55 protein-coding genes and 1 pseudogene (1 of these 56 running past the window's edge) are annotated in these 55,364 nt (G+C 70.6%); 35 read left to right on the top strand and 21 right to left on the bottom strand.

Features of this window, described 5'->3' with window-relative positions:
* The 5 genes in view from ACIRJP_RS31165 to amaP are tightly spaced (at most 32 nt apart) and all read left to right on the top strand, a layout consistent with a single transcriptional unit that may run on beyond the window.
* Window positions 1–302, top strand: the 3' portion of a protein-coding gene (locus ACIRJP_RS31165; RefSeq protein WP_404181257.1) for an Asp23/Gls24 family envelope stress response protein. It extends 172 nt beyond the left edge of the window; 302 of the gene's 474 nt are visible here — the last part of the coding sequence; its start codon lies beyond the left edge, outside the window; it ends in the stop codon at window positions 300–302.
* Between the two features lie 32 nt (window positions 303–334).
* Window positions 335–526, top strand: coding sequence for a hypothetical protein (locus ACIRJP_RS31160; protein ID WP_404181254.1), 192 nt, complete (start codon window positions 335–337; stop codon window positions 524–526).
* Window positions 527–531: 5 nt separating this feature from the next.
* Complete coding sequence (locus tag ACIRJP_RS31155; RefSeq protein ID WP_404181250.1) at window positions 532–885, top strand: hypothetical protein; 354 nt, start codon at window positions 532–534, stop codon at window positions 883–885.
* Window positions 882–1,568: a DUF6286 domain-containing protein gene (locus ACIRJP_RS31150; RefSeq protein WP_404181247.1), complete on the top strand. Its 687-nt coding sequence runs from the start codon at window positions 882–884 to the stop codon at window positions 1,566–1,568. Before ACIRJP_RS31155 ends, ACIRJP_RS31150 begins: the two co-directional genes overlap by 4 nt.
* Window positions 1,569–1,573: 5 nt before the next feature.
* Entirely contained in the window at window positions 1,574–2,152 is a 579-nt protein-coding gene (gene amaP / locus ACIRJP_RS31145) for an alkaline shock response membrane anchor protein AmaP (protein WP_404181244.1), read from the top strand.
* Window positions 2,153–2,185: 33 nt separating this feature from the next.
* Here amaP and ACIRJP_RS31140 read toward each other — a convergent pair whose 3' ends face one another.
* The 6 genes from ACIRJP_RS31140 to ACIRJP_RS31115 all read right to left on the bottom strand — a co-directional run bounded on the left by ACIRJP_RS31140 (window position 2,186) and on the right by ACIRJP_RS31115 (window position 7,722).
* Window positions 2,186–2,941, bottom strand: a complete 756-nt coding sequence (locus ACIRJP_RS31140; RefSeq protein ID WP_404181241.1) for an SDR family oxidoreductase — start codon at window positions 2,939–2,941, stop codon at window positions 2,186–2,188.
* A gap of 5 nt (window positions 2,942–2,946) precedes the next feature.
* Window positions 2,947–4,746 carry a glycoside hydrolase family 15 protein gene (locus ACIRJP_RS31135; protein ID WP_404181238.1) on the bottom strand — a complete coding sequence of 600 codons (1,800 nt, stop codon included), beginning with the start codon at window positions 4,744–4,746 and terminating at the stop codon, window positions 2,947–2,949.
* Between the two features lie 98 nt (window positions 4,747–4,844).
* Complete coding sequence (locus ACIRJP_RS31130; RefSeq protein ID WP_404181236.1) at window positions 4,845–5,657, bottom strand: SURF1 family protein; 813 nt, start codon at window positions 5,655–5,657, stop codon at window positions 4,845–4,847.
* Window positions 5,658–5,725: 68 nt separating this feature from the next.
* Window positions 5,726–5,959 carry a hypothetical protein gene (locus tag ACIRJP_RS31125; RefSeq protein ID WP_072482991.1) on the bottom strand — a complete coding sequence of 78 codons (234 nt, stop codon included), beginning with the start codon at window positions 5,957–5,959 and terminating at the stop codon, window positions 5,726–5,728.
* Between the two features lie 63 nt (window positions 5,960–6,022).
* The gene (locus tag ACIRJP_RS31120) at window positions 6,023–7,021 is read right to left on the bottom strand and encodes a DEDDh family exonuclease (protein WP_404181233.1); all 999 of its coding nucleotides are present in this window, start codon (window positions 7,019–7,021) and stop codon (window positions 6,023–6,025) included.
* Between the two features lie 29 nt (window positions 7,022–7,050).
* Window positions 7,051–7,722, bottom strand: coding sequence for a TetR/AcrR family transcriptional regulator (locus tag ACIRJP_RS31115; protein WP_404181230.1), 672 nt, complete (start codon window positions 7,720–7,722; stop codon window positions 7,051–7,053).
* A 154-nt stretch (window positions 7,723–7,876) separates the two neighbouring features.
* Here ACIRJP_RS31115 and ACIRJP_RS31110 point away from each other — a divergent pair, with 154 nt between their 5' ends.
* The 8 genes from ACIRJP_RS31110 (at window position 7,877) to ACIRJP_RS31075 (ending at window position 19,004) form a co-directional block, all read left to right on the top strand.
* Window positions 7,877–8,677 carry an acetoacetate decarboxylase family protein gene (locus ACIRJP_RS31110; RefSeq protein ID WP_404181227.1) on the top strand — a complete coding sequence of 267 codons (801 nt, stop codon included), beginning with the start codon at window positions 7,877–7,879 and terminating at the stop codon, window positions 8,675–8,677.
* Complete coding sequence (locus ACIRJP_RS31105) at window positions 8,674–9,558, top strand: SDR family NAD(P)-dependent oxidoreductase (protein WP_404181224.1); 885 nt, start codon at window positions 8,674–8,676, stop codon at window positions 9,556–9,558. The genes ACIRJP_RS31110 and ACIRJP_RS31105 overlap by 4 nt, the downstream gene beginning before the upstream one ends.
* Window positions 9,559–9,568: 10 nt before the next feature.
* On the top strand, window positions 9,569–10,846 hold the full coding sequence (locus tag ACIRJP_RS31100) for an amidohydrolase family protein (protein ID WP_404181221.1): 1,278 nt from the start codon (window positions 9,569–9,571) through the stop codon (window positions 10,844–10,846).
* Window positions 10,846–12,075: an amidohydrolase family protein gene (locus ACIRJP_RS31095; protein WP_404181218.1), complete on the top strand. Its 1,230-nt coding sequence runs from the start codon at window positions 10,846–10,848 to the stop codon at window positions 12,073–12,075. The genes ACIRJP_RS31100 and ACIRJP_RS31095 overlap by 1 nt, the downstream gene beginning before the upstream one ends.
* 88 nt (window positions 12,076–12,163) lie before the next feature.
* Window positions 12,164–17,341, top strand: a complete 5,178-nt coding sequence (locus tag ACIRJP_RS31090; protein ID WP_404181215.1) for a caspase family protein — start codon at window positions 12,164–12,166, stop codon at window positions 17,339–17,341.
* The gene (locus ACIRJP_RS31085; protein ID WP_383708679.1) at window positions 17,320–17,628 is read left to right on the top strand and encodes a hypothetical protein; all 309 of its coding nucleotides are present in this window, start codon (window positions 17,320–17,322) and stop codon (window positions 17,626–17,628) included. The genes ACIRJP_RS31090 and ACIRJP_RS31085 overlap by 22 nt, the downstream gene beginning before the upstream one ends.
* Window positions 17,625–18,239, top strand: a complete 615-nt coding sequence (locus ACIRJP_RS31080) for a hypothetical protein (protein ID WP_404181212.1) — start codon at window positions 17,625–17,627, stop codon at window positions 18,237–18,239. Before ACIRJP_RS31085 ends, ACIRJP_RS31080 begins: the two co-directional genes overlap by 4 nt.
* Before the next feature lie 51 nt (window positions 18,240–18,290).
* Window positions 18,291–19,004: a VIT family protein gene (locus tag ACIRJP_RS31075; protein ID WP_404181209.1), complete on the top strand. Its 714-nt coding sequence runs from the start codon at window positions 18,291–18,293 to the stop codon at window positions 19,002–19,004.
* A gap of 177 nt (window positions 19,005–19,181) precedes the next feature.
* Here ACIRJP_RS31075 and ACIRJP_RS31070 read toward each other — a convergent pair.
* Window positions 19,182–19,349 (bottom strand): annotated as a pseudogene (locus tag ACIRJP_RS31070) (hypothetical protein); the annotation flags it as partial.
* Between the two features lie 203 nt (window positions 19,350–19,552).
* Between ACIRJP_RS31070 and ACIRJP_RS31065 the strand changes: the two are divergent.
* From ACIRJP_RS31065 to ACIRJP_RS31055, 3 genes are read left to right on the top strand one after another with little or no spacing between them, the layout of a single operon-like run.
* Window positions 19,553–20,431, top strand: coding sequence for a sterol desaturase family protein (locus ACIRJP_RS31065; protein ID WP_404181206.1), 879 nt, complete (start codon window positions 19,553–19,555; stop codon window positions 20,429–20,431).
* Window positions 20,428–21,117: a lysoplasmalogenase gene (locus ACIRJP_RS31060; RefSeq protein WP_404181203.1), complete on the top strand. Its 690-nt coding sequence runs from the start codon at window positions 20,428–20,430 to the stop codon at window positions 21,115–21,117. Before ACIRJP_RS31065 ends, ACIRJP_RS31060 begins: the two co-directional genes overlap by 4 nt.
* Before the next feature lie 21 nt (window positions 21,118–21,138).
* Entirely contained in the window at window positions 21,139–22,182 is a 1,044-nt protein-coding gene (locus ACIRJP_RS31055; RefSeq protein WP_404181200.1) for a zinc-dependent alcohol dehydrogenase family protein, read from the top strand.
* On the opposite strand, the gene ACIRJP_RS31050 is transcribed toward ACIRJP_RS31055, so the two are convergent.
* Complete coding sequence (locus ACIRJP_RS31050) at window positions 22,172–23,656, bottom strand: CoA transferase (protein ID WP_404181197.1); 1,485 nt, start codon at window positions 23,654–23,656, stop codon at window positions 22,172–22,174. The genes ACIRJP_RS31055 and ACIRJP_RS31050 overlap by 11 nt on opposite strands.
* Window positions 23,657–23,830: 174 nt before the next feature.
* Window positions 23,831–25,366, bottom strand: coding sequence for a S8 family peptidase (locus tag ACIRJP_RS31045; RefSeq protein WP_404181194.1), 1,536 nt, complete (start codon window positions 25,364–25,366; stop codon window positions 23,831–23,833).
* Between the two features lie 291 nt (window positions 25,367–25,657).
* Between ACIRJP_RS31045 and ACIRJP_RS31040 the strand changes: the two genes are divergently transcribed.
* The 3 genes from ACIRJP_RS31040 to moaA all read left to right on the top strand — a co-directional run bounded on the left by ACIRJP_RS31040 (window position 25,658) and on the right by moaA (window position 28,842).
* Window positions 25,658–26,023: a DUF485 domain-containing protein gene (locus tag ACIRJP_RS31040; RefSeq protein ID WP_404181191.1), complete on the top strand. Its 366-nt coding sequence runs from the start codon at window positions 25,658–25,660 to the stop codon at window positions 26,021–26,023.
* A complete protein-coding gene (locus ACIRJP_RS31035; protein ID WP_404181188.1) occupies window positions 26,020–27,660 on the top strand; it encodes a cation acetate symporter in 1,641 nt (546 codons plus the stop codon). The genes ACIRJP_RS31040 and ACIRJP_RS31035 overlap by 4 nt, the downstream gene beginning before the upstream one ends.
* Window positions 27,661–27,852: 192 nt before the next feature.
* A complete protein-coding gene (gene moaA / locus ACIRJP_RS31030; protein WP_404181185.1) occupies window positions 27,853–28,842 on the top strand; it encodes a GTP 3',8-cyclase MoaA in 990 nt (329 codons plus the stop codon).
* A 21-nt stretch (window positions 28,843–28,863) separates the two neighbouring features.
* On the opposite strand, the gene ACIRJP_RS31025 is transcribed toward moaA, so the two are convergent.
* Window positions 28,864–29,115 carry a hypothetical protein gene (locus tag ACIRJP_RS31025; protein ID WP_404181182.1) on the bottom strand — a complete coding sequence of 84 codons (252 nt, stop codon included), beginning with the start codon at window positions 29,113–29,115 and terminating at the stop codon, window positions 28,864–28,866.
* Window positions 29,116–29,352: 237 nt separating this feature from the next.
* On the bottom strand, window positions 29,353–29,718 hold the full coding sequence (locus ACIRJP_RS31020) for a DUF3099 domain-containing protein (RefSeq protein ID WP_266736344.1): 366 nt from the start codon (window positions 29,716–29,718) through the stop codon (window positions 29,353–29,355).
* Between the two features lie 244 nt (window positions 29,719–29,962).
* On the opposite strand from ACIRJP_RS31020, the gene ACIRJP_RS31015 reads away from it, so the two are divergent.
* Window positions 29,963–30,238 carry a GlsB/YeaQ/YmgE family stress response membrane protein gene (locus ACIRJP_RS31015; RefSeq protein WP_404181178.1) on the top strand — a complete coding sequence of 92 codons (276 nt, stop codon included), beginning with the start codon at window positions 29,963–29,965 and terminating at the stop codon, window positions 30,236–30,238.
* A 74-nt stretch (window positions 30,239–30,312) separates the two neighbouring features.
* On the opposite strand, the gene tyrS is transcribed toward ACIRJP_RS31015, so the two are convergent.
* The 3 genes from tyrS to ACIRJP_RS31000 form a co-directional block, all read right to left on the bottom strand.
* A complete protein-coding gene (gene tyrS, locus ACIRJP_RS31010) occupies window positions 30,313–31,578 on the bottom strand; it encodes a tyrosine--tRNA ligase (protein WP_351255115.1) in 1,266 nt (421 codons plus the stop codon).
* 65 nt (window positions 31,579–31,643) lie between these two features.
* Window positions 31,644–33,038 (bottom strand): metallopeptidase TldD-related protein, encoded by a 1,395-nt coding sequence (locus ACIRJP_RS31005; RefSeq protein ID WP_404181174.1) that lies wholly within the window; start codon window positions 33,036–33,038, stop codon window positions 31,644–31,646.
* Window positions 33,035–34,558 carry a TldD/PmbA family protein gene (locus ACIRJP_RS31000; RefSeq protein WP_404181171.1) on the bottom strand — a complete coding sequence of 508 codons (1,524 nt, stop codon included), beginning with the start codon at window positions 34,556–34,558 and terminating at the stop codon, window positions 33,035–33,037. The genes ACIRJP_RS31005 and ACIRJP_RS31000 overlap by 4 nt, the downstream gene beginning before the upstream one ends.
* A 231-nt stretch (window positions 34,559–34,789) precedes the next feature.
* Here ACIRJP_RS31000 and fabG point away from each other — a divergent pair, with 231 nt between their 5' ends.
* The 3 genes from fabG (at window position 34,790) to ACIRJP_RS30985 (ending at window position 36,827) form a co-directional block, all read left to right on the top strand.
* Window positions 34,790–35,509 (top strand): 3-oxoacyl-[acyl-carrier-protein] reductase, encoded by a 720-nt coding sequence (gene fabG / locus ACIRJP_RS30995; RefSeq protein WP_259931067.1) that lies wholly within the window; start codon window positions 34,790–34,792, stop codon window positions 35,507–35,509.
* Window positions 35,510–35,514: 5 nt separating this feature from the next.
* Window positions 35,515–36,282 (top strand): enoyl-ACP reductase FabI, encoded by a 768-nt coding sequence (fabI, locus tag ACIRJP_RS30990; protein ID WP_404181168.1) that lies wholly within the window; start codon window positions 35,515–35,517, stop codon window positions 36,280–36,282.
* A gap of 167 nt (window positions 36,283–36,449) precedes the next feature.
* Window positions 36,450–36,827: a hypothetical protein gene (locus ACIRJP_RS30985; protein WP_404181165.1), complete on the top strand. Its 378-nt coding sequence runs from the start codon at window positions 36,450–36,452 to the stop codon at window positions 36,825–36,827.
* An 80-nt stretch (window positions 36,828–36,907) separates the two neighbouring features.
* On the opposite strand, the gene ACIRJP_RS30980 is transcribed toward ACIRJP_RS30985, so the two are convergent.
* Window positions 36,908–37,582: a FadR/GntR family transcriptional regulator gene (locus tag ACIRJP_RS30980; RefSeq protein ID WP_266736333.1), complete on the bottom strand. Its 675-nt coding sequence runs from the start codon at window positions 37,580–37,582 to the stop codon at window positions 36,908–36,910.
* Between the two features lie 185 nt (window positions 37,583–37,767).
* Here ACIRJP_RS30980 and ACIRJP_RS30975 point away from each other — a divergent pair, with 185 nt between their 5' ends.
* The 4 genes from ACIRJP_RS30975 (at window position 37,768) to ACIRJP_RS30960 (ending at window position 40,188) form a co-directional block, all read left to right on the top strand.
* Window positions 37,768–39,081 (top strand): CynX/NimT family MFS transporter, encoded by a 1,314-nt coding sequence (locus ACIRJP_RS30975; RefSeq protein WP_404181162.1) that lies wholly within the window; start codon window positions 37,768–37,770, stop codon window positions 39,079–39,081.
* 26 nt (window positions 39,082–39,107) lie between these two features.
* Entirely contained in the window at window positions 39,108–39,218 is a 111-nt protein-coding gene (locus tag ACIRJP_RS30970; protein WP_376635177.1) for an SGM_5486 family transporter-associated protein, read from the top strand.
* 170 nt (window positions 39,219–39,388) lie between these two features.
* Window positions 39,389–39,595 (top strand): hypothetical protein, encoded by a 207-nt coding sequence (locus ACIRJP_RS30965; protein WP_404181159.1) that lies wholly within the window; start codon window positions 39,389–39,391, stop codon window positions 39,593–39,595.
* 74 nt (window positions 39,596–39,669) lie between these two features.
* The gene (locus ACIRJP_RS30960) at window positions 39,670–40,188 is read left to right on the top strand and encodes a histidine phosphatase family protein (protein ID WP_266736329.1); all 519 of its coding nucleotides are present in this window, start codon (window positions 39,670–39,672) and stop codon (window positions 40,186–40,188) included.
* 124 nt (window positions 40,189–40,312) lie between these two features.
* Here the strand turns inward: ACIRJP_RS30960 and serB are convergent, their stop codons facing one another.
* Complete coding sequence (serB, locus tag ACIRJP_RS30955) at window positions 40,313–41,599, bottom strand: phosphoserine phosphatase SerB (RefSeq protein WP_404181156.1); 1,287 nt, start codon at window positions 41,597–41,599, stop codon at window positions 40,313–40,315.
* Between the two features lie 422 nt (window positions 41,600–42,021).
* On the opposite strand from serB, the gene ACIRJP_RS30950 reads away from it, so the two are divergent.
* Window positions 42,022–44,607, top strand: a complete 2,586-nt coding sequence (locus tag ACIRJP_RS30950; RefSeq protein WP_404181153.1) for an FHA domain-containing protein — start codon at window positions 42,022–42,024, stop codon at window positions 44,605–44,607.
* Window positions 44,608–44,652: 45 nt separating this feature from the next.
* On the opposite strand, the gene ACIRJP_RS30945 is transcribed toward ACIRJP_RS30950, so the two are convergent.
* Window positions 44,653–45,423: a transglycosylase SLT domain-containing protein gene (locus tag ACIRJP_RS30945; protein ID WP_404181150.1), complete on the bottom strand. Its 771-nt coding sequence runs from the start codon at window positions 45,421–45,423 to the stop codon at window positions 44,653–44,655.
* A 538-nt stretch (window positions 45,424–45,961) separates the two neighbouring features.
* Between ACIRJP_RS30945 and ACIRJP_RS30940 the strand changes: the two genes are divergently transcribed.
* Both ACIRJP_RS30940 and ACIRJP_RS30935 read left to right on the top strand, forming a co-directional pair.
* Complete coding sequence (locus ACIRJP_RS30940) at window positions 45,962–47,107, top strand: GAF domain-containing sensor histidine kinase (RefSeq protein WP_404181147.1); 1,146 nt, start codon at window positions 45,962–45,964, stop codon at window positions 47,105–47,107.
* Window positions 47,100–47,744, top strand: coding sequence for a response regulator transcription factor (locus tag ACIRJP_RS30935; protein ID WP_124718426.1), 645 nt, complete (start codon window positions 47,100–47,102; stop codon window positions 47,742–47,744). Before ACIRJP_RS30940 ends, ACIRJP_RS30935 begins: the two co-directional genes overlap by 8 nt.
* A 224-nt stretch (window positions 47,745–47,968) precedes the next feature.
* Here the strand turns inward: ACIRJP_RS30935 and ACIRJP_RS30930 are convergent, their stop codons facing one another.
* On the bottom strand, window positions 47,969–48,754 hold the full coding sequence (locus ACIRJP_RS30930; RefSeq protein ID WP_404181144.1) for a hypothetical protein: 786 nt from the start codon (window positions 48,752–48,754) through the stop codon (window positions 47,969–47,971).
* Window positions 48,755–48,908: 154 nt separating this feature from the next.
* On the opposite strand from ACIRJP_RS30930, the gene ACIRJP_RS30925 reads away from it, so the two are divergent.
* The 4 genes from ACIRJP_RS30925 to ACIRJP_RS30910 all read left to right on the top strand — a co-directional run bounded on the left by ACIRJP_RS30925 (window position 48,909) and on the right by ACIRJP_RS30910 (window position 52,160).
* Window positions 48,909–49,706, top strand: coding sequence for an ABC transporter ATP-binding protein (locus ACIRJP_RS30925; protein ID WP_266736317.1), 798 nt, complete (start codon window positions 48,909–48,911; stop codon window positions 49,704–49,706).
* Between the two features lie 120 nt (window positions 49,707–49,826).
* A complete protein-coding gene (locus ACIRJP_RS30920; protein WP_266736316.1) occupies window positions 49,827–50,255 on the top strand; it encodes an NfeD family protein in 429 nt (142 codons plus the stop codon).
* A 146-nt stretch (window positions 50,256–50,401) separates the two neighbouring features.
* Complete coding sequence (locus ACIRJP_RS30915; RefSeq protein WP_266745381.1) at window positions 50,402–51,331, top strand: SPFH domain-containing protein; 930 nt, start codon at window positions 50,402–50,404, stop codon at window positions 51,329–51,331.
* A gap of 61 nt (window positions 51,332–51,392) precedes the next feature.
* Window positions 51,393–52,160: a sulfite exporter TauE/SafE family protein gene (locus tag ACIRJP_RS30910; RefSeq protein ID WP_404181139.1), complete on the top strand. Its 768-nt coding sequence runs from the start codon at window positions 51,393–51,395 to the stop codon at window positions 52,158–52,160.
* A 61-nt stretch (window positions 52,161–52,221) separates the two neighbouring features.
* Here the strand turns inward: ACIRJP_RS30910 and ACIRJP_RS30905 are convergent, their stop codons facing one another.
* From ACIRJP_RS30905 to ACIRJP_RS30895, 3 genes are all read right to left on the bottom strand, one after another.
* Window positions 52,222–52,728 (bottom strand): HNH endonuclease, encoded by a 507-nt coding sequence (locus ACIRJP_RS30905; protein ID WP_093539784.1) that lies wholly within the window; start codon window positions 52,726–52,728, stop codon window positions 52,222–52,224.
* 166 nt (window positions 52,729–52,894) lie between these two features.
* Window positions 52,895–53,425, bottom strand: coding sequence for a YbhB/YbcL family Raf kinase inhibitor-like protein (locus ACIRJP_RS30900; RefSeq protein WP_404181135.1), 531 nt, complete (start codon window positions 53,423–53,425; stop codon window positions 52,895–52,897).
* Window positions 53,426–53,477: 52 nt separating this feature from the next.
* Complete coding sequence (locus ACIRJP_RS30895; protein ID WP_376427696.1) at window positions 53,478–54,260, bottom strand: sporulation protein; 783 nt, start codon at window positions 54,258–54,260, stop codon at window positions 53,478–53,480.
* Window positions 54,261–54,333: 73 nt separating this feature from the next.
* Between ACIRJP_RS30895 and ACIRJP_RS30890 the strand changes: the two genes are divergently transcribed.
* Entirely contained in the window at window positions 54,334–54,975 is a 642-nt protein-coding gene (locus ACIRJP_RS30890; RefSeq protein ID WP_404181131.1) for a DNA-3-methyladenine glycosylase, read from the top strand.
* The last annotated feature ends 389 nt before the right edge of the window (window positions 54,976–55,364 follow it).

Genomic DNA, 55,364 nt, shown 5'->3' with positions numbered 1-55,364 from the left:
TGGGCAGCGGTTTCTCGCGCACCTTCGGAGCCGTGCGCGACCGGGTACCCGGCGGCGGCAAGTCCGTCACCCGCGGGGTGAAGGCGGAGGTCGGTGAGTCCCAGACCGCGCTCGACCTGGAGATCGTCGTCGAGTACGGCGTCTCGATCTCCGATGTCGCCCGCGACGTACGGGAGAACGTGGTCGCCGCGGTCGAGCGGATGACCGGGCTGGAGGTCGTCGAGGTCAACATCGCGGTGAGCGACGTGAAGCTGCCCGACGAGGCCGAGGACGAGGAACAGTCCGAGACACGGGTCCAGTAGACCTTTGGCACAAGGCAGTTGAGGAGCGCACGATGATTATGGCTTGGGCCGGCATGGTGGCCGGCATGGCGCTCGCATTCGCCGGGTACTTCGGCGGATTCGGGGCCTTCCTGCTGGTGGCCGCCTTGGGAGCGGTCGGCTTCGTCGCCGGTCGCCTGCTGGAGGGTGACCTGGAGCTCGGCGACTTCTTCCGGAGTCGCGAGCGCGGCGGCCGACGGCGGTGACGGCGTTGTCGGGGGTGAAGGGCCGGATCGCCGCCGGTGAGCGCGGCGAGACCCGGATCGCCGACCGGGTGGTCGCGAAGATCGCCGCGCAGGCGGCGAAGGAGGCGATCGACGAGCCGCCGGAACAGGGTGGTGCACCGCGCGCCACGGTCACGGTGCACCGGGGCGCCGCCCGGGTGCGGGTGAGCCTGGAGCTCGGATACCCCTGCGACATCGGCCGCCAGTGCGGCGGGGTGCGTCGCCATGTCGCCGAACGGGTAAAGGCGTTGGTGGGGATGGAAGTGCCCGAGGTGGCCGTACAGGTGGAGCGCCTGCATCCGACGGGAGCGAGCGCCGCGGCACAGGGGAGGATCCAGTGACCGAGCCCCAAGAACCGGAGCACCGTAGCGGACGGCCGCCCGCCACCGGCCCCGCCGAGCAGGGGGACGTGCTCGAACTCGACCAGTCCGCCTCGTCCGCCGCGTACGACCCCGTGCCCGCGCGGCAGGAGGACCCCGCCGGGGCGGGACGCTTCTGGTCGGCGCGCCGGATCCCCGCGACGCTCCTCGCGCTCGTGGTCCTCGGCGGCAGCGGGCTGCTGCTCTACGACGTGGCCGCGGTGCGGGCCGACCGCCCGGCGATGCGGTGGCGCCGTGAGCTGGCCGACCAGCTCGCCGAGCGCCCGCTGGGGAACGCCTGGCTGCTCGCCGCCGCCGCGCTCGCCGTGGCCATCGGAGTGCTGCTCCTCGTGCTCGCCGTCACCCCCGGCCTCCGCGCCCTGCTGCCCATGCGCACCTGCCGTCCCGGCGTACGCGCCGCACTCGACAGGTCCGCAGCCGCGCTGGTCCTGCGCGACCGGGCCGTCGAGGTGTCCGGAGTGCAGTCGGTACGGGTCCGGATGGGCCGGCGCAGGGCGGTGGTGCGCGCAGTCTCGCACTTCCGGGAACTCGACGACGTACGGGCCGATCTGGACACCGTGCTCGGGACCGGCATGAGGGAACTCGGGCTGGCCCGGCCGCCGAGCCTGTCCGTCCATGTCCGCCGGCCCGCGAATAAGGAGTGAGTCCGTTGCTCAGGACCGTCAACCGGGTACTGCTCGGCCTCGCCGGGCTGGTACTGATCTGCGGCGGCGGCGCGGTGCTCGCCGCCGGTCTCGGCCTCGCGGTGCCGTCCTGGTGGCCCTGGTACGGCAAGGGCGATGTGCTCATCAGCGCGGCCGACCGGAACCGCTGGCGCGACCAGGGCTGGTGGTGGCCGGCGGTCATCGCCGCCCTCGCCGTCGTGGTCGTCCTCGCCCTGTGGTGGCTGCTGGCCCAGCTGCGCCGTGCCCGCCTCGCCGAAGTTCTGGTGGACAGCGGGGACGGCGAGGGGGCGCTGCTGCGGGGCCGGGCCCTGGAAGGGGTGCTCGCCGGTGAGGCGGGAACGCTGGACGGGGTGGCCCGCGCCCACGTCGCGCTGACCGGCCGGCGCAGCTCGCCGCACGCCAGGATCCGCCTGCGGATGGAACCGCACGCGGCGCCGGACGAGGCGCTCGGCCGCCTCGCCGACGAGGCGCTGGCCCATGCGCGGGACTCGGCGGGGCTGGCGGAGCTGCCGGCCGAGGTGCGGCTGAGGGCGGTCAAGCACCGTGCGGAACGGGTGAGCTGACCGCGGCCACCCGGGCCGGGGCAGGGCTCCGGTTCAGAAGCCGTGCCGGGTGCCGCCGTCGACCGGCACCATGATGCCCGTCAGGTACGAGGCCGCGGGGGAGAGCAGGAACGCCGCGGTCCGGCCGAACTCCTCCGGGGTGCCGTAGCGCCGCAGCGCGATCTGCGCCTCGTTGGCCGTCCGGGCGGCCTCGGCGTCGCCCGAGAGGGCATCCAGCTCACGTACCCGGTCCGTGTCGATCCGGGACGGCAGCACGCCCACCACCCGGATGCCGCGCGGACCGAGCTCGTCCGCCAGCGACTTGGCGAAACCGGCCAGGCCGGGACGGAGTCCGTTGGAGATGGTCAGCCCCGGGATCGGCTCGTACACGGAGCCGGAGAGCACGAAGCCGATCACACCGCCCTCGCCGAGCACGGCCGCCGCGGCCCTGGCCAGCCGTACCGCGCCCAGGAACACCGACTCGAAGGCCGACTGCCACTGCTCGTCGGTGTTGTCGGCGAGGAAACCGGGGGCCGGCCCGCCGACGCTGATGAGAATGCCGTCCAGCCGGCCGAACCGCTCGTGCGCCTCGTCCACCAGACGCTGCGCGGACGCGGGGTCGGCGTTGTCGGCGGCGAGGCCGACCGCGTCCGGCCCCAGTTCGGCGGCGGCCGCCTCGGCACGCCGTCCGTCCCGGCCGGTGACGATCACCCTCGCTCCGTCGTCGGTGAGTACCCGCGCCGTGGCGTTGCCGAGCCCCCGGGTCGCTCCGGTGACGATGTACACACGGTCCTTCAGTCCAAGATCCATGACCCCTATCCTGCCGCGTCGGGCTCCAGCGTGTCCTCCCCGGCCAGTGCCATGGCGGTGCCCACGAGGCCGATGTGACTGAACGCCTGCGGGAAGTTGCCCAGCTGGCGGCGGCCGACGGTGTCGTACTCCTCGGCGAGCAGCCCCACGTCGTTACGGAGCGCCAGGAGCCGTTCGAAGAGATCCCGGGCCTCCTCGCAGCGCCCGGTCAGGCGCAGGGCGTCGGCCAGCCAGAACGAGCACGCCAGGAAGGCCCCTTCGCTGCCGGGCAGCCCGTCGATCGAGGCGCCGTCCGTGCTGTAGCGGCGGACCAGGCAGTCCCGGCCCAGCTCGGCCCGGACCGCGTCGACCGTACCGATCACCCGGGGATCGTCCGGCGGCAGGAAACCGGTCCGGGCGATCAGCAGGGTCGCGGCGTCCAGGTTCCGTGAGCCGTAGGACTGGGTGAAGGTGTTCCGTTCCGGGTCGTACCCCTTCTCGCAGACCTCCCGGTGCACGGCGTCCCGCATCGCCCGCCACCGGTCGGCGTCGCCGGCCAGCAAGGGATTGTTCTCCAGTGTGCGTACGGCACGGTCGGCGGCGACCCAGGCCATCACCTTGGAGTGCACGAAGTGACGGCGCTGGCCGCGGATCTCCCACAGCCCCTCGTCCGGCTCCCTCCAGGTGGACTCCAGGAAGCCGAGCAGGCTGAGCTGCAGACTCCAGGCGTGCGGCTTGTCGTCGAGCCCCGCCTCACGGGCCAGCCGCAAGGAGTCGATGACCTCCCCGTACACATCGAGCTGGCGCTGGCGGACCGCGGCGTTGCCGATCCGGACCGGGGAGGAGTTCTCGTAACCGCGCAGCCACGGCAGCTCCGCCTCGGGCAGTCTGCGTTCGCCTGCGAGCCCGTACATGATCTGGAGGTCGGCCGGGTCCCCGGCGACCGCCCGCAGCAGCCAGTCCCGCCAGGCGCCGGCCTCCTCCAGGTAGCCGGCCGAGATCAGGGCGCCGAGGGTCAGCGTGGAGTCCCGCAGCCAGCAGAAACGGTAGTCCCAGTTCCGGACGCCCCCGATCTCCTCCGGCAGCGAGGTGGTGGGCGCCGCCACGATGCCGCCGGTCGGGCCGAAGGTCAGCGCCTTCAGCGTGATCAGCGAGCGGATCACCGCTTCCCGGTAAGGGCCCCGGTACTTGCACCGGGCGGACCACTCGGTCCAGTCGGACAGGGTGTTCTCCAGCGCCTGGTACGGGTCGACCAGCTCGGGACGGGGCGAGTGCGAGGGGTGCCACGTCAGTACGAAAGCCACCTTCTCGCCCGCGGAGACGGTGAACGACGAGCAGGTGGAGAACTGCTGGCCCCAGGTCTTGACCGGCGGCTCGCTGCGCAGCCAGGCCGAGTCCGGCCCCGCGACCGCCACCCGGTGCCCCTGCGAGCGGCGCATCCACGGCACGACCGAGCCGAAGTCGAAGCGCAGCCGGATCACGGAGCTCATCTCGACGGTGCCGCTGACGCCCTCGACGATCCGCATGACGTCGGGTTCCTGGTCGCGCTGAGGCATGAAGTCGATGACCTTGACCGTGCCGGTGCGGGTCTCCCAGAACGTCTCCAGGATGAGGGACTCACCCGCGTAGCCGCGCCGGGTACAGGTCTCCGCGCCCTTCGGGGCGATCCGCCAGTGGCCGTTGTCCTCGTCGCCGAGCAGGGCCGCGAAGCACGCGCCCGAGTCGAAGCGGGGCAGACAGAGCCAGTCGACAGAACCGTTTCTGCCGACCAGGGCGGCCGTCTGGAGATCGCCGATGAGGGCGTAGTCCTCGATGCGTGGGGTCACGTTCTGGCGTGTTCCCGAACCTGGCCCCGTTAAGCAGTCCCGGGCCGCAGGAGTCACCCGGCCGGGCACGCCCCGGCCCGCATCCGGCGGACACGGTGTCAGGCCGTGGCGGGTTCCGGCTTCTCCGGCTCGGCGGGCTGCTGCTCCCCGGCAGCGGCCTTCGCCGCCTCCGCCCGGTCGCGCTTCTCCCGGCGCGCCAGCACCACGTACCCGACCGGGACACCGGCGGCGAAGAGCCACCACTGCACGGCGTACGCCATGTGCGGGCCGATCGAGCTGTCGTCGGGGGCCTCGATCAGCTCCGGGGAGTCGCCGAGGGGCTCGGGCGCGGTCTGCTCGATGTAGCCGCCGAGCACCGGCCGGGAGAGCCTCTTGGCCTCCTGGGCGCTGCTGATCAGCATCACCTGGCGGTCCGGGAGGTCCGAGATGTCCTTGATGCCGCTGGCGTCGGTCGTCTCGTCGGCCTTGAGCCGCCCGGTGACCCTCACCTCGCCCCTGGGCACGGCCGGTACGTCGGGGAAGGCCTGCTGGCTCGCGGCGGAGGGCACCCAGCCGCGGTTGACCAGGACCGTACCGCCGCCCTTGAGGTCGAGCGGGATCAGCACATGGACGCCGATCCGGCCGTCGGTGGAGGTCCTGCGGCGCACGACCACCTGGTGCGCGGTGTCGTACGTACCCGTGGCGGTCACCGTCCGCCAGTAGTCGGAGCGCGGGACCGTGTGACCCGGAGCGGTGAGCGAGGCGACCGGAACCGGCTCCGCCTTGAGATTGCGGGAGATCAGGGAGTTCTGCGCGACCTTGTGCTCATGCCGGTGCAGCTGCCAGAAGCCCAGCTCGACCATGGTGGGAATCAGGACGAGGGCGAGGAGGGCGAGGATCAGCCACTGCCGGGTCAACAGGAAGCGGTACACCCCACGACGGTACAACTGTGCCGTGGGGTGCGACGCGCAGGGGTCGGGGAAAGGGCCGCGACCGCGCTTCAGACTTTGTCGATGATGCCCACCTTCCCCTCGGCGCGTGCGCAGTGCCCGCCGCAGAACCAGTGCCCGTCGACCTCGACACCCTGACCGATGATCTGGACCCGGCAGTGCTCACAGATGGGCGCCATGCGGTGGATGGCGCAGGAGAAGCAGTCGAAGACGTGCACCGCGCCCTGCGCGTGCACCTCGAAGGACATGCCGTAGTCGTTTCCGCAAACCTCACAACGTGCCATGCGCCACAGGGTCGGACGCGGGGGCGGCGGCGGGCGAGCGGCGGGCGGGCGAGTCGCGCCGGTTCACTCCGATGACGGCGCGGGCACCTGCACGCCGGCGGGTGCCACATCGCGCAGCAGGTGGGTGAAGGCGCTCTCGTCCAGGATCGGCGTGCCGAACGACTTCGCCTTGACCGTCTTCGACGTCGCAGCGTCCGGGTCGTTGGTGACCAGCAGACTGGTCAGCCGGGAGACGCTGGTCGCCACATGCAGCCCGGCCTCCACGGCCCGGTCCTCCAGCAGCTCGCGGTCGACGGAGGTGTCCCCGGAGAAGGCCACCCGCATGCCCTGCATGAGGGGTTTGTCCTTCTGGTAGCGCCCGGGGTTCGGATACGGGCACGCCGGGCGCTTGCGCGAGGCGCGCCAGCTGTTCTGACCGTACGAGGCCTGAAAGCCGATCCGGGGTGTGACCGGGGAGTCCGACCACTCGGTCAGCGGCCGGCACTCCAGCAGCGGCAGCCGCACCCCGTCCCGCGCCGCCGCGTGCAGACTCGGCCGGAACGCCTCGGCCAGCACCCGGGCGTCGTCCAGGGCGTGGTGGGCGTTCTGCTGCACGACGCCGAAGTGCGCGGCCAGCGACGCCAGCTTGTGGTTGGGCAGCGGCAGCCGCAGCTCCTTGGCGAGCGCGATGGTGCACAGCCGCTGCTCGACGGGGGCGACGACCGCGGCCCGTGCGTACTCCCGGGCCAGCATCGACCAGTCGAAAGCCGCGTTGTGCGCGACGAGGACGCGGCCCGCGAGCCGCTCGGAGAGCTGCGCGGCGACCTCCGGGAAGAGCGGGGCGCCTTCGAGCACCTCACTGGTCAGGCCGTGGATCCAGACCGGGCCGGGATCGCGCTCGGGGTTGACGAGGGTGTACCAGTGGTCCTCGACATTGCCCTGTGCGTCCAGACGGTAGACGGCGGCGGACACTATCCGGTCGTCCCGTGCGAGGCCGGTGGTCTCCACGTCGACGACCGCGTACCCCTGCGGGTAGGCGGTCGGCCACGGTGCTGCGGTCTGGCGGTCGTCGAGCATGGTCACAGAGAATACGGGCCGCGACTGACAGTCTCCTATTCGGCCGTCCGCCCCCGCGCCCCGGTTCCGCGGCCCGGCCCCTGTCGCACGGGGCCCGCCAGCAGCCCCTCCACCAGGGCCCGTACGGAATCCGCGAACAGCCGGTCCGGGTCGGCCGGCCGGGCCAGCGCGCGGGCCAGCGCCGGGTCGTCGTCCGCGGTGGACGCGGCCCACAGATCGCCCTCGCCGGGGGACTGGACGGGGGACCGTTCCCGGTTGCGTTCGACGAGCAGGAAGCCGACGGTCTGGAACTGCACCGCCCGCACCGCCGCCGCCGCCCGCGCCCCGCGCAGCCCCGCGGCGTGCACCTCGTGGACGAGGGCCTGTTGCGCGGGCAGGAACATCCGCTCGGTGAGCCCCCGTTCGTGGACCATCGCGATCAGGTGCGGCCTGGCCCGCAGCTCGCGGCGCAGGCCGCGGGCGACGGAGACGATGCGGGCCGCCGGTGTCCGGCCGGCCGGGCGGAGGGTGCCCATTTCGCGCACGGTGCGCTCGACGAGGGCGTCCAGCAGTGATTCACGGTTGCCGACGTGCCAGTAGATCGACGTGACCGCGGTGCCCAGCTCCGCGGCGAGGGCGCGCATGGTGAGGGCCTGCGGCCCGTGCCGCTTCACCAGGGCGGCGGCCGTGTCCAGGACCTCTTCGCGGGTCAGCGACGATCGCGCCACAGCGCTCCTTGATTCTCGAACTCCGTTACGTGCATGCCTATTTACCCTTCATCGACGTCGGTGTAACTGTGTTACAGAACCCGCACGGAGAACCGGGACACGGAGACCGAACGACAAAGACCGATTCACGGACGACCGAGAAGGGTGGTACGACATGGCACGCGTACGGTACGGCGCGCGCACCGGGGCCGAGATCGCGGCGGCCCGCGCGGCCCGCTCCCAGCTCCCCGACATCTGGTCCACCGGCGTGGTGGCCCTCTGGGAGAGCGACCCCGACGCGGTGGCGGCCGTCCTGCCGCCGCCCCTCAAGCCGGCCGGGCGCCCGCTCGTCCGGGCCAGTATCAGCACGGTCGAACTCCCCGGCTACCCGCTCGGCGCCGGCTCCGTCGCGGTCGCCGCAGTCCACGACGGCCACGAGGGCTGGTATCCGCTCGTCATGCCGATGACCCATGAACGGGCGCTGACCGGCGGCCGCGAGGTGTTCGGCGAACCGAAGAAGCTCGGCGAGGTGACCGTCGAACGCGATGGCCTCGTCGTCCGGGCCGCGCTCGCCCGGCACGGCATCGAGTTCGTCGAGGTGCGCGGCGCGGTGAGCGGACCGCTCCCCCTGCCCGAACCGGCCGACAAACTCGACTTCTACTTCAAGTTCCTGCCCGCCGTGGACGGCGAGGGCTTCGACTCCGACCCCGTACTGATCCACTGCACCCGCCACGAGAAGGTCCGCAGACTGGAACGCCTCTCGGGCGACGTGGTGCTGCGCGAGTCGGTGTACGACCCGGTCGCCGACCTCCCCGTACGGCGGCTGGTCGAACTCACCATCGGCGAGAAGACCAGCGACCAGCGCGGCAGGGCCGTGGAGCAGGTGAGCGCGAAGGCCCTGCTGCCGTACATCCACCAGCGTTACGACGACCCGCAGCAGATCCACGACGGCCCGCCGGAAGGGAGCGCCCGATGAGGCTGGAGGAGGGCCAGGTCGCCGTCGTCACCGGCGCCGCGAGCGGCATCGGCCTCGCGATGGCACGCAGGTTCGCCGCCGAGGGACTGAAGGTGGTCCTCGCCGACGTGGAGGAGGGCGCGCTCGACAAGGCGGCGGGCGAACTGCGCCAGGACGGGGCGCGGGTGCTGGCCAGGGTCGTCGACGTCGCCGAACGCGACTCCGTGCAGGCCCTGGCCGAGGCCGCGTACGACACCTTCGGCGCCGTGCACGTGCTGTGCAACAACGCCGGTGTCGGCTCAGGGGCCGAGGGCCGGATGTGGGAGCACGAACCGAACGACTGGAAATGGGCGTTCGCCGTCAACGTCTGGGGCGTCTTCCACGGCATCCAGGCGTTCGTGCCGCGCATGATCGCGGGCGGCGCCCCCGGCTACGTCGTCAACACCTCGTCCGGCGACGGCGGGATCGCCCCGCTGCCGACCGCCTCCGTGTACGCGGTCACCAAGTCCGCCGTCGTCACGATGACCGAGTCGCTGTACGCACACCTGAGGGCGGAGGGCGTCGCCGTCGGCGCCTCGGTGCTCTTCCCCGGCCCGCACATGCTCCGCACCGGACTGTGGGAGTCGCACCGCAACCGGCCGGAGCGGTACGCCAAGGAACGCCCGCGCAGGACCCCGTACCGCAGCCTCGGCCAGTGGGAGTCCGCGATGCGGGCGGCGGGCCACGAGGTGGAGTTCACCCCGGTGGAGGACGTCGCGGCGACCGTCGTGGACGGGATACGCGCCGACCGCTTCTGGATGCTGCCGGACAGCGAGCACAGCGACCGGCAGATCCGCGCCAGGTCGCAGTCGATGCTGGAGCGGGCCAACCCGTCGTACCTGGAGAGTTTCATACTCGACTGAGGAGCGAGCGATGACCGACGACCCGTACCTGATCATCTCCTCCGACTGCCACGCCGGACTGCCCACGGAGGAGTACCGGCCCTATCTCGACCCCCGCTTCCACCGGGACTTCGACGACTTCCTCGCCGGGCGCGACCGTCGCCGCGAGGAGATGACCCGCCTCGGGGTGCGCAACGAGGCGTTCGCCGACAAGTGGTTCCACGACAACGAGGAAGGCCTGAAGGGCGGTTGGGACGCAGCCCGGCGCCTGAAGGAACTGGACGGCGACGGGGTGGCGGCCGAGGTCGTCTTTCCCGACGCGGACGCCGTCGACAGCCGCACCGCCGCCCCCTTCGGCGTCGGCCTCGGTCTCTCCGGCGACCAGGACCCCGAACTGGGCATGGCGGGCGCGCAGGCCCACAACCGCTGGCTCGCCGACTTCGTCTCGCAGAACCCCGAACGCCACTGCGGGGTCGCCCTGCTGCCCGTCACCGGTGAGGTCGACCGGGTCGTGGCGGAGGTCCACCGGGCGAAGGAGTCCGGCCTCGGTGCGCTGATGATCCCCTCCATGTGGGTGGACAAGGCGCCCTACCACGACCGCCGTTACGACCCCGTGTGGGCGGCCGCCGCCGAGACGGGGATGCCCGTGGTCACGCACTCCGGCGCGGCGCCGCGCCACGAGTACGGCGACCACCTCGGGATCTACGTCTCGGAGGTCACCTGGTGGCCGTCCCGCCCGCTCTGGTTCCTGCTCTGGTCGGGCGCCTTCGAACGCCACCCCGGGCTGAGGTTCGGCGTCGCCGAGTCCGGCTGCTGGTGGCTGCCGAACCTCCTCTGGTTCATGGACCGGCTCTACCTCGGCGCCCACGGCGGCAAGAAACTCTCCCCGTTCGCCGAACTGAAGCGGCCCCCGCACGAGTACCTTGACCGGCAGGTCTTCATCTGCGCCACGAACACCAAGCGCCGCGAACTCGCCCAGCGGTACGAGATCGGCGTCGACAACATCCTGTGGGGCAGCGACTTCCCGCACCCCGAAGGCACCTGGCCGAACACCGCCCAGTGGCTGCGCGACACCTTCCACGACATCCCCGTCGCCGAGACCCGCCGCATGCTGGGCCTCGCCGCGGCCGAGGTGTTCCGCTTCGACACGGCGAAGCTCGCCCCGATCGCCGAACGCATCGGCCCCACCCCCGCCGACCTGGGCCAGAGCACCGACCAGGCGGCGGTCGAGGCGTCCTGGGCGCGCTCGCGAGAGACCGGCAGACACTGGCTGACCGGCCATGACTTCCCGGTCCTGGGGGCCGACTGATGCCCCGCGAGCGCTACACCGTCATCTCCGCCGACTGCCACGCCGGCGCCGACCTCCTGGACTACCGGCCCTACCTGGAGTCGAAGCACCACGACGACTTCGACGCCTGGGCGGCGGCCTACGTCAACCCGTACGAGGACCTGGTCGCCGACACCGCCGACCGCAACTGGAACTCGCAGCGCCGGCTCGCCGAACTGGAGGCGGACGGCATCGTCGCGGAGGTCGTGTTCCCCAACACCATCCCGCCCTTCTTCCCCTCCGCCTCGCTGATGGCGCCCGCGCCCTCCCGGCAGGAGTACGAACAGCGCTGGGCCGGCCTGCGCGCCCACAACCGCTGGCTCGCCGACTTCTGCGCGCAGGCGCCGGGCCGGCGCGCGGGCGTGGCACAGGTCCTCCTCAACGACCCGGCCGAAGCGGTCCGCGAGGTCCGCCGCACCAAGGAGGCGGGCCTCACCGGCGGCATCCTGCTGCCCGGAGCACCGCCCGGCTCGGGCGTCCCGGAGCTGTACTCGCAGGCGTACGACCCGCTGTGGGCGGTCTGCGAGGAACTGGACGTACCGGTGAACCACCACGGCGGCTCGGCCTCCCCGCCGCTCGGCGACGAACCGGCGGCCCGCGCCGTCTTCATGGTGGAGACGACCTGGTTCTCCCACCGGGCGCTGTGGCACCTGATCTTCGGCGGGGCCTTCCGGCGCCACCCCGGACTGAAGCTGGTCCTCACCGAGCAGGGCTCCGGCTGGATCCCGGGCGTCGTCGAGATGCTCGACTACTACCACGGCCGCCTGGTCGCGGCGGCGACCCGGGCAACCACCGCCGAATCCAGGTTCGGTGCGGGGCTGGCCGCCTCGATGGGCGCGAGCCCCAGCGAGGTCTGGCGCGACAACTGCTACGTGGGCGCCAGCTTCATGCGCCCCCACGAGGTGCCGCTGCGCGACCGGATCGGTCTCGACAAGATCATGTGGGGCAGCGACTACCCGCACGACGAGGGCACCGCCCCGTACACACGGGAGGCCCTGCGGATCGCGTACGCGGGCGTGGAGCCCGAGGAGGTCGCGGCGATGACCGGCGGCAACGCGGCCCGCGTCTACGGCTTCGACCTGGCGGCTCTCGACCGCATCGCGGACGAGGCCGGCCCGACGGTCGAGGAGGTCGCCGAACCACTGAAGGAAGTCCCGCCCGGCGCGGCCAGCCCCGCCTTCGCACCGGGCGGGTCGGTACGCGTCTGGTGACCCGCGGTCGCCGAACCCCGTCCGGGCCGCCGTTCACCTGTGGCATGGTGATCTGCACGATCAGGCCCGACGGGGGGAGGCGACGGCCGTGGGGAACAGCAGGCAGGCACTGCTCATCGCTGTGCCGCAGTACGAACTGAGCGACCATTTCCCGGACTTGACCCAAGCCGTGCAGCGGGACGTCGAGCTGATGGATGCCGCGCTGCGTTCGTCGGGATACAGCGTCGAGACACTGGGGCTCTCCTCGGACCGGCCGGCTCTGCGTTCCCGGATCGTCAGCGCCATCAGCCGGGTCTGCTGCACGGCGCCGGAGGACGGCACGGTACTGATCCACTTCACCGGCCATGGACTGTCCGTCGACGGCGCCGACTACCTCGTGCCCTCAGAGGCACAGCTCAACTGGTCGACCGATCCGCCGCATGTCGACGCCGACAGCCTGATCGGCCTCGATCTGACGACGCTGCTCAAGGGCTGCAAGGCGGGCACGGTCCTGCTCACCATCGACGCCTGCCGTGACGCGCAACAACCCGACGGTGTGGGCTCGTTCGGCGGGCCCGCGACCAACTTCCCGTCGTGGCGGGACCGGGTGGCCGTCGTCTTCGGCTGCGCGGCGGGCCAGACCTGTGGTTCGGACGAACTCCTGGGCAGCCACTTCACCAGGGCACTCGCGGACGCCCTGGCCTCGGACACGTCCCCGCGGACCGTCAGCGACGTCATCTCCCACACCGTCCGCAGAACCGCGGAGTTCGCCCGGACGGCCCAGCACGAGCAACGGCCCACCGTGCACTACGCACCGAGCGGCCCCGCGGCCATCGCCGGCACCGAACTCTGCACCGGAAAGACACTTCAGGAGGAGTGGTCGGTCGCGATCCGGGACCCGGAGCTCTGGGCGGCCGTCCAGTGCGGCGAGGACCGCAGAAGCGAACTGCAGAAGGCCCTGGAGCGGCTGGCCCTGGAGTGCGCCAGGCTGCGGGCGCAGTCACTGACCGAGATCCCCGACCCCTGGGCCGACGACGGCTATCCGGTACGGGTACTGGCGAGCGGACTGCGGGCGCTGCTGGCCCCGTCGGTGACCCTCGGCGGTCCGCTGCTGGACCCGTCCGAGCTGGCCGTGCTCCTGGCCGCGCCGTTCGTCCGCGAGGCCGTCTACGCGATGGGCGTCAAGGAGGCGGCGGCCGCCAGTCCGTACCAGCTCGATCCGGCGGTGAGTGAGCTGGGCGACGAGGCCCGCATCGACCTCGAACACACCTTCGCCGCGCATCCGCTGATCTGGCGTAAGGGGCGCGAACTGGCGAGCCGGGGCGCGAAGGAGGAAGCTGGGGCCGTCGCCGCCTGGCTGATGCACCGCCATGTCGCGGGGCGCGAAGAGCTCTGGGACACCTACGCGCCGGGCCTGCTCGCCCCGCTCGCCTCCGCCCTGCTCGGCACCGGTGAGGCGTCCGCCCGGTCCGCGGAGCTCATGGACGGGCTGATGCGGGTCTGCCGCCAGACCGCCGTGGTGCCGGCCCAGCCGTACGCCGGGGAACGCGAACCCGCCGAGGGGCCGCAGGGCCCGGAACAAGTCGTCCCGCGCACCGGCCCTGCCGAACGGTGGCGACCGCGTGAGCTGTCCTGGCTGATCGGCCTCGCGGGTCTCCTCGGCGGAGACCTCCGCGACATGCCGGGCGTCCTGGTGGACAACGTCGGCGTCACGGACGGCCTCGTCCCCGCCCAGGCGGTCGCCGGCGTCCAGGAACTGCGCTGGTCCAGGGACCGCCTCGGGGCCTCGGTCGACCTGGACCTGCCGTGCCCGCACCCTGCCGTGCACGCCGCACTGGAGACGCTGACCGGCTGGGCCGACGACGCCGTGCAGCACATCAAGCAGCACCTCTCGCCGGGCGAGGCCGGAGGACCGCTCACCCATCTTCCCGAACGCGTGACCTGCCACAAACTGCGCCCTGCCGGCCGTGGCGACGCCTACGGACTGCCGCTCATGCGCTTCAGCCTCGCCGAGGACGAGATGCGTGAACTCCTCATGGGGTCCCAGCTGTACGGCGACCGCGCCCTGGCCCTGCGCGAGCTCTACCAGAACGCCCTCGACGCCTGCCGCTACCGCAGGGCCCGCGTGCGCTACGGCGAGCTGAAAGGGGGCATCCGGCAGGGCTGGGACGGCGAGATCGTATTCCGGCAAGGTGTCGACGACGACGGCCGCCCGTACGTGGAGTGCGAGGACAACGGCGTGGGAATGGGCCAGGCCGCGCTGCGGAGCACCTTCTCGCGTGCGGGCCGCCGGTTCGAGCAGTCCAGGGAGTACCGGAGGGAACAGGCCCGCTGGCGCGCGGTCGACAAGGACCTCAGGCTCTATCCGAACAGCCGCTTCGGCATCGGTGTGTTCAGCTACTTCATGCTGGCCGACGAGATCAGCATCTGGACCCGGGTGACGGACGAGTTCGGCCGCCCGGAATCCGGGCGCGGGCTGCGGGTGGACATCGCGTCTAGCGGAAGCCTCTTCCGCATCAAGGAGAGCGACGCCGCCCAGCCGGGAGGCGGGACCCGGGTGCGGCTCTATCTCAACAGCGACGCGATCGACGTGGCGGACGAACTGGCCAAGCGGGTATGGCTCTGCGACTACACCATGCGGGTGGAGCGGAGCGGCGCCGTGGTCAAGGAGTGGGAGAAGGACGTCCTCTACTACGACGGGGACAGCGCGAGCCCGGTCCGGGCCGACCGGAACGTGTGGTGGGTGCCCGGACCGGGCTGTCTGCTCGTCGACGGGATCTGGACGCCGACGGGCAAGCGCGACGCGGAGGCGGCCAGGTCGTTCAGCGCGCGTCTCGTGATCGGGGACGAACCGATGTACGGGTGCGTGGTCGATCTCAGGGAGACGCACTCCCCGGACCTGGACACCAGCAGAACGAGAATTCTCGAGTTCGACAAGGACTGGGTGTCGCGGCATGTCCGTGAACTCGCCGAGCACATGGACCTCCCGTCCTGGTTCAGTGTGGAGTGGTTGTGGAACTTCGCGCACGCCCATCGAGGCGGCGCGCAACTGCTCGTCAACAGGCTCCTCGAAGCGGACGCCGTGGTGGCCAGCACGACCAGCTGGGACCGGGGCGCGGGGGTGTCTCTGCGCGGGGTCGGCTGCCTTCCGGTGGACGTTGTGCTGCATACGGGCACGAAGCCCCGGGACGGTCGGCACGGCACCCTCGGATCGGCACCGCCCGGGCTGGTGGCATGGCGGGTGGCCGCTCTGCGTTCCGTCCGCATCCCCGTGGACGACGAATTCGCGAACGTGCCGGCGCCCCAATCGCTGGCGGGATATCCGCAGCCGTTGCCGTGGGAGAGCGGGATGGCCGCTGGAGACTACGGCAGCCGCATCTACCTCGAAGAGGCCGTGGTGCCGCGGCCCGGGGACCGGCCCACGACCTTTGCCGGGCTGCTCCACAGGCTGCGCAGATACGCCATCGCCGGCGTCCGTGTTCCTGTCGTTCCCGACCTCGATGCCGCGTATGCGATGGAACTCGATTCCGTGGACTGCGAGTTGCTCACGGACAGTCGGCTGTTCAGTAAGTCGTCGATCAGGACGTGGGCGAGCAACGCCGAGGACGCGGAGCCGGAGCGCGCCCCTGTGCTGTCCGTGCTGAATGACTTCTCTCTGCGGGCGGGGCTCCCTTGGCGGGAAGCGCTGGCGCGGGCCGAACGGTTCAGCGCCGCCGGATTTCCGCTGGAGCCGCTGGGCCTGGATCTCGGCGCCGTTCCGGCGGACGCCGACGCGGTCGCGACGAAGCGGGAGATCCAGGTGCTGCGCCTGCACCCCGAATTCGCCGGGGACGAACGCCCGCTCCGGCTCGACGAACCACCCTCCGCAGAGGAGTACGAGCAGGTGATCCGCCGGTACGGGTGGCTCGGGATGTCCGCGGACGCAGAGATGGCCGAGTTCGAGGGCAGCTTCGACGTCATGCGGATGTTCGCAGACGTGGAAGCCGCGTTCGAGTACAGGCACTGGCAGAAGCACGGCCCGTCCCCGCGATTCTGGGCACTGGCCGCTGCCAGGACATCGACGACGGTGGGGGAGGTCTACGAGCGCTTCGCCCCGTGGTTCGAGTCGAAGGAACTGAGCCTTCCCGACCTGGACGGTCTGAAGGACAGGAGCTTCACCAAACTGGAGTCCGCGCTGGTGGCGGAGCCCACCCTGTCCGTCGAAAGGTATGGATGGTACGAGGGGCGTGAATGGGTGTCACCCCATCTGGCGCCGCTCGCCGAGATCGCCATCAACGTACGCAGGTCCCTGGCGGATACCACCGATATCGTCGGGGCGCTGACGAGCCTTGCGGAGTCCGGTCTGGTGGACGCGGCTGCCCCGGGGCTCGTCGACCGCTGGCTGACCGCTCCGCCCGACGGCATGGGACTCCTCATGCCATGGACGTGGGATCTGACGTGGCTGAAAGACATGGGCGGCCCGACCCGCCTGGATTCGGCGTACGCCGTGCTGGCGGCCGCCGCGCGTGCTCTGCCGCTCGGAGCGGTGTATGCCAGACTCGCCGAGATGGCCCCGTTGCTGGGTGTGGAACCGGAGATGCTGCCCCTGCCCGATGACCTGGCCGAGGCGCGGGTCAGCGTGGCGGACGTGGAAGCCAGCTGCGAGTGGACGCCGGAGGGGGTGCGCTGGCTGCCGGGGCCCGATGTCGCCAAGCTGGTGCAGCACGCCCGGAGCAGGGAGGGCACGCTCGGAGACAGCGTGCGGGAGCTGAGCCGGTTCGCCGTGCTCGGCAGTCCATGGAAGCCCCAGGACGACATGGCCGCCGCGGAGTGGGCCAAGTGGCGTCCCACGCAGCACGACACGGCGATGTTCCTCGACGACCTGGCCGGCGACCGGCCGGTCGGCCCCGTTGATCTCCTGCGGGTCGCCGCGCGCTTCGGCTGGCCGATGGGCCGGGCCTGGGACCGGCTCGCGCTCTACCGTCCCTTCGGGGTCGAACTGCTCGCCGAACGGCCGGAGTTCTCCGGGATCCCGCTGTGGCAGGATCTGATCCTGCTCACCGAGGAGTACACCGGCCGCGCCCCGGCGCTCGGTGGCCGGGTCTCCGGCGAGCGGATCGCCGTCAGCGCACGGGAACTCGAATGGACCACCGCCGCAGTCGTCGAGCGGCTCAAGCTGTACGCGGGAGTGTTCGGCCTGGAAGTGCCCGACACGTACCCCGACGCCCCGGCACCGACACCGCCCGCGGAGCCGTACCGCGCGGCGGCGAACGAAAGGAGCACCGGATGCCCCCGGCCCACGATCTGACACCGTTCCGGGAACAGGAGCTCGCACCGGCCGGCAGCCCCACCGTCGCGCTCTCCGCCGACGGCCGCTGGTACACGGTCACGGGCCCCTGCCCGAACTGCCACGCGAGCAGTGTTTTCCGGGTGGCGTACGGCGTACTCGGCCCGTACAAAGGCCGACGGCGCGCACCGGAGCGGCTCACCGGCAGCATCCTGGTCTACTGCCAGTGCGGATTCCCGCATCCGGACCGGCCGTCCGAATTGCCGGACACCGGCTGCGGCGCGTTCTGGGACGTGCCGGTGCCATGACCGATCTGACGAGGAAGAGGTTCGCGCAGCTCGGCCAGCAGCTCCAGCTCGAACAGCTCACCGCCGTACGGAAACAGGCCGAGGGCTGGCGGAACGGGCTCACGGCACTGACAGGGCTCGTCGGCGTCGTCTTCGTCCTCAAGGGCCGCGAAAGCGTCGCGGGCATGCCCGCGACATGGCGCTGGACGACGGCGGCGCTCCTCGTCCTGGCGTTCGCTCTGCTGCTCACCGCGGCGCTCGTCGCGGTGCGTGCCGCGCACGGTCAGCTCGGGCAGCGTATGTGGCTGAGCGGGGACAAGCTGCTGTCTGCAGTGATGGACGAGGTCGAGCACACCCACGACGCACTGACCGCGGCGCGGCGCTGCTCGGTCGTCGGACTGTCGGCGATCGTGGCGGCCATCGCGGTCTCCTGGGTCGTGCCGGCCGAAGCGGCCAAGGACGAGAAGACTGCCGGGCCGAAGGTCCTGGTCTCGACACCCGTCGGCATCACATGCGGCGAACTGGTGCTGAGCAATGGCGACGCGGTGACCGTCAAGACCGGCGGCAAGGGGAAGTTGCAGCGCATACCGGCAGGTGATGTCCGGTCGCTCACGCCGACACCACAGTGCTGAGCGTGGTGTCGGTACGCGTCCGGTGACCGGGCGGAGTGAGACCATCCCGGGGTGACGGATACCCAGGCGCACGACGAACCGCACGGCAATGGCCTCGGCACGCGGCTGAACTGGCTGCGTGCCGCGGTCCTCGGCGCCAACGACGGGGTCGTCTCCACCGCGGGCCTGGTCGTCGGCGTGGCCGGTGCCACCGGCGACCGCGGCACCCTGCTCACGGCGGGCCTCGCCGGACTGCTGGCCGGCTCCATGTCGATGGCCGTGGGCGAGTACGTGTCGGTATCCACCCAGCGCGATTCGGAGATGGCCGCGCTGGCGACGGAGAAGCGAGAGCTGAGGGAGACCCCCGAGGCGGAACTGGTCGAGCTGACCGGCCTGTTGGAGGGCAAGGGCCTGAGCCGCGAAGTCGCCCGGGAGGCGGCCCTCCAGCTCACCGAACGCGATGCGCTGCGCGCCCACGCGGTGGTGGAGCTGGGCATCGACCCGGACGAGCTGACGAACCCGTGGCACGCGGCGGAGGCGAGCTTCCTGGCATTCACGGTCGGCGCGCTGCTGCCGCTGCTGGCGATCGTGCTGCCCCCGTCGTCGCTGCGGCTCCTGGTGACCGTGCTGTCGGTACTGGCGGCGCTGGCCCTCACCGGATGGTGGAGCGCCCGCCTGGGCGAGGCGCGGGTGGGGCCGGCGGTGCTGCGGAACATGGCTGGGGGAGCGTTGGCGATGGCGGTGACCTATGGGGCGGGGGAGTTGCTGGGGGCGGTGGGGGTCTGAGGGCCCACGACGTGCGCGCAGCACCGGCCGAGCAGCTCCCCGTGCAGCCGGCCGCGCGTTCCGAGAGGCCCGCGGCGGGCGGTGGCAGCTCGGCGGCCGGCCGCCCCGGATCCAGGTCACGGCGAACAGCCGGTCCGCCGTCAGCTCGCCCGCCGCCGCGAAGGCGTCCCGCACCGCCTCCACGGCGGCCGGCCGCTCGTGCTCCGGCAGTCCGGCGCAGGAGTCCGTCAGCCGGTCGCCGAGCACCCGCGCCGGCCGGTCCGGCTTCGCCGGGCGAGGGAGAGGGCGCACCGGAGCCGGGACCGGGCCCGCGCCGGGCCCCGGCGTGACCAGCGACCTGGTCACCGTGCCGATCACCGTCGCCGTCAGTCGGACCGGCGCAACCTCCGTCCCCTGCAAGGCAGTTCGTTCCCCAGGGCAAGCTCGACGCAGGGATCGTACGGCGCGGCTGTTGGCAGAAGTCACCAAAGACTGCTGACACCGCGTCTCGCATACTTGTTGGTAACTACGTCTAGTCCCGGGCCGACCTGCGGCTCTACGGTGCAGGCATGCCGACGAACCTGCCCGATGTAGTGCTCTGGTCCATACCGGCCTTTGTCCTGCTCACTGTTCTGGAAATGGCCCTCCACCACTTCCATCCCGACGAGGACGCCGCCGGGTACGAGGCGAAGGACGCCGTCACCAGCATCACCATGGGGCTGGGCAGCCTGGTCTTCGACCTGCTGTGGAAAGTGCCCATCGTCGCGATCTACACCGCGGTCTACGAGCTGACCCCGCTCCGCGTCCCTGTGCTCTGGTGGACCGTCCTGCTGATGCTGCTCGCGCAGGACTTCTTCTACTACTGGTCGCACCGCGGCCACCACGTCATCCGGATCCTCTGGGCCTGCCACGTGGTCCACCACTCCAGCCGGAAGTTCAACCTCTCCACCGCGCTGCGCCAGCCCTGGACCTCGCTGACCGTCTGGCCGTTCTACCTGCCGATGATCGCGTGCGGAGTCCACCCGGCGGCGCTCGCCTTCTGCTCGTCGGCGAACCTCGTCTACCAGTTCTGGGTGCACACGGAGCGCGTCGACAAGCTCCCCCGGCCCTTCGAGTACGTACTGAACACGCCCTCCCACCACCGGGTGCACCACGCCTCGCAGGGCGGCTACCTGGACCGGAACTTCGGCGGCATCCTGATCCTGTGGGACCGGTTCTTCGGGTCCTTCACCGCCGAGACCGAGCGGCCCGTGTTCGGGCTCACCAAGAACATCGACACCTTCAATCCGCTCCGTGTCGCCACCCACGAGTACGCCGCCATCGCCCGTGACGTGCGGTCGGCGGGCAGCTGGAGCGAGCGGGCCGGGCGGATCTTCCGCGGGCCCGGCTGGCAGCCGGCCGGAACGGCAGCCCGTAAGGCGGCCCACGCCCAGGAGAGCGCCGGATGAGCGCGGACGCCGTACCGGACCGGCGGGAGCGCCTCGTACGCCCGCTGCTCATCGCCTTCCTCGTGGCCTCGGCCGTCGACCTCGTCGGTCTGCTCGCCGACGTCCCGGCCGCCCACCTGGTCGCCAAGCCGCTGCTGATGCCGTTGCTGGCGGGGTACGCCGCCGCCCGGCGCGGGCCCCGGCTGCTCGTCGCGGCGCTGCTGTTCGGCTGGGGCGGCGACACGTTCCTGCTGGCCGACGCCGATCCCGCCTTCCTCATCGGGATGGGCTCCTTCGCCGCGGGTCACGTCTGCTACCTGTGGCTCTTCGGACGGGCGCGCGGTTCGCTGCCCGCCGGGATCGCGTACGCCGTCGTCCTGACCGTCTTCGTCGTGCTGCTCTGGCCCGGACTCCCCGCCGACCTGCGGATCCCGGTGACCGGCTACAGCCTGCTGCTCACGGCGATGGCGTTCCGGGCCGGCACGCTCGGGCGGTACGCGGCCGCCGGCGGGGCGCTCTTCCTGCTCTCCGACGCGCTGATCGCCACCGGCATCGCGGACTGGCCGCAGCTGCCCGTCCCCGACTTCTGGATCATGCTCACCTACATCGCGGCGCAGTTCCTGCTGACCGTCGGAGCGCTCGCACCAGGGCCGAAACGGGGCGGTGTCACCCCCGGGGCGTACCGTGAACGGAGTACCAGCAGCTGAGAACGGCAAGGACCCCCACGCATGCGCGCCACCGTCATCCACGCCCCCCACGACATACGTGTGCAGGAGGTACCCGACCCCACGGTCCAGCAGCCCACCGACGTGGTGCTGCGGGTCCTGCGGGCCTGCATCTGCGGCAGCGACCTGTGGGCGTACCGGGGCGAGTCGGCCCGGCAGCCGGGCCAGCGTATCGGGCACGAGTTCCTCGGGATCGTCGAGGAGGCGGGTTCCGAGGTGGCCGGCTTCGCCGTCGGTGACCTGGTCGTCGCCCCGTTCGTCTGGTCCGACGGCACCTGCGCCTACTGCGCCGAGGGGCTGACGACCTCCTGCCCGCAGGGCGGGTTCTGGGGCTCGGTCGGCTCCGACGGCGGGCAGGGCGAGGCCGTGCGCGTCCCGTACGCCGACGGCACGCTGATCAAGCTCCCCGCCGCCGCGGCCGCCGACGACCACCTGCTCACCGCGCTCCTCGCCCTGTCCGACGTGCTCGGCACCGGACACCACGCCGCCGTCGGCGCGGGCGTGAAGCCCGGCTCCACGGTCGCGGTCGTCGGTGACGGGGCGGTCGGGCTCTGCGGCGTCATGGCCGCCAAGCGGCTCGGCGCCGAGCGGATCATCGCGCTCGGCCGCCATCGGGCACGCACGGACATCGCCCGCGCCTTCGGCGCCACGGACGTCGTCGCCGAACGCGGCGAGGCGGCCGTCGAAGCCGTACGGGAACTGCTCGGCGGCGAGGGCGCACAGGCCGTGATCGAGGCAGTCGGCACCGAGCAGTCGATGCGCACCGCGGTCGGGATCACCCGCGACGGCGGCTCCATCGGCTACGTCGGCGTGCCCCACGGCAGCGGCACCGGCCTGGATCTCGGCGTCATGTTCGACCGGAACATCGCCCTGCGCGGCGGCGTCGCCCCCGTGCGCACGTACATCCCGGAGCTGCTCCCCGACATCCTGGCCGGCACGATCGACCCCTCGCCCGTCTTCGACCTGACCGTCGGTCTCGACGACGTCCCGGCCGGCTACAAGGCGATGGACGAGCGTACGGCGCTGAAGGTGCTCATCAAGCCGTGAGCCAGGCAGTCGCGTCCGCCCCCAGCGGGCCGGGCGGGCGCGACCAGTCGGCGGGGGAGCCGTCGAAGGCGACCGGCGGCAGCGCGTGCCGCAGCCGGCCCAAGGGGCTGTCCGTCTCCGTGAGCCACTTCTCCGGGTCGTACGACGGATCCGCAGCTGCGTCCGCCGCCGTGTCCGCCTCCGCGTCCGCGTCCGTTTCCCGGCGGGCCGGGAGTTCGTCGAGCAGCCAGGCGGCGGTGCGGGCGAGCGAGAGCGTGACCAGCCGGGAGCCGCCCTCGTCGTGCTGCTCGGACAGCGCCCGCATCACGGCCGCGGCCAGCAGATAGCCGGTGCCGTGGTCGAGCGCCTGGGCGGGCAGAGCCCCGGGCCGGCCCCCGGGCCCGGCGGCCTCGACGGACGCGATGCCGGTGGCCACCTGGACCAGGCTGTCGAAGCCGCGCCGCCGCGCCCACGGACCGTGCCCCCAGGCCGAGAGCCGCCCGATCACCAGCCCCTGCCTGCGCGCGGCCAGGGACCGGGGCGTCAGCCCGAACCGCTCGACCGAACCGGGCCGGTAGCCGACGACGACCACGTCCGCGTCGGCCAGCAGCCCGTCGAAGGCGGCCCTGCCGGAGCGGCCGGCGAGATCCAGTTCCACCGACCGCTTCCCGAAACCGGTGTCGCTGTGCGCGTCCGGGCTCTCCGGCAGCTGCGGGGCGTCGATCCGCAGGACGTCCGCGCCGAGCAGCGCGAGCGTACGGGTGGCGACCGGCCCCGCGATGACCCGGGTGAGGTCCAGCACGCGCAACCCGGCGGCAGGCAGCAGCGGTTCACAGGTGAGCGCCGCGGTCCGGCGCACCGTCGCATGGTCGATGCGGTCCCTGCCCACCAGCGGTGTGCCCGCGAGCGCCGCGCCCCGAGGATCGGCCGCCCACTGACCGGGCGTACGGGCGGCCACGGCCAGGCCGCCCGACGCGTACACCGTCCGCTCGATCTCGTCGCTCGGGCGCCCGGCGAACGAGGAGGTGGCGGTGTCCACGGCGAGGTCGTCCGGGGTGTTTGCGGGCAGCCCCAGCGTGGCGAGCAGCCGGGCCCGGTGGTGCGGGTAGTTGGCGTGCGTGCGTACCCAGCCGTCGGCGGTGCGCCAGAACCGGGACAGCGGGGCGAAGGTGGTCGCCGCGCGCCCGTCGATCCGCAGATGGCGCTCGCTGGTGAATGCCGTGGCCACCGCGCCGTCGTCGATCCGCACCCGGGGCACGGGGTGTCCGGTGCGGCGCGCGGCCAGTTCGGCGGCGGCCAGCGAACAGACCGCGACGGCGGAACGGGCCAGCTCCATGACGGGCAGCCGGGCGGGAAGCAGCGCGTCGGAGCCGCCCGTCCCGAGGCTTGCGGAAGACCCGAGGCGCGCCGAAGACCCGATGTGCGCGAGGAGCGCGGGGCCACCGCCGAGCGCCGCCCAGGCCTGCTCGGTGCCGGACAGAGGTGCGTGATTCATCCCCGCACTATGGCACTGAGTGTCACCAGCCAGGAAGGTCCCCCGGGGACGGCGCGGCAGCGGCCCGGCCGGGCCGGGGAAAGGCGGCGGAAGGGCCGGCCGGAGACTCCGGACGCCGTTGGTACCAACAGCGTCAAGCCTGCGGACCGGCCCTCCCGCCGCGCCGCGTTCCGACTACCAGCGGACCGCGTTCAGCGCGTTCACCACACCGGCGCCGTAGAAGCCGTTGCGGTTCTTGTCGCCCTCGCAGACGGCGTCGATCTTGCCGTCACCGTTGATGTCGTACGGGGCACCGCACGCGGTGGCGTCGGCCTCGGCGCTCAGCAGCGCCTTCACCGCGGCCGCCGAGGCGTGCGGGTGCGTCGACTTGATCAGGGCCGCGACACCCGCGACATGCGGGGAGGCCATCGACGTGCCGGCCTTGTAGCCGTACTTGCCGTCCGGCAGCGTGGACAGGATCAGGCCGCTCGTGGCCGGCGGGGCGGGCGTCTGGTAGACCGTGGAGTCGCCGCCCGGGGCCGCGACGTCGATGACGCCGTTCCCGTAGTTCGAGTACGAGGCCTTCAGGCCCTTGGCACCGGTCGCGGAGACCGTCACGACGCCCGGCAGCTGCACCGGGATGTCGAGGCACTCACGCGGGTTGATCGTCCGGGTGACGGCCGAGGTGTCGTTCGGACTGGTGGTGTCCTCGATCGCGTCGGAGGCCAGGTCGAAGCTGCTGTTGCCGGCCGAGGCGATGTTGACCGTGCCCTTGCTCTCCGCGTACCGCGTGGCGCGCGTGACGGCCTCGACCAGGGCGCCCTGGTCCGGGTCGTTCTTGCAGTTGAACATCCACGGGTCGGTGTAATAGCTGTTGTTGGTGACATCGACACCGTGCTCGGCGGCCCAGACGAAGCCGCAGACGATCGACTCGGTGTAGAAGAAGCCGTCCGGGTTCGCCACCTTGATGCCGGCGACCTTGACGCCCGGGGCGACACCCGTCACCCCTACGCCGTTCTTCGCGGCGGCGATGGTGCCCGCGACGTGCGTGCCGTGGTTGCTCTCGGTCGGCGCCGAACGCCAGGCCCCGTCCGTGGTGTCCGGCGCCCCGGAGACGCAGCTCGCCGACGCCTTGCGGTCGAAGTTCGGCGCCAGGTCCGGGTGGGTGTCGTCGACACCCGTGTCGATGACCGCGACCGTGACCTTGCTGCTGCCGAGCGTCCGCTTGTGCGCCTGGTCCGCCTTGATGGCGGGCAGATCCCACTGCAGGGGTTCCATCGGATCCTGGTCGCCCGTCGCCTCGGCCGACGCGGCCTTGGCCTGCGCGGCGGTCAGCGGCTGCTCGACCCCGGTGTCCGTGGTGGCCTGGGGAACGATCGGGTTGGTGCGGGTGGCCCCGGCCGAATCGACACCCTTGACCCGGCGGATCGACTGCGCGAAGTCCGGGTTCTGCGAGTGGACGACGATGACGCCTATCTGCTCGTAGGCGACCACCACCGTGCCGCCGGCTGCGGCTATCGCCTTCTTCACCTGCTTGACGGTCCCGTGGTTGCCCCGCGTGTTGACCACGTACGAGAGCTTCGGGCCGTCCGTCGACACCGCAGCCGTGGGCTGCGCGTCCAGGGGTGCGGCAGAGGCGGCCGCAGTCGGCAGGAAGCCGAGCGAAGCCGTGAGTGCCAATCCGACGGGCAACGACAGTGCGCGCGTCCGTCTGGATCCCAGGTGAGCCATGGGGTCTCCACATCATCCGTACCGGTCGACCGGACACGGGACGCATCCAGTCGCGTACATGACCTGGAAGTTATCGCTGATCATCCCCGCTGTTCAATGAGTTCGGGGGACCGGGTTCGGCCGGACGGACGTGAAACGGCGTCTGGGAGAAGTACGGAGCCGCGATGAACCGCTTCGCCGCGCTCTCCGTGCCGTTGTCGGGGGAGGTGCACCGACACCCCCCGGCACCCAGCGTTTCCAGTGAGATCCACCGTCACCGACACCACCGCACCCGCGTCGTGAGGAGATTCCGTGGCTACCGATGCACCCCCGCCCGAGGCCAGTACGCAGACCCGCCCCGCCCCGCCCACCACCGAGGACTTCATCGAGATGCAGGAGAGCGGGGAGTTCGGCGAACTGCGCCATTCGTACCGCTCGTTCGCCTTCCCGCTGACCATCGCGTTCGTCCTCTGGTACCTGCTCTACGTGCTGCTGTCCAACTACGCGGGCGGCTTCATGGGCACCAAGGTGTACAGCAACATCAACGTGGCCTTCGTCTTCGGCCTCGCCCAGTTCGTCACCACCTTCCTCATCGCCTGGTTCTACTCGCGGCACGCGGCCGCGAAGCTCGACCCGAAGGCCGAGGCCATCAAGTCCCGTATGGAGGCCGACGCATGAGCACCGCCTACCACTCGCACACCGCCGTTCAGCTGGCCGCCTCCTCGACCACCGAGCACCGGCCGCTGATCATCACGCTCTTCGCCGTGTTCGTCGCCGCGACCCTGGGCATCACCGTCTGGGCCGGACGGCAGACCAAGAGCGCCTCCGACTTCTACGCGGGCGGCCGCCAGTTCACCGCCTTCCAGAACGGACTCGCGGTCTCCGGCGACTACATGTCCGCCGCGTCCTTCCTCGGCATCGCCGGGGCCATCGCCCTCTTCGGCTACGACGGCTTCCTGTACTCCATCGGCTTCCTCGTCGCCTGGCTCGTCGCCCTGCTGCTGGTCGCCGAACCGCTGCGCAACTCGGGCCGCTACACGATGGGAGACGTCCTCGCCTACCGGATGCGCCAGCGCCCCGTCCGCACCGCCTCCGGCGTCTCCACCATCGTCGTCTCGATCTTCTACCTGCTGGCCCAGATGGCGGGCGCGGGCGTCCTGGTCTCCCTGCTCCTCGGCATCACCAGCGACGCGGGCAAGATCCTCATCGTCGCCCTCGTCGGCGTACTGATGATCGTGTACGTCACCATCGGCGGCATGAAGGGCACCACCTGGGTGCAGATGGTCAAGGCCGTACTGCTCATCGCCGGCGCCCTCCTGATGACCTTCCTGGTGCTGCTGAAGTTCGACTTCAACATCTCCGACCTGCTGGGCACGGCCGCCGAGAAGAGCACACACGGCGCGGCGTTCCTGGAGCCCGGCCTCAAGTACGGTGCCACCGGCACCTCGAAGCTGGACTTCCTCTCGCTCGGCATCGCCCTGGTCCTCGGCACCGCCGGCCTGCCGCACATCCTGATCCGCTTCTACACGGTGCCGACCGCCAAGGCCGCCCGCAAGTCGGTCAACTGGGCCATCGGCATCATCGGCGCCTTCTACCTGATGACGATCGCCCTGGGCTTCGGCGCCGCGGCCCTCATCGGCCCCGACGAGATCAAGGCGAAGAACCCGGCCGGCAACGCGGCCGCGCCGCAACTCGCCGAATACCTCGGCGGGGTCGGCACCACAGGCGGCGCCGTGCTGCTCGCCGTGATCTCGGCCGTCGCCTTCGCCACCATCCTCGCCGTCGTCGCGGGACTCACCCTCGCCTCCTCGTCCTCCTTCGCGCACGACATCTACGCCAACGTCATCCGCAAGGGGAAGGCCACCGAGAAGGAGGAGATGCGGGCGGCCCGCTGGGCCACCGTCCTCATCGGCGCGGTCGCGATCGCCCTGGGCGCCTTCGCCCGCGACATGAACGTCGCCGGACTGGTGGCGCTGGCGTTCGCCGTCGCCGCCTCCGCCAACCTGCCGACCATCCTCTACAGCCTCTTCTGGAAGCGGTTCACCACCCAGGGCGCGCTCTGGTCGATCTACGGCGGTCTGGCGACCTCGGTGATCCTGGTGCTGTTCTCGCCGGTCGTCTCCGGCAACCCGAAGACGTCGATGTTCAAGGGCGTCGACTTCGCCTGGTTCCCGCTGGAGAACCCCGGCCTGATCTCCATCCCGCTGGGCTTCCTGCTCGGCTGGATCGGCTCCCTCCTCTCGAAGGAGGAGCCGGACAAGGGCAAGTACGCCGAACTGGAGGTCAAGTCCCTCACCGGCGTCGGAGCGCACTGAGCGAGCGGCGCCCCGGGCGCCCCTCCCACTCCGCGGCCGTGTCGTAGGGTCCTACGACACGGCCGCGCCGCACCTCGTGCCAAACGGGCCCCGCCGATGTCACAGCTCTCGCGTACTCTCGGAGAAGTCAGCCGGAAGGGCCGTACGGAGAGCGGAATCGGCGCCGGGAAACAATCGGGGGAGGGGGCCCACATGCTCATCGACACCTACGACCGGGTAGCCACCGACCTGCGCGTCTCGCTGACCGACCGGTGCAACCTGCGGTGCACGTACTGCATGCCGGAAGAGGGCCTGCAATGGCTGGCCAAGCCCGACCTCCTCACCGACGACGAGATCGTCCGGCTGATCGGCATCGCCGTCACCCGGCTCGGCATCACGGAGGTCCGCTTCACCGGCGGTGAGCCGCTGCTGCGCCCCGGGCTCGTCTCCATCGTCGAGCGGTGCGCAGCCCTGGCCCCCCGCCCCAGGATGTCGCTCACCACCAACGGCATCGGTCTGCAGCGCACCGCCGCCGCACTCAGGGCCGCGGGTCTCGACCGGGTCAACGTCTCGCTGGACACCCTGCGCCCCGACGTCTTCAAGAACCTCACCCGCCGCGACCGCCACCGTGACGTGCTCGCCGGTCTCGAAGCCGCCCGCGAAGCCGGTCTCACCCCGGTCAAGGTCAACACCGTCCTGATGCCGGGGCTCAACGACGACGAGGCCCCCGAGCTGCTCGCCTGGGCCGTCGAGCACGGGTACGAGCTCCGCTTCATCGAGCAGATGCCGCTCGACGCCCAGCACGGCTGGAAGCGCGACGGCATGATCACGGCAGGGGACATACTCCAGTCGCTGCGCACCCGCTTCACCCTCACCGAGGAGAGCACCGGGGAGCGCGGCTCGGCCCCCGCCGAGCGCTGGACCGTCGACGGCGGCCCCCACCGGGTCGGCGTCATCGCCTCCGTCACCCGCCCCTTCTGCCGGGCCTGCGACCGCACCCGGCTCACCGCCGACGGTCAGGTGCGCACCTGCCTCTTCGCCCGCGAGGAGACCGACCTGCGCGGCGCCCTGCGCTCGGACGCGCCGGACGAGGAGATCGCCCGGATCTGGACACTCGCGATGTGGGGAAAAAAGGCCGGATCTGGTCTGGACGACCCCTCCTTCCTCCAGCCCGACCGGCCCATGTCGGCGATCGGCGGCTGACGGGCCCGTCAGCCGCGGGCCCTAGCCCCGGTCGTCGGCGCGCGACTCCCACTCCGCGAGCGTCACGACTTCCTTGAGGAAACTCCGGACGTCCAGGAACGAGGAGAGGTGCTCCCGGTGCTCCTCGCAGGCCAGCCAGGTCTTGCGGCGCTCCGGGGTGTGCAGCTTCGGGTTGTTCCAGGCAAGCACCCATACGGCATCGGCCCGGCAGCCCTTGGCGGAACAGATCGGAGCGGCGGCGGCGCTGTCGGCCGCGGTTTCAGGGGAGTTCACGGACTCAACCCTAGGGCCTGTCATCGAACCGCCGTCGTCGCCCGAAGCGCGGCAGTGGCCGCAGAAAAACGACGCCGAGCAGCCACGGGGGGAGCTGCCCGGCGTCGGTCCGTCGCTCCGACGGGGGATGCGGAGCGCCTACGAATTATGTCACGCAGACCGGGGTGCGGTGCACCGTAACTTCACGATTGATCTGAGGTTTTCTTGAGCCTCGGATGCAGTGCGCACCCAACCGGCTCAGGCCGATTCCCCGCCGCGGCGCACCCCGTCACCCTCCGGACCGGGTTCCGCTCCACCGGCCACCGGCGCCGCGTCGAGCACCGGCCGCATCGGCGCCGGTACGAAGGTGGACGGCAGTGAAGGGGTGTTCTCCCGGCCGGCGTTGGCGATGACCACGGCCACGTAGGGGAGCAGCACCCCGAGCGCGAGCGCCACGATCGCGACGTAGCGCTCGACGTTCCACAGCACCGCGGCCAGGATCACCGAAACCGTCCGTACGGACATCGAGATCACATAGCGCCGCTGCCTGCCGCGCACATCGTCCGCGAGCCCCTGCCGGGCCCCCGTGATCCGGAAGACCTCGCCGCCGCTCTGCTTCCGCATCACGTCTCCATCACCCTTCCCCCAGCGCCTGACGGGCCGGCGGACACCTCATTTCCCGCACCGGACGCTCCCCGGACCGGAACCACGGTACGCCCGGCGCCTTGCGGCTTCGAGACCGGGGCACACCCTGTTCGTACATATCGGTTATCCGTGCCGCACGTACGGCCCCTCCGGCATGCGGCGTACGCCCCACGGGCCGAGACTGGGCTCACATGCGCGACATCGCGTCGCGCGAGGAGGCGACATGGGCTGGTTGTGGGCAATCATCGTGGGTCTGGTGCTCGGCCTGATCGCGAAAGCGATCCTGCCGGGCAAACAGAACATCCCGCTCTGGCTGACGATCATCTTCGGCATCATCGGCAGCGTCCTCGGCAATACCGTCGCCACCTGGATCGGTGTCAACGACACCAAGGGCATCGACTGGATCCGCCATCTGCTCCAGCTGATCGGTGCGGTGGTCGTCGTCGGCGTCGGCGACATGCTGTGGGCCTCGTTCCGCCGTCCCAAGCAGAGGACCTGATTCATCGGGCACGCAACGCGACTCGGCCGGACACGCGTCACGCGTGTCCGGCCGAGTCGCCGATACGTCCGGGATCAGCCGGTGACCTCGATGGCGGCGAGGTTCTTCTTGCCCCGGCGCAGCACCAGCCAGCGCCCGTGCAGCAGCTCCTCGCGGGCCGGCGCGCTCTCGCCGTCCGAGACCTTGACGTTGTTCACGTACGCACCGCCCTCCTTCACCGTGCGACGGGCGCCCGACTTGCTCGGCGCCAGGCCGACCTCGACCAGGAGGTCCACCAGCGGGCCGAGCTCGGTGACCTGGGCGTGCGGCACCTCGGACAGTGCGGCGCTCAGGGTCGCCTCGTCCAGCTCGCCGAGCTCACCCTGGCCGAAGAGCGCCTTCGACGCCGCGATGACCGCGGCGCACTGATCGGCGCCGTGCACCAGCGTCGTCAGCTCCTCGGCCAGCGCGCGCTGCGCCGTCCGGGCCTGCGGACGCTCCTCGGTGACCTTCTCCAGCTCCTCCAGCTCCGCGGGGCTGAGGAAGCTGAGGATGCGCATGTACCGGGAGATGTCCCGGTCGTCCACGTTCAGCCAGAACTGGTAGAAGGCGTACGGCGTCGTCATCGTCGGGTCGAGCCAGACGGCCCCGCTCTCGGACTTGCCGAACTTGGTCCCGTCCGCCTTCGTCATCAGCGGCGTCGCCAGCGCGTGCACCTCGGCGCCCGGCTCCAGGCGGTGGATCAGGTCGAGACCGGCGGTGAGGTTGCCCCACTGGTCGCTGCCGCCCTGCTGGAGGGTGCAGCCGTAGCGCCGGTACAGCTCCAGGAAGTCCATGCTCTGGAGCAGCTGGTAGCTGAACTCGGTGTAGCTGATGCCCTCGTCGGACTCCAGCCGCCGGGCGATGGACTCCTTGGTCAGCATCTTGTTGACCCGGAAGTGCTTGCCGATGTCCCGGAGGAACTCGATCGCGGACATGCCCGAGGTCCAGTCCAGGTTGTTCACCATGACCGCCGCGTTCTCGCCCTCGAAGGACAGGAACGGCTCGATCTGGGACCGCAGCCGCGTCACCCAGTGGGCGATCGTTTCCGGATCGTTCAGCGTGCGCTCCGCGGTCGGCCGCGGGTCACCGATCTGACCGGTGGCCCCGCCCACCAGGGCGAGCGGCCGCAGACCGGCCTGCTGCAGCCGGCGCATGGTGAGCACCTGCACCAGATGGCCGACGTGCAGACTGGCCGCGCTGGGGTCGTAGCCGCAATAGAAGGTGACAGGACCGTCCGCGAGAGCCTTGCGCAGTGCGTCCTCGTCAGTGGACTGGGCGAACAGCCCACGCCACTTCAGCTCGTCGACGATGTCCGTCACGGTTCCGTGTCTCCTCGGGGTGCGTACGGGTACGGGTAATGGCTTTCCCGCTCAGTCTAGGCGGGTCAGACGCCCGGACTCACCGAGCTCATGTTGAAGTCCGGGATCCGCAGGGCGGGCATCGCGGCCCGGGTGAACCAGTCGCCCCACTCGCGTGGCAGCGTCTTCTCCGTACGGCTCGCCTCCGTGGCCCGCGACAGCAGGTCCACCGGCGACTCGTTGAACCGGAAGTTGTTCACCTCGCCGACGACCTCGCCGTCCTCGACGAGATACACCCCGTCGCGGGTCAGCCCGGTCAGCAGCAGGGTGGCCGGATCGACCTCGCGGATGTACCACATGCAGGTCAGTAGCAGCCCGCGCCCGGTCGTCGCGGCCACCATCTCCTCCAGCGACCGCTCTCCGCCGGCCTCCAGCACCAGGTTGTCGATGGCCGGCGCGACCGGCTGCCCGGTCAGCCCCGCCGTGTGCCGGGTGGTCGTCAGATGGTCCAGCCTGCCGTCCCGGATCCAGTCGGTCGGGGCCAGCGGCAGGCCGTTGTCGAAGACGGATGCGCTGTCCCCGGAGGCGTGGGCGATCACGAACGGCGCCGACTCCAGGCCCGGTGCGTTCGGGTCGCTGCGGAGCGTCAGCGGCAGCCCGGAGAGCTGCTCGCCGATCCTCGTCCCGCCGCCCGGCTTGGAGAACACCGTCCGGCCCTCCGCGGCGTCCCGCGCAGCCGAGGACCACAGCTGGTAGATCAGCAGATCGGCGACGGCGGTCGGCGGCAGCAACGTCTCGTACCGCCCCGCGGGCAGCTCGATACGGCGCTGTGCCCAGCGCAGCCGCTGCGCCAGTTCCGCGTCCAGCTCGGCCGGGTCGACATCCTTGAAGTCGCGCGTCGAACGGCCGGCCCAGGACGAACGGGTGCGGTCCGGGGACTTGGCGTTGAGCTCCAGGGTGCCGGTCGGCTGGTCGTGGCGCAGCCGCAGCCCCGTCGACGTACCGAGGTAGGTCGAGGTCAGCTCGTGGTTGGCGAAGCCGTACAGCTCACGGCCGCCGGAGCGGGCGCGGGCAAATGCCTCGCCGAGCGCCGGGGCGAACTCGGCGAAGACGGCCGAGCCGGTCTCGGCCGGTGCGTCCGTGAAGTCGGGCGCCTCGGGCACCCCGGTGACCAGCGGCTGCGCGTCCTCCGCCGGTCCGGCCCCGCGTGCCGCGGCCTCGGCGGCCCGCACCAGCGGCTCCAGGTCGTCGGCGGTGACCGCGGACCGCGACACCACACCGGACGCGGTGCCCTGCGCACCGTCGACGGTCGCGATGACGGTCAGGGTCCGTCCCCGCGTCACCCCGTTCGTCGTGAGCGCGTTGCCGGCCCAGCGCAGGTTCGCGGACGACTCCTCGTCGGCGATGACCACGCAGCCGTCGGCGGTGGACAGTTCGAGCGCCCGCTCGACGATCTCGTGCGGCTTGCTGACGCGGCTCATCGTCCGGCCTCCTGCGTCGTATTGAGGATGTTCACGCCCCGGAAGAGGGCGGAGGGGCAGCCGTGCGAGACGGCCGCGACCTGGCCCGGCTGGGCCTTGCCGCAGTTGAAGGCGCCGCCCAGGACATATGTCTGCGGGCCGCCGACCTTCTCCATCGAGCCCCAGAAGTCCGTCGTCGTGGCCTGGTACGCGACGTCGCGCAGCTGCCCGGCCAGCCTGCCGTTCTCGATCCGGAAGAACCGCTGCCCGGTGAACTGGAAGTTGTAGCGCTGCATGTCGATCGACCAGGACCGGTCGCCGACCACATAGATACCGCGCTCCACCCCGCCGATCAGGTCCTCCGTGGACAGCCCGCCCGGATCCGGCCGCAGCGACACATTGGCCATCCGCTGGACGGGGACATGGCCCGGCGAGTCCGCGTACGCGCAGCCGTTGGAACGGCCCAGCCCGGTCAGCTTCGCGATCCGCCGGTCCAGCTGGTACCCGACCAGTGTCCCGTCCTTGACCAGGTCCCAGGACTGCGCCTCGACACCCTCGTCGTCGTACCCGATGGTCGCGAGCCCGTGCTCGGCGGTGCGGTCACCGGTCACATTCATCACGGGGGAGCCGTACGTCAGCTTCCCCAGCTGGTCGAAGGTGGCGAACGAGGTACCGGCGTACGCGGCCTCATACCCCAGCGCCCGGTCCAGCTCGGTGGCGTGGCCGATCGACTCGTGGATGGTCAGCCAGAGGTTGGACGGGTCGACCACCAGGTCGTACGTTCCTGCCTCGACGCTCGGCGCCCGCATCTTCTCGGCCAGCAGTCCGGGGATCCGCGCCAGCTCGTCGTCCCAGTCCCAGCCGGTCCCGGTCAGGTACTCCCAGCCGCGGCCCACCGGCGGGGCGATCGTCCGCATCGAGTCGAACTCACCGGTCGTGCCGTCCACGGCGACCGCGGTGAGCTGCGGATGCAGCCGCACCCGCTGCTGGGTGGTGACGGTGCCCGCCGTGTCCGCGTAGAACTTGTTCTCGTGAACGGTCATCAGTGAGGCGTCCACATGCGCGACGCCCTCGGCGCCCAGGAGCCGGCCGCTCCATTCGGCAAGCAGCCCCGCCTTCTCCTCGTCCGGCACCTCGAACGGATCGATGTCGTACGCAGACACCCAGGTCCGCTCACCGTGCATCGGCTCGTCCGCCAGCTCCACACGCTCGTCCGAGCCCGCCGCCGCGATCACCTTCGCCGACAGCTTCGCCATGGCGACGGCCTGCGAGGCCACCTTCGCCGCGGCGTCCATCGTCAGGTCCACCCCGGACGCGAACCCCCACGCCCCGCCGTGCACCACCCGCACCGCGTAGCCGAGATCGGTGGTGTCCGAGGACCCGGAGGGCCGGGCATCCCGCAGCCGCCAGGACGCGCTGCGCACCCGCTCCAGACGGAAATCGGCGTGCACGGCACCCAGCGCACGCGCGCGGGCGAGCGCCGCGTCGGCGAGGGCCCGCAGCGGCAGGGCCAGGAACGACTGATCTACCTCGTGGGGCACAGGAGATTCCCTTCTCGATACACCACGGCAGTGAACCATGCCGGACGGTGACCGTGCCGGGGATACCGGATGCCGCCCGGCGCGGCCCCGACAGGGCGCGGCCCGACGGCCAGCCGTCTGTAGGAACCCCACAGTGCCTGGGGGAAGGCGCTGTCAGGGGGCGATTGCTCGCGGAGCTCCTGGTACCGATAGGTTTTCGATGTACCAGACCGCTAGGGAAAGGGTGATCCGTTGAGCCGCTCGGTTCTCGTCACCGGAGGAAACCGGGGCATCGGCCTCGCCATCGCCCGCGCTTTCGCCGACAACGGCGACAAGGTCGCGATCACCTACCGCTCCGGCGAGCCGCCCGCTGTGCTCACCGAGGCCGGTGTTCTCGCGGTCCGTTGCGACATCACCGACGCCGAACAGGTGGAGCAGGCCTACAAGGAGATCGAGGAGAAGCACGGTCCCGTCGAGGTGCTGGTCGCCAACGCCGGTATCACCAAGGACCAGTTGCTGATGCGGATGTCCGAGGACGACTTCACGTCCGTCGTCGACACCAACCTCACCGGCACCTTCCGGGTCGTCAAGCGCGCCAACCGCGGCATGCTGCGCGCCAAGAAGGGCCGCGTCGTCCTCATCTCCTCCGTGGTCGGCCTGCTCGGCTCGGCCGGGCAGGCGAACTACGCCGCGTCCAAGGCGGGTCTGGTCGGCTTCGCCCGGTCGCTGGCCCGTGAACTCGGTTCGCGGAACATCACTTTCAACGTCGTCGCGCCCGGTTTTGTCGACACCGACATGACGCAGGTGCTCACCGAGGAGCAGCGCAAGGGCATCGTGTCCCAGGTGCCGCTCGGCCGCTACGCGCAGCCCGAGGAGATCGCCGCCGCGGTGCGCTTCCTCGCCTCCGACGACGCGTCGTACATCACTGGAGCCGTCATCCCCGTTGACGGCGGATTGGGCATGGGTCACTGATCACCATGAGCGGAATTCTCGACGGCAAGCGCATCCTCATCACAGGTGTGCTGATGGAGTCGTCCATCGCTTTCCATGCCGCGAAGGTGGCCCAGGAACAGGGCGCCGAAGTCATCCTGACCGCCTTCCCGCGGCCCACGCTGACGGAGCGCATCGCCAAGAAGCTGCCCAAGCCGGCCAAGGTCATCGAGCTGGACGTGACCAACACCGAGCACCTGGACCGGCTCGCCGGTCTGGTGAAGGACGAGCTCGGCTCGCTCGACGGCGTCGTCCACTCCATCGGCTTCGCGCCGCAGGACGCGCTCGGCGGCAATTTCCTCAACACCCCGTTCGAGTCCGTCGCCACCGCGATGCACGTCTCGGCGTTCTCGCTGAAGTCGCTCGCCATGGCCTGCAAGCCGCTGATGAACGACGGCGGCTCGGTCGTCGGCCTCACCTTCGACGCGCAGTTCGCCTGGCCGCAGTACGACTGGATGGGCCCGGCCAAGGCCGCGCTGGAGGCCACCTCCCGCTACCTCGCCCGTGACCTGGGCAAGGACGACATCCGCTGCAACCTGGTCTCCGCCGGTCCGCTCAAGTCCATGGCCGCGAAGTCCATCCCGGGCTTCACCGACCTCGCGGACGTGTGGAACACCCGCTCCCCGCTGTCCTGGGACATGGCGGACCCGGAGCCGGCCGGCCGCGCCATCGTCGCGCTGCTCTCGGACTTCTTCCCGAAGACCACGGGCGAGATCATCCACGTCGACGGCGGCGTGCACATCATGGGTGCCTGACCCCGTACGACGTGCCCTGACACAGCCGCGTACCGCCTGGGAACAGGCGGTACGCGGCTGTTTCGTGTACGGGCCCGGCTCCGGCCCGCTCAAGTCGAAAAGACGGTCGATCCACCGCAGAATGTGGTGAACCGGACTTCGGGTCAGGCTACGGGGAGGAGGTCGCCGTGCGCGCCACACGCCGCCGGACCTGCGCCCTGCTGGCGGCCTCCGTAGCCGTCGCCGGACTCGCCGCGCCGGTCGGGATATCCGTGGCGGGGCGGATGGGAGCCGGGGCGTCCACCCCTGCCGCTCCCACCCCCGATCCCGCCGGAGCCGAATGCCGTACGTCGGTCCGGGGCTCCCGGGTCGTCGCCTACTGCCACAACCCGTACCCCTCCACCGACCGCGTACAGCTGCACACCGAATGCCGCCGCTGGTGGGACATAGACGCCGACGCCACCCCGGTCGACGTGGGCCCGGGACGGACCGTGCGGATCGACGACCGCTGCTGGAAGGAAGTCGGCTCGGCCTGGGTCACGCACCAGGTGCAGGGCGCGGTCTAGGGCCGCCGGACGGGCCTCGGGCCCGGTCCACCGGACAGCCCCGCGCACGCGGGCCTCAGACAGCCCCACGCACGCAGGCCTCAGACCTGGTCCACCAGACAGCTCAGCGCATGGCTCGCGGCCTCGGCCGCCGCCGTCTCCCCGTCACCCGCCCGGATCGCCTCGACCAGCCGGCCGTGGTCCATGTGGTTCTCCGGCCGCAGCTCATGACCGATGTCGCCCCGGAGATAGTCGCGCAGCAGGTCACCCAGATCGGCGTAGAGCCCGGTCAGCACGTCGTTGTGCGAGGCGGCGACCACCGCCAGATGCAGCGTCGCGTCCGCCGCGACGAACGCCTCGGCGTCACCCGCGGCCCAGGTCTCCTCCCGGCGCGCCATCAGCGCGTCCAGCTGCTTCAGGTCACGCTCGGTGCGCCGGGCGGCGGCCAGCCTCGCCGCCGACGACTCCAGGGTGGACCGCAACTCGGCGACATGGCGCGGATCGGCGGAGGCGAAGCGGCGGTGCATCACCCCGGCCAGCTCGCTGGTGGCGACGACATAGGTGCCCGAACCCTGCCGGATGTCGAGCAGACCGTTGTGCGCGAGGGCGCGCACGGCCTCCCGGACGGTGTTGCGTGCCACCCCCAGCTGCTCCACCAGTTCGGGCTCGGTGGGAATGCGGGAACCCACGGGCCACTCGCCCGAGGTGATCTGATTCCTGAGCTGGGCAATCACCTGGTCGGCGAGGGCCGAACGCCGCGGAGACGTCAGCGTCATGGTGCTCCTTGGTCGCGTTGCTTCGGGTTGCTTCGGGTTGCTGGGTGATGAGGAGTGGTGAAGGGGGCGAGGCGTGGTGACGGGGACGGGAGTCGTCTGCGGTTGCGGTGCCTGGAGCGAATCGTCTCAGAGGGGCTTCGGGCGGATTGGACAATCAATCATCCCATGATTCTATGATGGGCCTCATGCCCGACGACGAGACCCGGCCCCAGACCCGGACCCTGACCCCCGCCGCCCCGGTGGACGCCCCTACGAAAACCCCGGCCGCGCAGACCTCGCAGGCCCCCCGGACGGCAGTCGCCGCCGACGGGGCCTCTCCCTGGCTCCTCCGGCTGGTCGTCGTCGGGCTGGTACTCACCGCGCTCAACCTCCGTCCCGCCATCACCAGCCTCGGCGCCCTCCTCGAAGAGGTCCGCGACGGGCTGCACATGAGCGGCAGCGTCGCCGGTGTCCTGACCTCCGTACCACCGCTCTGCTTCGCGATCTTCGGCATCATGGCGCCGCGCCTGGCCCGCCGCTTCGGTCCGGGCGCGGTGGTCTGCGCCGGCATGACCGCCATCACCGCCGGTCTGGTCATACGGCCGCTCGTCGGCGGTACGGCCGGCTTCCTCGCCGCGAGCGCCCTCGCCCTCATGGGCATCGCCGTCAGCAACGTCCTGATGCCGGTGATCGTCAAGCGCTGGTTCCCGGACCGGGTCGGCTCCATGACCGGGCTCTACTCGATGGCGCTGGCCCTGGGTACCTCGCTCGCCGCCGCGGTGACCGTGCCCATGACCAGCGCGATGGGCGGCAGCTGGCGGCTGGGGCTCGGCGTCTGGGCCGCGCTCTCCGCCGTCGCGATCCTGCCCTGGATCCCGGTGGTACGGGACCGGCGCGGCGCCCCGGCGCAGCAGGCCGCCCAGCAGCATGGCGCCCCCGCCCTGAAGATCACCCGCAGCCGTACCGCCTGGGCCCTCGCCTGCTTCTTCGGGCTGCAGGCCACCGCCGCGTACATCACCATGGGCTGGATGCCGCAGATCTTCCGCGACGCCGGGGTCTCGGCCGGTACGGCGGGCGTGCTGCTCGCCGTGACCATGGCGATGGGGGTGCCGCTCGCCTTCGTCATCCCGGGGGTCGCGACCCGGATGAAGAACCAGGGCGCGATCGTCGTCCTCCTCGGCAGCTGCGGCCTCATCGGCTACGCGGGCCTCTACCTCGCACCGGCCGGCGGGGCCTGGGCCTGGGCGGTGCTCCTGGGCATCTCGAACTGCTCCTTCCCGCTCGCCCTGACCATGATCGGCATGCGGTCCCGCAGCGGTGCGGGAGTGGTCCGGCTGTCCGCGTTCGCGCAGTCCGTCGGGTATCTGATCTCGATCCCGGGGCCGCTGCTCATCGGTGTGCTCTACCAGCACAGCGGCGGCTGGGAGCTGCCGATCGCGCTGATGGCGGGCCTCATGGTGCCGCAGATGGCGGTCGGCATCCTGGCCGGGCGGGACCGGACCATCGAGGACGAATGCTGAAGTGCGAGACTGGTTCCATGTCTCCTGTGCTCGACCCGAATCCCCAGAACGGTCAGAAGAAGCTCCTCGCCGTGCTCGGGGCGATGCTGCTGATCACCGTGATCGTCGCAGTGATCGCCTCGGTCGCGTCCCCCTGAGCCTGAGCCGCGCACTGAGCGGCCCGGCCGCCGGCCCCCGATGGTAGGGCTGGCACCACCATCCCCTAGGGGGCCAGGGTCAGGGTGAAGTGGGTGGGTCGCCGGATGGGTCCGGCGGCCCGGGATCCGTAGGTTTTCGGTATCGGTACCGAAGACCAACGGAGGCGGACATGCCGGCCCGAACGCACACCCCGACCGTCCACCCGGCCACGGGCAGCATCGAGGTCCGGCTGCCGTGGTGGGCCGTCGCGCTGCCCGCGATCGCGTTCGCCGCACTCCTGCTGCTGATCATGGGATCCGGCGAGGCGCACGCCGCGACCGCCGACCCGGCGATCAGCCGGTTGCTCGCGCGAATCATGGCCCTGGTGACCGGCTGACGCCGCCCGCGCACCCCGTGGAGCCCCGTCAACAGCCTGCGCCGGGCGGCACATTTCGTGCGAAGCTGAGGTGTATGAGCGTCGATACACCTCGCAGGATCGTCCTTCTCAGGCATGCAAAGGCGGAATGGTCGCAGGACTCCGACCACGAGCGACCGCTCGCGGAGCGCGGCCGCAAGGATGCCCCCGTCGCGGGCCGCCGACTCGTCGACTCCGGGATCGTCCTCGATCTGGCCCTCTGCTCCACCGCGGCCCGGACGCGCGAGACGTGGAAGCTGGCCGTCCACGAGATGCCGCAGCGCCCCAGGACCGTGTACGAGGACCGGTTGTACGAGGCGTCCCTCGGCGAGCTCATCGCGCTGATCAACGAGACCCCCGACGACGTGCACAACCTCCTGGTCATCGGCCACAACCCCGGCATGCACGCGATCGCCGACGCCCTCTCGGAATCGTCCGAGGGCGACGCCCTGGCCCGGATGACCCGCGGCGGCTTCCCCACCGCCGCCTTCGCCGTCGTAGAGTTCTCCGGCTCCTGGAAGGGTGTGGAGCACGGAGTGGGCAAGCTGGTCGAGTACTGGACGCCCAACGACTGACCAACGACTGAATCTGGTCGTAGTACGGAGCAGGGCCCCGGATGCGGAAAGCACCGGGGCCCTGCTCCGTTCGCGCGACCGTGCCGTACGCACCCCGGACCGCGCCGGGGCCCGCGCGGACGCGTCAGTCGACGAGACCGTCGGCGGCCTCGACCTCCTCGCGGGTGATGCCGAGCAGATACAGCACGGTGTCCAGGAACGGCACGTTCACCGCGGTGTGCGCCGCCTCGCGGACCACCGGCTTGGCGTTGAAGGCGACCCCGAGCCCGGCGGTGTTCAGCATGTCCAGGTCGTTCGCACCGTCACCGATCGCGACGGTCTGCGCCAGCGGCACCCCGGCCTGCTCGGCGAAACTGCGCAGCAGACGGGCCTTGCCGGCCCGGTCGACGATGTCGCCGACGACCCGTCCCGTGAGCTTTCCGTCGACCACTTCCAAGGTGTTGGCAGAGGCGAAGTCGAGCCCGAGCCGTTCCTTCAGATCGTCGGTGACCTGGGTGAACCCACCCGAGACCACGCCGACTTGGTAGCCGAGCCGCTTCAGCGTACGGATCAGGGTGCGCGCGCCCGGCGTCAGCCGCACCTCGGAACGCACCTTGTCCACCACCGACACATCGAGCCCGGCCAGCAGCGCCACCCGCGCGTGCAGCGACTGCTCGAAGTCGAGCTCACCGCGCATCGCCTGCTCGGTCACCTCGGCGACCTTGTCCTCGCAGCCCGCGTGGGCCGCGAAGAGCTCGATGACCTCGTCCTGGATGAGCGTCGAGTCGACGTCCATGACGACCAGCCGCTGCGCCCGGCGGCTCAGCCCGGCCGACACCACCGCGACATCGACACCGATACCGGCGGACTCCGTCGCCAGCGCGGTCCGCAGCTCCTCGGTCGCGGCGCCGGACACCGCGAACTCGACCGCCGTGACCGGGTATTTCGCGAGCCGGAAGATACGGTCGATGTTGCCGCCGGTGGAAGTGATCGTGGCCGCTATGGCGGCGGTCGACTCCGCGGTCAGCGGGTGCCCGAGCACCGTCACATGGGAACGCCCGTGGCCACGCGGCCGGTTGTCACCGGTACCGGAGATGATCTCGGCCTGGAGCTTCAGCGAATCGGCCCAGCTGTGCACGGTCGCCCGCAGGTCGCCCTCGGTGGTGCCGCCCGCGGTCGGGGCGGTGACCAGTGCGCACAGGACGATGCGGCCACGGGTGACGACCTGCTCGATGTCGACGACATCGACCGAGTAGGCGGCGAGGGTGTCGAAGAGCCCGGCGGTGATACCCGGGCGGTCCTTCCCGAAGATCTTCACGAGAAGGGTGGGGGTGTCGGCGCCCCGAGGGGACTCGGGGGGCTCACTACGGGACCCGGGGGGCTCAGGAGGCTCAGGGGACGAGGAGGACCGAGGTGGCTGAGATGCGCTCATGGTGCTTCCACCGTATCGGTCCGCGCCGGGGCTCCGGGCGCCCGTCCCGAGGGCCGGACAGCGCGTCGGACCCGTACCCCGCCCGGCGCACGCCCGTGGTGACGGACCGCGCGCGTCCGTATTCGGTCAGTGGCCGCGGGAGGTGATACGGCGGACTCGGGGGCGGCCGGGCCGTGGCCGGCGGGGGTGACCGGGATGCCCCGGTCACCGACGATTCATACGTACTCGGGTCGCTTGCCGCGCCCTGATCCCTTTGGCCGCGCGCCGCCGCCCCCTGTTCGTGTCGGCACCGTAACGATGCAGGTCTCGGCAGGGTCTTCACCCCGCCCGACTTTCGTATCGGGGACTGCTCCTGGAATAGTTCCTCACGATGTTCAGCATCCCTAGGCCCCCTGTGACGGGGGCGACTCGGGGGACAACTAGTGGGGCGCGGAGTGCCGGAACTCGTACTGGAATTGAATGGCAGGACCTGGACGCTCGATCCGTCCAGGTCGTACACCCTCGGGCGCGACCCGCAGGGCGACCTGACGATCGACGACGCCAGGGTGTCGTGGCGGCACGCCACGATCAGCTGGGGTGGCCGGAGTTGGTTCATCGAGGACCACGGCAGCACCAACGGCACCTATGCGCAGGGCAGCCGGATACAGCAGCTGGAGATCGGTCCCGGCTCCGTCGTGCACCTGGGCAATGCCACTGACGGCCCGCGGCTGAGCCTCACCGCCGCGGCTGCTGCCGATGTGTACAGCGGGCAGGGCGCGGGTGCCCAGCAGGCACCGGCCCAGCAGCCCCAGCAGGGCGGCGCCGGCTGGTCCGGCCAGCAGGCACCCGCCCAGCCGCAGCAGCCGCATCAGGCACAGCAGCCGCAGCAGGGCTGGCCGCAGCAGGCCCCCCAGGGAGTGCCGCCGCAGCAGCCCGTACAACCGCATGTCCCGCAGCAGCAGGGCATGGCGAGGACGCCCGGCGCGGGCGGCGCCGCGGGGGCTCCGCCGGTGTACGGAGACCGCAGCCCGACCACGTTCCACCAGCTGGCCCTCGGCCGCGTCATGCGCATCGGTCGTGCGCTGGAGAACGAACTGGTCGTCTCCGACCTCCAGGTCTCGCGCCACCACGCCGAATTCCACGCGACCCCCGACGGCCGCTTCGAGATCCGTGACCTCGGGTCCCACAACGGCACGTACGTCAACGGTCAGCCGCTCTCCAAGTCCGGCTCCGCGCTCATCGGCCCCAACGACATCGTCGGCGTCGGTCACTCGACCTTCCGCCTGGTCGGCGACCGGCTCGAAGAGTTCGTCGACACCGGTGAGGTCTCCTTCTCCGCCCGCCACCTCACGGTGACGGTCGACGGCGGGAAGCAGATCCTCAAGGACGTCTCCTTCGGCGTCCCGGAGAAGTCGCTCATCGCGGTCATCGGCCCGTCCGGATCCGGAAAGTCCACGCTGCTCAAGGCGCTCACCGGTTACCGGCCCGCCAACCAGGGCGACGTCCTCTACGACAACCGGAACCTGTACAAGCAGTTCGCCGAGCTGCGCCAGCGCATCGGTCTGGTCCCGCAGGACGACATCCTGCACAAGGAACTCACCGTCACCAAGGCGCTCAAGTACGCGGCCAAGCTCCGCTTCCCGGCGGACACCACCGAGGCCGAGCGCCAGGCCCGGATCCTCGAAGTCCTCTCCGAGCTCAAGCTCGACATCCACAAGGACAAGAAGGTCACCTCGCTCTCCGGCGGCCAGCGCAAGCGCGTCTCCGTCGCCCTGGAGCTGCTCACCAAGCCGTCGCTGATCTTCCTGGACGAGCCGACCTCCGGCCTCGACCCGGGCATGGACCGCGACGTCATGCAGCTGCTGCGCGGACTGGCCGACGACGGCCGTACCGTTCTGGTCGTCACGCACTCCGTCGCCGAGCTGGCGATCTGCGACAAGCTGCTGGTCATGGCGCCGGGTGGATCCGTCGCCTACTTCGGCCCGCCGGAGGAGGCGCTCAACTTCTTCGGTTACACCACCTGGGCCGACGTCTTCTCCGCGTTCGAGAACTACCGCGACTACGACTGGGCGGGCCGCTGGCGCGGATCGCAGCACTACCAGATGTACGCCGCGGACATCGACGCCGTCGCCGCACAGTCCGTACACATGCCGCCCCCGCAGCAGATGCGCCCGCCGAAGCCGCAGAGCTGGTCGGCCCAGCTGTGGACGCTGATGCGCCGCTACGTCTCGGTGATCGCGTCCGACAAGGGCTTCATGGGCCTGATGGTGATCCTGCCCGCCGTGCTCGGCGTCGTCAGCGTGGTCATCCCGGCCGACTTCGGCCTGGCCCCGCCGAAGCCGCCGTCCCGGTTCAACGGAGCCGCCGGAACGATCATGCTGATCCTCGCGGTCGGCATGTGCTTCTCCGGTGCGGCCAACTCCGTACGAGAACTGATCAAGGAACGCGTCATCTACGAACGGGAACGGGCCACCGGCCTGTCCCGCTCCGCCTATCTGATGTCCAAGGTGATCGTCCTCGGCGTGATCACCGCCTTCCAGGGCGTCATCATCTGCGGCATCGGCTTCGCCACCCGCGAGCTGCCCGAAGAGGGCCTGATCATGCCGCCGGCCGTCGAGCTCTGCCTGACGATCATCGTGCTCGGCTTCACCTCGATGATGTTCGGCCTGGTGATCTCCTCGCTGGTGAAGACCGCTGAGAAGACCATGCCGCTGCTGGTCATGTTCGCGATCGTCCAGGTCGTCTTCACCGGCATCCTCTTCCAGGTGTTCGGCTCGCCCGGCCTGGAGCAGTTCGCCTGGCTGATGCCGTCCCGCTGGGCCATCGCCGGCGCGGGCACGACGCTCGACCTCTCGCACCTCATGGCGCCGTGGGACCCGAAGAACCCGACCGATCTCGACCCGCTGTGGGAGCACTCGGCCTCCCAGTGGGGGATCAACATCTCGGTACTCCTGCTGCTCGGCATCGTCTGCGGTGTCGTGGTCGCGCGACTGCTGCGCCGCCACGAGCCCGAGGTCATGCGCAAGTAGCGCGGACCCGGCGTCCGGACGCTGGCCGGTGATGCTCGGCGCCGGTCAGTACGCGCTGTTGACGTTGTCCATCGAGCCGTACTTGTCGGCCGCGTAGTTGGCCGCGGCCGTGATGTTGGCGACCGGGTCGTAGATGTTCCACGAGGTGCCCGGGACGTGGTACGCGTTGAACGTCGGCCGGATGACCTGGAGCAGGCCGCAGGACGGGGTGCCGTTCTGGGCGTTGATGTCCCAGCCGTTGACCGCGTTCGGGTTGCCGGTCGACTCGCGCATGATGTTGCGGTGCAGACCGTCGTACGAGCCGGGGATGCCGTGGGCCCGCATGATGTCCAGGGACTCCCTGATCCAGCCGTCCAGGTTGTTGGCGTACACCGGGGTGCGGGCCTCGGAGCGGCTGGCGGCCTGCGTCTGCGTGCGCTCGGCGGCGACGGCCTTCGCCTTCACCCTGGCGGCGGCCTCGGCCTTCGCCTTCGCCTCGGCCCGGGCCTTGATCTTGGCGGCCTCGGCGGCCTTCGCCTTCGCGGCGGCGGCCTTCTTGGCCCTGGCGAGGTCTGCGGCCTTCACCAGCTTCTCGGCGGTGGAGTGCTGCTCGATGATGCTGGCCTGCACGGCCTTGGCCTGCGGAGTACCGGCGACCGACGCGAAGACCACGGGCTCGGCGGACACGGGGGTCTCGGCCTCGGGCTTGGGGTCGGCGTTGGCGGGGACGAGCGAGAACGAGAGCGCGGCGACGGCCATGGCGGAGATGCCCGCGACGGAGAGCTTCTGGGTCTTGTTCAGTCGACGACGACGGCCGGGGATGCTGGACACGGACATACAGACATACCTCTTCGAATCGCGGGAGTCCTCACGGAGGACGAAGACGGGAAGCGGTCTCGCATCTCCGTCGGGGACGAGAGCAATTCTTAGCGGCAGCAAAATCTGGTGGCAAAGGTGTGACGTACGAACCCGGGTAGTCGACCGGTGCTCCGCTCGCACGCGTCGGGCCGTGCTCATAACCACTGATGCGGCGCTTATGTGTCCACTAGCAGGCTTCGTAAGTGATGTGGGTCCTATGTGCGGCCTCACATCGGACGCGTAACAACCTCACCAACCGTTGCTTCAGCAATTCGGAGCGTGAGATTCCGCCTCTGGGTGGGCGTCCGGCATGGCCGTCGACCCCATGTACGGGCCGCAGTACGGGCCGCTCCCGCGTACGGACTGCTCCCGCGCACGGGCGCCGCCCCTGTGTACGGGGCCGCCCCACACGTGTACGGGGCCGTCCCTGACGGACGGGCGGACCTAGTCCCAGCGCCCTACCCGCGGCCGTCCACAGGCCGATACGGCGTTCGAATCCCGCCGGTACGGTGAGGCCATGAGCCATCGCCCACCGTCGGGTCTCGCCGCCGTGAGCGCCGCGCTGCTCGCCATGAGCCGGCATCTCGAAGTGCGCGACGTCCTGAAGACGATCGTCGCCTCGGCCCGCGAGCTGCTGGACGCCGAGTACGCGGCCCTGGGCGTCCCCGACGACCACGGCGGCTTCGCCCAGTTCGTCGTCGACGGAGTCAGTGACGAGCAGTGGAAGGCCATCGGCCCGCTGCCCAGACAGCACGGCATCCTCGCCTCGATGCTCCACGAGGCGAAGCCCGAACGCCTCGCCGATGTCCGCAAGGACCCCCGCTTCGAGGGCTGGCCCGAGGCCCACCCCGACATGTCCGACTTCCTGGGCCTGCCGATCAGGGACGGCGAGGAGATCATCGGCGCGCTCTTCCTCGCCAACAAGCGCTGCCCCAAACCCGAGGGCAGCTGCGGTTTCACCGCCGAGGACGAGGAACTGCTGGGCATACTCGCCCAGCACGCGGCGATAGCCCTCACCAACGCCCGGCTCTACGAACGCAGCCGCGAGCTCACCATCGCCGAGGAGCGCTCCCGGCTCGCCCACGAGCTGCACGACGCGGTGAGCCAGAAGCTGTTCTCGCTGCGGCTGACGGCCCAGGCGGCCACCGCCCTGGTGGACCGCGACCCGGCCCGCGCCAAGGGCGAGCTCCAGCAGGTCGCCGCACTGGCCGCGGAGGCCGTGGACGAGCTGCGCGCCGCCGTCGTCGAGCTGCGCCCCGCCGCGCTCGACGAGGACGGCCTCGTCGCCACCCTCCGTACCCAGATCCAGGTCCTGGACCGGGCCCACACGGCCCGGATCACCTTCGAGAGCCTGGGCATACGTGCCCTGCCCGCCGCCCAGGAGGAGGCGCTGCTGAGGGTCTCCCAGGAGGCCCTGCACAACGCGCTGCGCCACTCCGGGGCGGAGCACGTCGGCGTCACGCTGACCCGGCACGGCAGCGGCACGCTGCTGCGGATCACCGACGACGGCGGCGGCTTCGAACCCACGGCGACCCGGCAGGCGGGCCGGCATCTGGGCCTGGTGTCGATGCGGGACCGCGCGAACGGCGTCGGCGGAAGGCTCACCGTTGAATCGGAGCCCGGCAAGGGCACCACGATCGAGATGGAGGTACCCGGTGGCTGACAAGATCATCAGGGTGCTGCTGGTCGACGACCACCAGGTGGTCCGCCGTGGTCTGCGTACGTTCCTGGAGATCCAGGACGACATAGAGGTGGTCGGCGAGGCGGCCGACGGTGCCGAGGGGGTGGCCAGGACCGAGGAGCTCCGCCCCGATGTGGTCCTGATGGACATCAAGATGCCCGGCACCGACGGCATCGAGGCGCTGCGCAGGCTGCGCGAGCTGGAGAACCCGGCCAAGGTCCTCATCGTCACCAGCTTCACCGAGCAGCGCACCGTGGTCCCCGCCCTGCGCGCCGGAGCTTCCGGCTACGTGTACAAGGACGTCGACCCGGACGCCCTGGCCGGTGCGATCCGCTCCGTGTACGCGGGCCACGTCCTGCTCCAGCCGGAGGTCGCGGGGGCCCTGCTCGCCCAGGAGGACTCGGGCAGCGGTACGGGCCGGGGGAGCACGCTCACCGAACGGGAGCGGGAGGTGCTGGGCCTGATCGCCGACGGCCGCTCCAACCGCGAGATCGCGCGAGCGCTGGTCCTCTCCGAGAAGACCGTCAAGACACACGTCTCGAACATCCTGATGAAACTGGACCTCTCGGACCGGACCCAGGCCGCCCTGTGGGCTGTCAGGCACGGGGCAGCGGGCTGACCGACGAGGAAGCGGACCAATGTGGTCGGCCTGCTCAACCCGGCCTTCGGCAACCTCGGCCTGAACGGCTGACCGACCCCATGGCCGACTGACCCGGTCCACGGCCGGCCGGCTCCACGGTCACATCTCGCCGGACGGGCAAACCGAGCCCGTCCGGCGACACCCGCGCCATCGGCCCGGCCGGGGCCCGGGCCGTGGCCGGGCCCGATCCGCCCCGCCAGGCCCTACCGTCCCCGCTCGCGCTCCTCCACATACGCGTTGTACGCGGCGACCTGCGCCCGCCGGGCCACCCGCTCCACCGGCCGCAGCGCCTCACCCCGGGCCGCGATCTCCGAAGCGCTCACCGCGCCGCCGTGCCCGTTCTCGTACGCCACCGAGATCAGCAGCCCCACCCGCTGCGCCAGCTCCAGCACCCGCACCGCCCGCGGCGGATACCCCGGAGCCAGCACCTCGCGGCCCCGTTCCGCCCGCGCCCGGTACGCGTCCACCGCCGCCTCGGCCACCGGCCCCGAACCGGCCACGTCCAGCCGCGACAGCACCGCCGTCGCGTCCCGCAACGCCTCGGCGAGCTCCCGCTCCGCCTCGCCCAGCGACGGCACATCGGCCGGCGGCGCCTCCCGTACCGGCAGACAACGCCACACCACCTCGACGTGCAGATCCCCGGCCGGCCCCACCTCGCGCACCTCGGGAACCAGCCCGTACGGCGCGCCGAAGGCCACCACCGCCTCCTCGGCCTCCAGCGCCCGCGCGTTGAACTCCGGCGGACCGCTCAGCCCCAGCGGATGGCCGGGCGCCGGCAGCGCCACCCGGAAACCCGTCACCCCCAGACCCCGCAACCGCCCGAGCGCCAGCGTGAGCCCGACCGGCCCCGCCTCGCCCGGCAGTCCCTCCACGCGGTGCACCGCGTCCTCCCCGACAATGGCGAGCGCCGCCTCGTCCGGCGACACCAGTCCCGCCAGAAGCGCGTTTCCCCAAGCGGCCAACAGCCCTGAGCGTGGTTCCGAAAGCATGGGGACCACCCTAGGGTCTGGCCGGGGGAACGGGCCGGGGCCTGGCGTCACTCGGGCCCAGCGCCGGGAGCACTCGCGCGGTGGCGTAGATTTCCCTGGGAGCTGTGCCCACAGGTACCGACGATCTCGACACTGCATGGGGAGACAACGCGCCATGAGCGATGTACTGGAGCTGGTGGACGTATCCGTGGTCCGCGACGGACGCGCTCTGGTGGACGACGTCTCCTGGTCGGTCAAGGAAGGGGAGCGCTGGGTCATCCTCGGCCCCAACGGCGCCGGCAAGACCACCCTGCTCAACATCGCCTCCAGCTACCTCTTCCCGAGCACGGGCACCGCCAAGGTCCTCGGCGAGCAGCTCGGCGGCGTCGGCACCGACGTCTTCGAGCTCCGCCCCCGCATCGGCATCGCGGGCGTCGCCATGGCCGAGAAGCTGCCCCGGCGCCAGACCGTGCTGCAGACGGTGCTCACCGCCGCGTACGGCATGACTGCCACCTGGCACGAGGACTACGAAGCCGTCGACGAGGACCGCGCCCGCGCCTTCCTCGACCGGCTCGGCATGACCGAATACCTCGACCGGAAGTTCGGCACCCTCTCCGAGGGCGAGCGCAAGCGCACCCTGATCGCCCGCGCCATGATGACCGACCCCGAACTGCTGCTCCTCGACGAGCCGGCGGCGGGACTCGACCTCGGCGGCCGCGAGGACCTGGTCCGCCGCCTGGGCCGACTGGCCCGCGACCCGTACGCCCCCTCCATGGTCATGGTCACCCACCATGTCGAGGAGATCGCCCCCGGCTTCACCCACGTACTGATGATCCGCCAGGGCAAGGTGCTCGCCGCGGGCCCCATGGAGACCGAACTCAGCTCCCGCAACCTCTCCCTCTGCTTCGGCCTGCCGCTCATCGTCGAGCGCACCGGTGACCGCTACACGGCTCACGGCCTGCCGCTCTCGTAGCCACGGCCTGCCGCTCTCCCGGCCACGGCCGGCGACGACTTCCGGCCCGAAGGGCCCAACGGGCCGAGCGGCCTGCTTGCGCCCTGTCCGCGAGGGCGTTCGCGGTTCTACCATGACCACGTGGACATCGACGCGTGGGTGTGGTGGCTGATCGGCGCGGTGGGACTGGGCATCCCCCTCGTCATGACCGCGATGCCCGAGTTCGGCATGTTCGCCGTCGGAGCGGTCGCAGCGGCAGTCGTCGCGGCACTCGGCGGCGGCATCGTGGCCCAGGTACTGGTGTTCGTCGTGGTCTCCGTGGCGCTCATCGCCGTGGTCCGCCCCATCGCCGCCAGACACCGCGACGACCGGCCCCAACTCGCCACCGGCATCGATGCGCTGAAAGGACGTCAAGCCGTCGTCCTGGAACGGGTCGACAGCAGCGGCGGCCGGATCAAACTGGCCGGGGAGGTCTGGTCCGCCCGCGCACTCGACGAGGGCCAGAGCTTCGATCCCGGCCAACAGGTCGATGTCGTCGACATCGACGGAGCAACGGCAGTCGTCATGTGACCGAACCACCCACAAGGCAGAGCGCGTTCTGTCAGACTCGAAGTCGATCATCATGAGATCGGGGCCGGGACAACTTCCGGCCCCACCCACGACCTCGACCTCGATCATCGCGATCCGTCGGCAACCGAAGGGCAACGAGGAACACGATGCAACCGATCATCATCGTTCTGATCATTCTGGTGGTGCTCGTCTTCATCGCCCTGATCAAGACGATCCAGGTCATCCCGCAGGCCAGCGCCGCCATCGTGGAGCGCTTCGGCCGTTACACCCGCACGCTCAACGCAGGCCTGAACATCGTCGTTCCATTCATCGACTCCATCCGCAACCGCATCGACCTCCGTGAACAGGTCGTGCCTTTCCCACCCCAGCCGGTGATCACCCAGGACAACCTGGTCGTCAACATCGACACCGTCATCTACTACCAGGTGACCGACGCGCGGGCCGCGACCTACGAAGTCGCCAGCTACATCCAGGCGATCGAGCAGCTCACCGTCACCACCCTCCGCAACATCATCGGTGGCATGGACCTGGAGCGGACCCTGACCTCCCGCGAGGAGATCAACGCGGCCCTGCGCGGCGTCCTCGACGAGGCCACCGGCAAGTGGGGCATCCGCGTCAACCGCGTAGAGCTCAAGGCGATCGAACCGCCCACCTCCATCCAGGACTCGATGGAGAAGCAGATGCGCGCCGACCGTGACAAGCGCGCCGCGATCCTCCAGGCCGAAGGAACGCGCCAGTCCGCGATCCTCACCGCGGAGGGCGAGAAGCAGTCCGCGATCCTGCGCGCCGAGGGTGAGGCCAAGGCATCGGCCCTGCGCGCCGAGGGCGAGGCCCAGGCGATCCGTACAGTCTTCGAGTCCATCCACGCCGGCGACCCGGACCAGAAGCTCCTCTCGTACCAGTACCTCCAGATGCTCCCGAAGATCGCCGAGGGCGACGCCAACAAGCTCTGGATCGTGCCCAGCGAGATCGGCGACGCCCTCAAGGGCCTCAGCGGCGCCTTCGGCAACCTCGGCAACGGCGTTCCCGGGTTCGACACGGGCAAGGAGCGTCGGGAACAGCCCCCGGTCGACTGACGCGTACACGCCCCGTGCATGATCAGTGCACGAAGCACCGATCACGCACGGGGGATCCGCAATGAACATCTGGGAGATGCTCGCCGTCTTCGCCGCGGGCATCAGCGCCGGCACGATCAACACGATCGTCGGCTCGGGAACGCTGATCACCTTCCCCGTGCTGCTCGCCACCGGCCTTCCTCCGGTCACGGCGACCGTCTCCAACGCCCTCGGCCTGATCCCCGGTTCCGTCAGCGGCGCCATCGGCTACCGCGAGGAGCTCCAAGGACAGGGCCGCCGCGTCCTCAAGCTCGCCGTCGGCGCCCTCATCGGCGGTCTCACCGGCGCCACCCTGCTGCTGGCCCTGCCCTCCACGGCCTTCGAGACCATCGTGCCGATCCTGGTGGCCCTGGCTCTCGTCCTGGTCATCCTGCAACCACGCATCAGCAAAGCGGTCCAGCGCCGACGCGAGCACAGCGGCACCCGCGCCCGCGCCGACGGCGGACCGCTCCTGTTCGTCGGGCTGATGCTCGCCAGCGTCTACGGCGGCTACTTCACCGCCGCCCAGGGGATCATCTACCTCTCCCTGATGGGCATGCTGCTCGACGACACCATGCAGCGCCTCAACGCCGTCAAGAACGTCCTGGCGGCCGTCGTCAACAGCATTGCCGCGCTCTTCTTCCTCTTCGTCGCCGACTTCGACTGGACGGCCGTCGTACTGATCGCGATCGGCTCCGCGCTGGGCGGCCAGATCGGCGCCAGAATAGGCCGCCGCCTCAGCCCCACCGTCCTGCGCGTCCTCATCGTCGCGGTCGGCACGGTCGCCATCGTCCAACTGCTGCTCCGCTGACACACGGAAGCCCGCCTCCCCCCGGAGACGGGCTTCCACCACGACGAAATACGTACGCCGATTACGCCGCGGCGCGGTCCAGCCACTCCGGCAGCTCCGACCGCTCACCGGCGCCCATCGCCAGCAGCATCGCCTGTGCCGGAGACGGTACGAACGGCTGACGCAGCAGCGGCATCCCCGCCTGCTCCGGCGTCCGGGCCGCCTTGCGGTGATTGTCCTCGGCACAGGACGCCACCGTGTTGAGCCAGGTGTCCTGCCCCCCCTGGGCGCGCGGCACGACGTGGTCGACAGTGCTTGCCCGCCGCCCGCAGTACGCGCACCTGTGCTGGTCCCGTATCAGCACACCCCTCCGGGACCACGGGGCATGTCTTCGGAACGGCACCCGTACGTACCGGCAGAGCCTGATCACCCGGGGCACCGGAATGTCCACGGCGGCGCCGCGCATGCGGAGATCGGGATGCGACTGCTCGACCACGGCCTTGTCCTGCAGAATCAGCACCACCGCACGATTCAGCGTCACTGTCGACAGCGGCTCGAAGCTCGCGTTCAGTACCAGCGTGTCCCGCATCTCGCCCACCTCCCGTGTGCCGCCCGCCCCCTGGCAGGCCCGGATCAACTCTGGCCGGGCGGGCCGTGATGGACAACGCAATAAAAATGCCCTGCCCTGATCTCTCCAGGACCAGGGCAGGGCAAACAGCAGGGGAACTCCGGGTTCACCCAGTACCAGGCCAGTACTAGGCGGGACCGGTGTACTCACCGATCAGCTGAGCACGGCCCAGCGTGTGGAACCGAAGATTGAACCCGACGACCGCGGGCGACGCATCGCTGTCGACACCCAGCTTCTCGGTGTCCACCGCGTACACCGTGAACACGTAGCGGTGGTTCTCGCCGGCCGGCGGCGCGGCACCGCCGAACTCTTTCGAGCCGTAGTCGTTGCGGACCTGCACGGCACCGGCGGGCAGCCCCTCGAACTTCCCGCTGCCCGCACCGGCCGGCAGCTCCGTGACCGACACCGGGATGTCGAAGACCACCCAGTGCCAGAACCCGCTGCCGGTAGGAGCATCGGGGTCGAAGCAGGTCACGGCGAAACTCTTGGTCTGCGCCGGGAACGACTCCCACCGCAGCTGCGGCGAGGTGTTCCCGGCAGCGAACACCTGAGCGTCCGCCAGCACGGCGCCGGGGGCGAGATCCTCGCTCACCACCGTGAACGACGGCACCTCCGGGTGGAAGTCGTGCGGCAGCGGCGCCCTCTTCGGCTCGGTCACGTCAGCACCTCTCCTGGTCGCATTTCTGCTGTCAGTGGATCTCCCACCGACCCTAGAGCCAGTTGCGCTGACCGCCGACCTGCGCCAGCCACTGATTGAGGTACGCCGCCCAGTCGGTCCCCTGGAAGTCGTTCAGTCCGACCTTGAAGGAGCGGTACGAGTCGCTGCCCTCGCTGAAGAGACCCGGCTTCTTGTCCATCTCCAGGACGACATCCATCTCGCGGTCGTCGGCGACGAACGTCAGCTCCACCTGGTTCAGCCCGCGGTACTGCTGCGGCGGGAAGAACTCGATCTCCTGGTAGAACGGCAGCCGCTGGCGCGTACCGCGAATGTGACCGCGCTCCATGTCCGCGCTGCGGAAGCCGAAGCCGAGCTGTCCGAAGGCGTCGAGAATGGCCTGCTGGGCCGGCAGCGGGTGCACATTGATCGGGTCCAGGTCGCCCGAGTCCAGCGCCCGCGCGATCTCCAGCTCCGTGGTCACGCCGATGTTCATGCCGTGCAGGTGCTGACCGGCGAACATAGTAATCGGCGTCTCCCACGGAATTTCGAGGCCGAAGGGTACGACGTGCACGGCACCGGCCCGCACCTCGAACGCGCCACCGAGCTGCAGCTTGGTGAACTCGATGTCCTGCTTGGTCTCCGTGTCCTGGCCCTCGACCTCGACCCGGGCCTGCAGACCCACGGAGAGTCCCTCGATCTGCTGATCCACGGAACCGCCCTGGATCCGCACCTCGCCCTGGACGACGCCGCCCGGTACGACGTTGAGCTCGGAAAGCTCGGTCTCCACCGAAGCGCCACCGGCACCCAGGCTCGCGAGCAGCCGCTTGAAGCCCATATTTACTCCTCCTTGGTCCTGACCCCTACATACGTGCCACGACCGTATTCGGTTCCCGGTACCCTCGACCGCCATGATCGTGGGCTTGGACCGTACGCCGCTGACGCGAGACTTCTTCGACCGCCCCGTGCTGGACGTGGCACCCGACCTCCTGGGCCGGACCCTGGTGCGGGCCACACCGGACGGACCCATCGAACTGCGCCTGACCGAGGTGGAGGCGTACGCCGGTGAGATCGACCCGGGATCGCACGCCTTCAGGGGCCGCACCGCACGCAACAGCGTCATGTTCGGACCGCCCGGCCACGCGTACGTCTACTTCACCTACGGCATGTGGCACTGCCTCAACCTGGTGTGCGGCCCCGAGGGCAGCGCGAGCGGGGTCCTGCTCCGCGCCGGCGACATCCAGGTCGGCGCCGAACTCACCCGTGAACGTCGAAACTCGGCCCGCAACGACAAGGAACTGGCCAAAGGCCCGGCCCGCCTGGCCACCGCCCTCGACGTCGACCGAACACTGAACGGCACCGACGCCATCGCCCATCCCGGAGCGGCGCTGTCCGTACTGCACGGCACCCCACCCCCACGTGAACAGGTACGCAACGGCCCCCGCACCGGGGTGGGCGGCGACGGCGCCACACATCCATGGCGCTTCTGGATCGACGGGGACCCCACAGTGAGCCCCTACAGGGCCCATGTGCCCCGTCGCCGCGCAACTTGACTCGCCCTTGAGGGATGCCTAATGTAGTCCGAGCCGCTTGAGCCGGGCACTGCTGTCGATGAGGTCCATCGGACCCCGTCCGAGCATCCCGAAGCGGCCAACCACTACCTACGAATCACCCTGGCGGGTGCGAATTCGGCATGCCGTAATTCAACCCGTTTCGGCTCGATTATGAGTCGCCAAGGAAATCGGCTAATGTAGTGGACACGCCGAAAGGCAAGGCCACTCCAAAGGCCACCGGAATTCAAATTCGGACCGGAAACGGAACGGAAAAGAGTCTGGTAAGGTTGGAACCGCCGGAAAGGGAAACGCGAAAGCGAAGAACTGGAAGGCGAAAAGCAGGATCCCGCTTCGACCGGGAATCGGACACGAAAGAGTCTGATAGAGTC

Origin of the sequence: Streptomyces sp. NPDC102437 (assembly GCF_044765565.1) — a bacterium.
GTDB lineage: Bacteria > Actinomycetota > Actinomycetes > Streptomycetales > Streptomycetaceae > Streptomyces.
This window is presented reverse-complemented; position numbering and strand designations above follow the sequence as displayed.

What these genes read in the sequence shown, in the direction of transcription:
- ACIRJP_RS31140 (WP_404181241.1), bottom strand. Translation starts at nt 2,941, where the DNA reads ATGGATCTTGGACTGAAGGACCGTGTGTACATCGTCACCGGAGCGACC.
- ACIRJP_RS30905 (WP_093539784.1), bottom strand. Translation starts at nt 52,728, where the DNA reads ATGCGGGACACGCTGGTACTGAACGCGAGCTTCGAGCCGCTGTCGACA.
- ACIRJP_RS31125 (WP_072482991.1), bottom strand. Translation starts at nt 5,959, where the DNA reads ATGGCACGTTGTGAGGTTTGCGGAAACGACTACGGCATGTCCTTCGAG.
- ACIRJP_RS31050 (WP_404181197.1), bottom strand. Translation starts at nt 23,656, where the DNA reads ATGAATCACGCACCTCTGTCCGGCACCGAGCAGGCCTGGGCGGCGCTC.
- ACIRJP_RS31005 (WP_404181174.1), bottom strand. Translation starts at nt 33,038, where the DNA reads ATGAGCCGCGTCAGCAAGCCGCACGAGATCGTCGAGCGGGCGCTCGAA.
- ACIRJP_RS30980 (WP_266736333.1), bottom strand. Translation starts at nt 37,582, where the DNA reads ATGACGCTGACGTCTCCGCGGCGTTCGGCCCTCGCCGACCAGGTGATT.
- ACIRJP_RS30930 (WP_404181144.1), bottom strand. Translation starts at nt 48,754, where the DNA reads ATGCTTTCGGAACCACGCTCAGGGCTGTTGGCCGCTTGGGGAAACGCG.
- ACIRJP_RS31085 (WP_383708679.1), top strand. Translation starts at nt 17,320, where the DNA reads ATGCCCCCGGCCCACGATCTGACACCGTTCCGGGAACAGGAGCTCGCA.
- ACIRJP_RS31100 (WP_404181221.1), top strand. Translation starts at nt 9,569, where the DNA reads ATGACCGACGACCCGTACCTGATCATCTCCTCCGACTGCCACGCCGGA.
- ACIRJP_RS30910 (WP_404181139.1), top strand. Translation starts at nt 51,393, where the DNA reads ATGAACATCTGGGAGATGCTCGCCGTCTTCGCCGCGGGCATCAGCGCC.
- moaA (WP_404181185.1), top strand. Translation starts at nt 27,853, where the DNA reads ATGCTCATCGACACCTACGACCGGGTAGCCACCGACCTGCGCGTCTCG.
- ACIRJP_RS31055 (WP_404181200.1), top strand. Translation starts at nt 21,139, where the DNA reads ATGCGCGCCACCGTCATCCACGCCCCCCACGACATACGTGTGCAGGAG.
- ACIRJP_RS31015 (WP_404181178.1), top strand. Translation starts at nt 29,963, where the DNA reads ATGGGCTGGTTGTGGGCAATCATCGTGGGTCTGGTGCTCGGCCTGATC.
- ACIRJP_RS31045 (WP_404181194.1), bottom strand. Translation starts at nt 25,366, where the DNA reads ATGGCTCACCTGGGATCCAGACGGACGCGCGCACTGTCGTTGCCCGTC.
- ACIRJP_RS31060 (WP_404181203.1), top strand. Translation starts at nt 20,428, where the DNA reads ATGAGCGCGGACGCCGTACCGGACCGGCGGGAGCGCCTCGTACGCCCG.
- ACIRJP_RS30895 (WP_376427696.1), bottom strand. Translation starts at nt 54,260, where the DNA reads ATGGGCTTCAAGCGGCTGCTCGCGAGCCTGGGTGCCGGTGGCGCTTCG.
- ACIRJP_RS31105 (WP_404181224.1), top strand. Translation starts at nt 8,674, where the DNA reads ATGAGGCTGGAGGAGGGCCAGGTCGCCGTCGTCACCGGCGCCGCGAGC.
- ACIRJP_RS30925 (WP_266736317.1), top strand. Translation starts at nt 48,909, where the DNA reads ATGAGCGATGTACTGGAGCTGGTGGACGTATCCGTGGTCCGCGACGGA.
- ACIRJP_RS31095 (WP_404181218.1), top strand. Translation starts at nt 10,846, where the DNA reads ATGCCCCGCGAGCGCTACACCGTCATCTCCGCCGACTGCCACGCCGGC.
- ACIRJP_RS30960 (WP_266736329.1), top strand. Translation starts at nt 39,670, where the DNA reads ATGAGCGTCGATACACCTCGCAGGATCGTCCTTCTCAGGCATGCAAAG.
- ACIRJP_RS31020 (WP_266736344.1), bottom strand. Translation starts at nt 29,718, where the DNA reads ATGCGGAAGCAGAGCGGCGGCGAGGTCTTCCGGATCACGGGGGCCCGG.
- ACIRJP_RS30945 (WP_404181150.1), bottom strand. Translation starts at nt 45,423, where the DNA reads ATGTCCGTGTCCAGCATCCCCGGCCGTCGTCGTCGACTGAACAAGACC.
- ACIRJP_RS30975 (WP_404181162.1), top strand. Translation starts at nt 37,768, where the DNA reads ATGCCCGACGACGAGACCCGGCCCCAGACCCGGACCCTGACCCCCGCC.
- ACIRJP_RS30940 (WP_404181147.1), top strand. Translation starts at nt 45,962, where the DNA reads ATGAGCCATCGCCCACCGTCGGGTCTCGCCGCCGTGAGCGCCGCGCTG.
- ACIRJP_RS31160 (WP_404181254.1), top strand. Translation starts at nt 335, where the DNA reads ATGATTATGGCTTGGGCCGGCATGGTGGCCGGCATGGCGCTCGCATTC.
- serB (WP_404181156.1), bottom strand. Translation starts at nt 41,599, where the DNA reads ATGAGCGCATCTCAGCCACCTCGGTCCTCCTCGTCCCCTGAGCCTCCT.
- ACIRJP_RS30915 (WP_266745381.1), top strand. Translation starts at nt 50,402, where the DNA reads ATGCAACCGATCATCATCGTTCTGATCATTCTGGTGGTGCTCGTCTTC.
- ACIRJP_RS31065 (WP_404181206.1), top strand. Translation starts at nt 19,553, where the DNA reads ATGCCGACGAACCTGCCCGATGTAGTGCTCTGGTCCATACCGGCCTTT.
- ACIRJP_RS30965 (WP_404181159.1), top strand. Translation starts at nt 39,389, where the DNA reads ATGCCGGCCCGAACGCACACCCCGACCGTCCACCCGGCCACGGGCAGC.
- ACIRJP_RS31110 (WP_404181227.1), top strand. Translation starts at nt 7,877, where the DNA reads ATGGCACGCGTACGGTACGGCGCGCGCACCGGGGCCGAGATCGCGGCG.
- fabI (WP_404181168.1), top strand. Translation starts at nt 35,515, where the DNA reads ATGAGCGGAATTCTCGACGGCAAGCGCATCCTCATCACAGGTGTGCTG.
- ACIRJP_RS30890 (WP_404181131.1), top strand. Translation starts at nt 54,334, where the DNA reads ATGATCGTGGGCTTGGACCGTACGCCGCTGACGCGAGACTTCTTCGAC.
- ACIRJP_RS31035 (WP_404181188.1), top strand. Translation starts at nt 26,020, where the DNA reads ATGAGCACCGCCTACCACTCGCACACCGCCGTTCAGCTGGCCGCCTCC.
- ACIRJP_RS31080 (WP_404181212.1), top strand. Translation starts at nt 17,625, where the DNA reads ATGACCGATCTGACGAGGAAGAGGTTCGCGCAGCTCGGCCAGCAGCTC.